We start from the raw sequence: 47,793 nt of genomic DNA on the forward strand, positions 1-47,793 counted from the left end.
AGTAACAAAAGATGCGCAATCGAATCATTGCAGGTAGTCCAATTCGCTATTCTAGCAGAGTCACGAATCCGTAAAAACGCCTTCGGAAAAAGAATTTATCATATTGTTTATAAAGGAAAAAAAATTGGCCGGGAATTGCTGCGTCGGAACCATGTTACACAACGACAACGACCGGGATGCCAAAGGCGTTCCCTAATAGACTTGTTTAGCTTATGAGTAAACGTTTCCTTCGCGTGGATTAGACAGGCATGTGCGATGGATGTTAAGACGATTCTGTTCTTGCTGGCGATGAGCAATCTCGTGTTCGCGCTGGAACTGCTCCTGTTCCAACTGCGCGAGCAGCAGTCCCAACGCAACCCCTATTGGATTGCGGCCAAGCTGCTGCAGTGCATTGGTTGGCTCGCGCTGTCCGGCCGCGGTGTCATTCCCGATTGGTTCTATATTCCGGTGGGTAACGGCGCCATTCTCTGCGGGCTCACCTATGAATGCTGGGCGATGTTCCGAATCAGCGGACGCACCGTCAGCCGGACCCTTCATGGTGCCATCGCGGCCGGTATCATTCTGGTCTGCCTCCTCATGGCGCCATTGCCGTCTCCCGACCGGATCGTGATCACCTGTGGCATTGCCGCGGTCATCTTTGCGGTCTCGGGTTGGGCCTTGCTGCACGCTCCCGGCGAGAAGTCGCTGCTGCGCTATTATCTTGGCTGGAATATGTGGCTGATGACCCTGATTCAGTGCGCCCGTATTCTGTGGGTTGTGTATGCGCCGGAGGGAGTCAATTTATTTACGCCGAATCTGGTGCAGACGATCACCTTCTGCGCCTATTTCTACATCGTGCTGACCAATGGCTTTGGTTTGTTGCTGCTGGCCAGGGAGGCGACCGATCGGGCGCTGGAGCGGACGCTGGGGGAACAGCAGACCATTCTGGATACCTTGCCCAGCGGCCTGTGCATTCTGCGGGATCGGTTCATCGCGCGCTGCAATCCGGCTATGGAGGCCATGTTCGGCTTTGCGCCGGGGGAAATGGCGGGCCGCTCGACACGCTGTCTCTATGCAAGCGACGCGGCTTACGTTGCGGCTGGCCGAACGCTCGATGCCGCGATCGAGCAAACCGGCCGCTTCGAGGGCGAGGTCGCCCTGATGCGCCGGAATGGCGAATGCTTTTGGGCCAAGGTCCAGGGCAAACGCCTGTTCGCGGAGCGCGCCCACGGCTATGGCGTGTTTTCCATTACCGATCGGCAATGCCATCAAGTTTACCCCGGTCGGGGGGGTGACGCTCCGGGTGGAGGCGGGCGCGGGCGATCTGATCCGGTTCAGCGTCAAGGATACCGGGCCGGGGATCGGGCCCGCGGAAGAGGTGCGGATCTTTGAACCCTTCGCCCAAACGAACGCCGGCTCGGGGGGCCAGGGCGGGACCGGACTCGGATTGGCCCTGAGTCGCCAGTTCGTGCAGCTCATGGGAGGCACGCTGAGCTTGGATAGCCGGTCGGGTCAAGGCAGTCACTTTTTCTTCGCCCTGCCGTTACCCCAGGCAGTGGTCCGGGAACCGGCCGCGGTTCAGCCCGAACGTTTAATCACCGGACTGGAACCGGGTCAGCCGGTGTGTCGGATATTGATCGTCGACGATCTGGCCGACAACCGGGAACCACTGCGAATGCTGCTGAACTGGCTCAATCCGCACCCGCCGGTGCTGGAATTCCGGGAGGCGAGCAACGGCCGCGAGGCGGTGGCAGCCTGGGAGGCATGGCAACCGCAGGTGGTCTTCATGGACATGCGGATGCCGGTCATGTCGGGCGAGGAGGCGACCCGCGAGATCAGGGCGCGCATCCGCGGCCGACCCGATGCGGTGCGATCCGTGGTGGTGGCGCTCACCGCCAGCGTTTTCGAAGAGCAGCGCGATCAGGTGCTGGCCGGCGGGTGCGACGCCTTCGTCCGCAAGCCGTTTTATGCCGCGGAGCTGTTCGGCATTCTGGAGCAACTCGTCGGGCTGCGGTTCGTTCGCTCCGGGGCACCGTCCCCTCCGCGACCTACGTTGTCGCCGGACGCCGTGATCCAGCGCTTGGCCGCGTGTTCCCCGAGGTGGTGTGCCGATCTGAAGGCGGCGAGCGAACTGGGTGATTTTGACCGCATCACCGTCTTGCTGGAGCAGATCCGCAACCCGGACCCCTCCCTCTACGAGGCACTCGCGCGGTCAGCCTATGCGTATGACCTGGACTTCTTTGCGGCCCTGTTTAGCCGCGCTGACGTCTGCGATACCCTTGAACACGGGGCTGCGGTGGCGGTTGACCGCTATGCGGATGCCGACCACAAGGTCACCGGCCGATGACCACCGCGGCCCTGGATGATCGCACCATCCTGTTTCTGCTTTTTCTGGGCAATCTGATGGCCGTGGTCATCCTTCAATTCGCCGGGGCACTGGGGTCGATCCAGACCCACCCATCCGCATCCTGGCAGCGATAGGTGTGGATCGGCGTATCGGCCGGCTCATCCATCGGGGCGCCGGTCAGCAGGCTGAAGCGGCTGCCGTGCAGCGAGCATTTGATCCGGTCCCCGTCCAGGCAGCCATAGGAGAGCGGATAGTCCTCGTGGCTGCACTTGTCTTCGCAGGCGTAGTAGCGGCCGTCCAGGTTGGCGATCAGGTAGGCGCGCTCCTCCACGACGACCTTGACGAATTTGCCGGGGGCGATGGCGTCGGTGCGGGCCGCGGCGATATAAGGCTTGTCCATCGTGCACCCTCCTCAGCGTACGCGAAGGGCAGCGCGGCCCGAGTCCAAAGCCTCGCGCGCCCGGCCGGCGGCGGCGGCCAGGGAGGATTCCCGACCCAGGTGCCACAGGATCAGGGCGGCGGAGAACACCAGGCTGTCGTAGGTCGCTCCGCGGGTGCCCGCCAGGGCCGCCATCCCGGCCGCGGCCGCGGCACGTGCGGTGGCCGGCACATCGACCGCCACCGCGATGTCGTCCCCCGGCCGGGTGGTCTGGGGCAGGTCGGCCGGCAGCGCCACGGCGCGCACGGATTGTTCGATCCCCATGGCGGCCGGGTCGATCTCGAAGGGTTGTTCCTCGCCGCGGCCCTGGTAGTTGAAACAGGTACCGACCTGACGCAGGGAGGGGATCACACCGCCCTCCACACCGCGCACCAGGAGCGCCGAATCGTAGCCGGCATGGCGGGCGAGCAGCGCATAGATGCGGGGATAGGGCTTATGCACATAGCCGGTGACCAGATGAGTGCGGCGGCGGCCCTGGATGGGCCGCGCCAGCACCTCCACCGTGGTCAGGGCCTGGCGCTTGACGACGGTGGAGCGCAGGTCGACCAGACTATGCAGAGCGGGGCAGAAGGCGCGCTGATCGAGGTAGGTCCAGCCGATCTGCGGGTCGGCCAGACGGGCGGCGGCGGCCGCCGTGTCCAGGCCGACCGGAACCCCGGCCGCCTCCAGGCAATGGCGATGCGTGACTCCGAACTTGGGTCCGACCGCGTCCGCCCCGTGGGTGAGGGCCGGCACGCCGCACTCGGCCAGCAGGGCCGGCAGGAAGGGCGCGGCCGGCAGACAGCGGTTGTAGCCGTCGTAAGGATCGGCGATGTCGACAACATCGTCGACCGCCGCGACCACCGGCGTGGTCGCGTCGCGCACAGCGTCGAGTATGCCGCGCAGTTCATCGTCGGACTCGCGTTTCATGCGCAGGGCAATCAGAAAGATACCGGCCTGAATCGGGTCCACCTGGTGGGCGAGGATGGCGTTCATCCCGGCGCGCGCCTCCTCCGCGGAGATATCCTTGGAGAGTTCCGGGCCGGTCGCGATGCGCTGGATGATCGAACGCATTTGAAGCCTGGGGTCCGTGGCGGTTTCGGTACTGCTCATGGCGTCCTCTTTGTGATTGTGTCGGGTTAGTTGACGGCTGATTGCGGGCGATCGGCCGCATTCGCCAACCCGTCGAGCCGTGTTTCTGGGGTCGATCGCGCGCTGGTTCAATCGCGGCGGGCCATCTCGGTTGCGGGTGAACCGCGTGTCGCGGCGGTTGACCAGCGGCGGCGTCGACCATCGTTGACGTGCCGCGCTCGCGCCTATGATCGGAGATTGCGCAACCGGCCGCAATTGATGATCTGCGCCCGCGGCGTCTTGTACGTGGGATCGCGACTTGACAAGGTGCGTCATCGCGTCTAGAGCGCCCGGCGCGGTTGTGCACAGCCGGTGCCGATCAGGTCCGGACCTTGTCGATTGGGCGATCGTTGGGGTCAGACCCCTGAGTGATTCCTATAACTTATTGTATTATAGATCTAAGCGTTTGTCTTTCGTGGGTGAGTCAAGGAGAATACTGGACGAAATGGGTGACCCGAGAATCCTCTGTCGACACTGATCCACAGAGTTATCCACAGGTTTATCCAGGCGGCTGGTTCCTCGCGATACGGCGATCACTATTGTCCTGGAAGGCACGCTGGTCGCGCCCCCAGCCGGTGTTGCGAATTTGGGCGGCAGCAACCTGCATGGAGCCATCGGCGGGGCTGATGGTGGATGCGCTGCGCTTATCCACCCTACAAGACCGGCACTGCTGTAGGGTGGATAAGGCGCGCCGCACTAATGGTCGGGACGCGGCACGTCGGTCGTGCGCGCCGCATCCACCCAGGGGCCGGAAGATGCCCTCAAATTTGGCGTTGCTGGCCGCCGCACGGCACGCGTGGCAGCCATGCCAATCCCGTGCTTTAATGTGATCAATAACCGACCGCCAACCGGAGCAGACGATGCCGCAGACGGTGCTGGATACGCCCATGGGTCCGATCGGATTGCACTGGACCGGGCAGACCTTGACCGCCGTGGACCTGGCGCCTGATGCCGCCGGCGGCGCCGCGGCGGAGCTGCCGACCGCGCTCGCCGGCCAATTGGCGGCTTATCTCGCGGATGGCTCCGCGTCCTTCGATCTTGCGCTCGACCTCGGCGGCACGCCCTTCCAGCAGCGGGTGTGGGCCGCCATCCGCGTGATCCCGGCGGGTGCGACGCGGACCTATAAGGATCTTGCCGAGCAGGTCGGCAGTGCCCCGCGCGCGGTTGGTCAGGCGTGCCGGGCCAATCCCTGTCCGATCGTCGTCCCTTGTCATCGGGTCGTCGCGGTCAAGGGTCTGGGCGGCTTTGCGGGGGATCGCTCCGGCCGAAAGCTGGCAATCAAGCGCTGGCTGCTGCGGCATGAGGGGGTTGCGGTTGACTGAGGGAGCGGCGCCGGCCGACGACCGGGCGGTCATTGAGGGCTTTGCCGATATCCTCTGGATGGAGCGCGGGCTGAGTCCGAATACACTCTCGGCTTATCAGTCCGATCTGCGTGCGTTTGCCCTCTGGATCGACCGCGAGCGGGGACGTTGCCTGCTGGCGGCCGAGCGTCTGGATCTGCTCGATTACCTCGCGCTCTTATCCGTGCAGGGCCGCAAGCCGCGCTCAGCGGCGCGGCTGCTGTCGTGTCTGCGCCAGTTCTACCAGCATCTGGTGCGCCAGGGTCTGATCGAGGAGGACCCGAGCGCCCGGGTGGATGCGCCAAAGCTTGGCCGTCCCCTGCCGAAGAGCCTCACCGAGGCCGAGGTGGAGTCGCTGTTGGCGGCCCCGGACACGACGGACGCACGGGGGTATCGCGACCGCACCATGCTGGAAGTGCTGTACGCCAGCGGGCTGCGGGTGACTGAACTGGTGACGCTGACGCCCGCTCAAGTCAGCCTGACGCAGGGCGTGGTACGGGTGATGGGGAAGGGCAGCAAGGAGCGGCTGGTGCCCTTGGGGGAGGATGCGGTCACCTGGCTCGCGGACTACCTGCGCGGTGCGCGCTTCGACCTGCTCGGCGGGCGGCTGAGTGACTTCCTGTTCCCGACGAGTCGCAGCGATTGCATGACCCGTCAGGCGTTCTGGCAGCTCATCAAACGTTATGCGATCCTGGCCGGCGTTGTGAAGCCGCTCTCGCCCCATACGTTACGCCATGCCTTCGCGACCCACCTGTTGAACCATGGGGCCGATCTGCGGGTGGTACAAATGCTGCTAGGTCACAGCGATCTGTCGACCACCCAGATTTACACCCACGTCGCGCGTGAGCGGTTGAAACAATTGCACCAGCGACACCATCCCCGCGGCTGATCGGGACTGCCGACCGGTTCGCACCGGCAGCGGTCGGGATCGGCTGATGATGGTGACACGGGCGTTGCGGCGGGTTTTTCTGGAAGCGCGTCGCGGCTTGATTTATCGTCACGCGAACGGGCGCCGACAGATGGCGCTGCCGCCACTCTCGCATTCCCGCCGAACGGGTGAATGCCCGCTGATTTATTAGGGTAATTGCATGCCTTCTTTCGATATCGTCTCAGAGACCGACCTGCAAGAGGTGCGTAACGCGGTCGATCAGTCCAATCGGGAGACCTCCACGCGGTTCGATTTCAAGGGCGTCAAGGCGACCTTCGAACTGGCCGAGGACAAGATTCTGATGGCGGCGGAAACGGAGTTCCAACTTCAGCAGATGATGGATATCCTGCGCCAGAAGTTGGTCAAGCGCTCGGTTGATCTGACGGCCATCGATCCACAAGACCCGGTCACCACCCTCAGTTCCGCCCGTCAGGAGGTTCTGCTCAAACAGGGCGTCGATGCCGACACGGCCAGGGACATGGTCAAATACATCAAGGCCGCCAAGCTCAAGGTGCAGGCGCAGATCCAGGGCGATCAGGTGCGGGTCACCGGCAAGAAGCGCGACGATCTGCAAGAAGCGATTACGCTGCTGCGGGGCAAGGACTGGGGTTTGCCGTTGCAGTTCAACAATTTCAGGGATTGATGCGGACCCCGGACCCCGGCGTGCGCGCGATTGGCCGCCTACGCTGGCCGCGTCGCCATTTTTTTCGAATCTTTTGCTGAGGAACCACAGGTCATGCCTATCTACCGTTCGATCGCCGCCGCCGTGCTGATGCTCACCGCGGGCAGTCTGCTGGCCGGTCCGGAGGACAATATCCGTGCGGCGCTGAAAAAAGTCGTGCCCGATGTCAAGATCGAAAGTATCACTCCGGCACCGGTCAAGGGACTCTACGAGGTTATGGTCGGCACTCAGATCATGTACGTGACCGGTGACGGCCGCTACTTCGTCGACGGGCGTATCGTCGACCTCAACACGCGCGAGGACGTGACCGAACCACGACTGTCCGGTGCGCGCAAGCGCCTCGTGGATGCTGTCGGCGAGGCGGACATGGTGATCTTCGAGCCGTCGATCGCGGCGAAGCACACGGTGACCGTATTTACTGATATCGAATGTGGCTATTGTCGCAAGCTCCATAGCCAGATTGCGGATTACGGCAAGGAAGGCATTCGTGTGCGCTATCTCTTCTACCCGCGTGCCGGCAAGGGAAGTCCAGCCTATAAAGAGGCCGTCTCGGTGTGGTGCGCCGGCGACGCATCCGCCCGTCGCGGCGCGATGACCGCCGCCAAGTCCGGCCAGTCGATCGAGGAGAAGTCCTGTGACAACCCGGTGGATGCGCATATGACGGTCGGTGAGGACCTGGGTCTGCGCGGTACGCCGGCCATCGTCACCGACACCGGTGAACTGATCCCGGGCTATGTCGAGCCGAAGAAACTGGCGGCCCAACTCGCGGGTCCATCCGCGGACGAAGCCGTGCGCTGAGCGCGGTCGGGGCGTCTCTTCATCGTTGTGGGTTGACTGTTGACCAGGAGTTGTCATGCGGGCATACAAATTGGACTATGCCTGGCGCACTGACCGGGGGCGTGTGCGATCTCACAACGAGGACGCGGTCACGGTCCACGCCGATCTGGGTCTGGTGGTCGTCGCCGACGGGGTCGGCGGGGCCAGCGCCGGGGAGGTGGCCAGTGCGCTGGCGGCCGATACGATTCGTGAGTGTTTCAGGCGACAAGCGCTTTCCCGAACCGATAGCGAGCGGGCTCAGCTGCTCGCCGAGGCGGCTGTCGAAGAGGCTAATCGGGCGGTCTGGCAATTGGCGCAGAGCAAGACCGACTGTGTCGGCATGGGAACCACGGTGGTGCTGGGTGTGGTCGGTGCGGACTGGCTCGCCTATGCCAACGTCGGCGACTCCCGGCTGTATCGCTTGCGGGACGAGGCACTGGAGCAGTTGTCACACGATCATTCCTTCATTCAGGAAGTCGTGGATCAAGGTTTTTTCCGGACCTTGGACGATGCCCGCCGCTACGGCATTGGCGACAATATTCTGACCCGCGCGCTGGGTTCAAGCGCGGAAGTGCGCGTCGCCGGCGGTCTGACCGAGATCAAGACTGGCGATACCTACCTGTTTTGTACGGACGGCCTGACCGGCATGGTGCCCGCTGATTGGCTGCGCCAAATCCTGATCGCCGCCAAGACGAGCGATCTGGGGTTGGCCGCCGAGGCGCTGGTGCGCCTCGCCAACGAGCGCGGCGGGACGGACAACATTACCCTTGCACTGCTGCGAGTCGGCGCGCAGTCGGACGGGGAGGGGCCAATCACCCCATCTTCGCCCGTTTAATAACGCGTCCGGAATAAAGCAAAAACGAGTGATCTGGCTCCCACGCTCCAGCGTGGGAGCAAGTTGCGACGCTCCGGCGTCGCGTAGCGCCACTGTGGCCGCTGGAGCGGCCGGACGGCATTCCCACGCTGGAGCGTGGGAACGAGAAATGATCGAATCGTTCCTTATCGCGTTCGACGCCTCTATCAGGATGAACCATGCTCGAGCCCACCATGATCCATCATCAGGTTGCGCCTTTCTTCGAACGGCGGGTCACCGGGCACTATCGGGTACAACTGCGGATGGACGCTGCGGATGCGCCGGTCGCGGTCTTTTTGCGCAGTGAGCCCGATAACGAGGAGCGTCTGGTTCCCATGGACCTGATCGCGGAACACGGCCGCTATCGGGTCTACACGGCCGAACTCACCCCCAACCCGGCCGCGGCGGTCACGGTCTATGCCTTCAAAGCGCTGTGGGCGAACCGCCAGTGCTGGCTGGACGCGGCCGGCGTCAGCCCGCGCATGCCCTTGCGCGAGCGCTTTTTTCGCGTCAACACCGAGGAGTCGCCGCCGGACTGGGTGCCCGATCAGGTGTTCTACCAGATCTTTCCGGAGCGTTTCCGCAATGGCGATCCGGCGCTGAGTCCCCGGTCGGGCGCCTATGTGCTGCGTGATGACGGTCCGATCCGGGCCAAGGCCTGGGGCGAGCCGATCGACCCACAGCACCCCAACAGCGAGTTCTACGGCGGTGACCTGATCGGGGTGCGCCAGTCGTTGGACTATCTGCAAGACCTGGGTGTCACCGCCATCTATCTGAACCCGATCTTCACCTCGCCGAGCGTGCACAAGTACGACACCGAGGACTTCGCGCACGTGGACCCCTATCTGGGCGGTGATGCGGCCCTGGCGGATCTGCGCGCCGCCACCGTGGGTCGCGGTATCCGCATCCTGCTGGATGCGGTCTTCAATCACACCTCGGATACCCATCCCTGGTTCAATCGGTGGGGAACGCATCCGGACAAGGGGGCCTATCAGGACGTGGCGGCTCCCTTCCGTAGCGCCTACACCTTCCATGATGCGGCCGACCCCGACAGTTACCACTGCTGGCAGGGGTCCAAAGTCCTGCCGGTACTCGACCTCGGCGATCCGCAGGTGCGCGCCTATCTGATCGACGGCGAGCACGCCATCGCCCGTCACTGGCTGCGTCCGCCCTATTGTGTGGATGGCTGGCGGATCGATGTCGCCCACATGATGGGGGAAGGCACCGGGGCGCGCCATAACGACCGGGTCCTGCGCGCCTTGCGGCTGGCGATCAAGGATGAAAGTCCGCGGGCCTATGTGCTCGGTGAACACTTCGGCGAGGCGACCCGTTGGCTCCAGGGCGACCAGGAGGACGCGGCCATGAACTATTACGGCTTCTCCCACCCGGTACGCGCCTTTCTGGCCGGCCAGGACGTCAATTATCACCCGATCACCGTGGACGCCGCCGACTTCGATCAATGGCTCACCGACGCCCGCTCGCGCATCCCCTATGCCAATCAACTCTGCCAGTTCAACCTGCTCGGTTCCCACGACACCGCGCGCTTTCTGACGCTGATCGGTGAAGACCCTGGTCTGATGCGTCTCGCGCTCCTGCTCCTCTTCACCTATCCCGGTGTGCCCTGCATCTATTACGGCGATGAGATCGGCATGACCGGCGGCAACGATCCCTACAACCGGGCCTGCTTCGATTGGGATCCGAAACACTGGGATCAGGACCTGCGTACCTGGGTCCAGACCCTGGCCGGCCTCCGCCGTGACCATCCGGCACTGCGTCGGGGCGCCTATCAGACCTTGCTGGCGGTCGGCGACCTGTTCGCCTGCGCCCGGATCCTGGGGGACGAGGTCATCATGCTGATCCTCAACCGCGCGCTCGATCCGCGGTCCGGCGTGCGTATTCCGCTGGTGGGATTGCCGGGCAGTGCCGCGCGGCTTGCGGTCTTGGTTGGTGACTGCCCTTGGGGGTTGGGCGGGGATATTTTGAGTGTTGATCTGGGGGGTAAGGAGGCACTGTTGTTGCGGGGGCAACTGAGTGAGGTGCCGGGTTGAGCCGCGACCGGGTTGGGAGATTTCACGCTCGTGTCCCTGCTGTTGCCGCTCGGCAGTGTGGCCGGGCCGCTCGATGGCGCAGCCATTTACTCCGGCAAGACCTGCGCCACCTGTCACGGCATCGACGGCGATACCCCGACCCGGACGGACTATCCGCTCCTGGGCGGCCAGAACGCCGACTATGCTTATGCCCAGATGATCGACATCAAGAGCGAGGAGCGCAACAACCGTCAGAGCGCGGCCATGCGCCAGGTGATGAACGTGGTCAGTGAAGCGGAGATGCGGGCCATGGCCGACTGGCTCGCGACGCTCAAATAACGACAATCGGCGATGCGTTGATCATTATTCCGGCCACCTCGCCGCGGCCGGGGCCACGCCGTAGGAGCGGCCCCCGGCCGCGACGGGTTGCCGCAAGAGCGCGTAGCCGCCGATATGATCAAGGTCGCCGTGGGGCCCTGATCGCTTCGCCAGCCCATTTGGCCTATGCTTCAGCATCGGTTCTTTTATAGCTGATAACCGGACGTAGGGGCGGGTTTCAAACCCGCCCCTGCACGAAGGGTCTGTCTGAGTATCAGGTACCAAGGTTCTATCGCCCGGCGTGGCGACGGCACCGTCTGCGCCGGCAGCGTCGTCGCCGCGGAACTGCGCTGCGGTGCCCTGAAGCTCGCGGAATCCTGCCGGAATTCGATATTCAATCTCTTGTCGCACTCTGTCGGAGCAACCCTATGACATCGGCCTTAGAACGCTTTCAAGCCCTTACCAAGGCGGCGCAGGAGCGGGCGCGAGCCAGCGTCGCGGATGCCGTCGCCCGGCAAGAATCGGCGCTGGGCGTGCCGGACCCGGACGCCCAGGAGGCGTCGAGCGAGACCGACCTGAAACTCCGCAAAGAAATTGAACAGGCGCGGGCGGACGTGGCGGTGCGCATCGAACAGACCCGCTGCGCGGTCAAAGCCGAGCTTGAGCAACTGCGCGGCAATGCGAGAACCGAGGTCGAGCACATGCGCGACGAGGCGAAGACCGAGGTCGAGCAATTACGGGGTGAAGTCACGACCGCGAACGAACGCGGGCACAGTAACCCCTGAGGTCATGGCTGAAGATGGGTGAAGGACTGCTGCGTTTGGCTCGCTCTTCGCGTGGTCCAGTCGTACACTAAGCGTCATGACTAGGGCTATCGGTTAGACAGGAGTCCCAGCGGGGTGCAGAAGCGCTCCCGGTCGCGGGGGTCGCCGGCACCGTCGCTCTCGCCCGCGGCGAAGGGGCGGAAACGGTCCAGCACGGCGGCGGGCTTGGGCTGGTCCTTAAAGCGCTCGGTCAGGGTCGGGGGCATGGTCAACAGGTGCGCGACCAGGGGCCGGCCCTGTTCCCGAGCCTCGGGGCGCAGGCCGCAGAGGCGGTAGATCGCCTCGATCAGGTCGTAATGGGTGTGGTGGCTGTCCAGGGCCGCCAGGGCGCGCGTGTGGGCGGGGTCCAGGGGTTCGGCACCGTCGCCGCCTACCTGTGCATCCAAGAGTAAGGCCCAGGCGAATGGCTCGGCCGACTCGCCGCGGTCCAGTCGCGCCCGCAGGCGTTGGCGTTCCGTCGCCACCGCATCGGGTTGGTCCAGGGATAGGGCCAGCCGCAGCGCGTTGCCGTACTTCTCATCTCCCGCGCTGAAGCCCGCCAGGGCCTGAGCCAGCAGGGCGCGGGCCTCGTCGGGGCGGCACTGTTGCAGACGTAGATGGCCCAGGTTCATCTTCGGCACAGACGGATCATTTTTATCCGTTAGGACAAGACTCCGCTCGTAAGCTGATTCCGCTTCCTCGCAGCGGCCGTCCAACTCCAACAACCTGCCTAAGTTGTTCCAGGGTAAGCGAACTTTGGATCGAGTTCGGCAGACTTACGGTAGGCCGACTCCGCCTCGTCGTAGCGGCCCAGGTGTTTCGTGAGCAGGTTGCCGAGACTATTCCAATGGTGCGCCTTGTCGGGCGCCCGCTCACAGGCCCGGCGCAACGCCGCCTCGGCCCTGGCGCCGGCCGCTGGGAGGTGATCCAGAACGAAGGCACCGAGTCTGATCGGGGCTTAGGGAATTGCTCCAGGCCAGCCGCTCCAGGTACCCAGGCAGGTCGATTTCGATCCCCGCCGCCACCCGAACTCCCGCCAGCCAGGTGTCCCGCGCCGCTTGCTCCGCGGGCAGGTCGTAGGGCCAATCCCAAGGCGGCAGGTTGATATAGGGGTTCGCGATGGGCACCAGTGCGCCCCCATCAGCAGCGGTCTGATCGCGCTGGGCGGGTTCTTGCTCGGGCGCCGTCGCCGGCAACAGCCGCAGTGCCCGACCCCGCGCCTCCGCCAGCATCGCGTCCTTGATGTCGTCGTTGTCCTCACTTCCATCCAGATCATGCGCAATGGCTCTGACCTCCCGGGCATAGAGCGCCTTCGGATAGTCGAGCAGCACCGGCTGGTCGCTGATGGCGAGCAGCGGGGTGTAGTGCAGGCTGAAGCTCGGCGGTACGGCCTCGCGGCGGCCATAGCTGTCCAGGCGCATGGACTCGCCCAGTTCGCGGTGGGCGCGTTCCAGCGCCGCGAGCACCGCGGCGTCCTCCCCGGCCGGGACCGGCGAGAGGACCAGGGTCAGGTGCAGCGGGAAGGCGCCGATGGGGATGCGCTCGCGTTGCAGCGCCTCGATGGTCAGGCGCAGGCCGCGCAGGTTCTGGTCGTTGAGCCCGCTGACCAGCACCATGCGGTCGGCCAGGTAGCCGAGGCTCAAGTCCACCAGCTCGTTGAAGCCGGTGCGGGCGTCCACCAGCAGCAGGTCGATGGCGCGGCCGGCGCCGGGCTGGCCCGCCGGGATGCGCCACTGTGCCAGATCCTGGCGCAGGTGCCGGGCCAGGGCACGAAAGGCGGTCCGGCCCGGGTCCTCATCCGGGCGGCCCTGGGGGGCGGGGATGGCCTCCAACACGGACGCGCCGCCCGGCGGGACGGGTTGCGTGTAGGCGCCGGAGCCGGCGTCGATCACCAGCACGCGCCCGGTCGTCACCTTGCCCTGGGGCAGCGGCACCGAGCGCAGCAGCAGATGCGGCGGCAGCAGGGCGATCTGCTCCGGTGCGCCGCCCACGGTGCGGACCTGATCGTCGCGGAAGGCGTTGAGCAGGTCGGCCATGCCCAGGCCGCGCCCGCGCGGGTCCAGATAGTCGGCATCGCGCAGCAGCGGGGAATAGCTGAGGCCCGGGGCGGACAGATCCAGATCCATCAGTGCGACCACCCGCCCCTGGGTCGCCCAATGCATCGCCAGGTTGACCAGGAGCGCGGTACGGCCGACGCCGCCGTTGAATGAGAAGAAGCTGATGACCTTCATGCGACGCGTTGCTCCCGGGTGTCACGCCGCTCGATCAGGTCCTTGACGTTGGGCCGCGCGGTCTCGGGCAGGCGCCACTCGTCAAGGCTGCGCTGGTAAAGCAGGCGCTCCGCGTCCGCGTCGGCCCGGTTGCCGACGGCGGAGCGTTCGTCCGCCTTGGCGAGAAACCGGGTGAACTCATCCTGCCAGTCGGGGTTCGCGGTCATCGCCATCCCCAACTCCCAACACTGCCCGAGCCAGCGCCGCCGCAGCACCGGCAGCACGGCGCCGCAGCGGACCGTGACGCGCACGCCCTCGCGCAGCCCGCGGCGGCCGGCCAGTTCGGGGTGGACCTTGAGCAGGGCGCGGAAGGCGAGCAGCAAAAAGGCGAAGCGGTCCTCGCAGGCGGGCGCGCCGGTGGTCACGGCAAGGGTCGCGTCCCACAGGTCCACGACCTTGCCCCGCACGGACTGGTTGAGGTCCCCGCAGCGCGGTGGGGTGACGGCCAGCCACAGGTCGAGCACCCGGGCGGCATGGCGCAGCACCGCGTCGTCCAACTGGATCAGGCTGGTCAGCGGTTTGGGAAAGAAGTCATCGAGCAGACCCCAGAGCCCCCAACGCAGAAAGCGCGCCTGGTCCGGCCGGTTGGCGATTTGTGTGTAGCCCATCAGTGGGCCGAGCAGGTCCAGTACGGCGGTGTCGGGCCGCTCCTGGGCCAGTTGTCCCACCAGCAGCCGGGCGACGGCGGCGCGCAGATAGTCCCGGGCCGGTTCGTCCTCGGCCAACGACTCGTAAAGGTGGTAGATGAGCAGGTTGGCGTCGGGCTCCTCGCGCCCCAGGGGCGGGGAGACGATGTCCCCCACCGGCTCCGGGTTGCCGCTGACGCGCGCCAGGATCAGGGCCTCCAGGGGGTCGGCGCGGCGCTCCCGGACCACGTCCGACAGGTGGCGCAGATAGTCGGTCTGGGCGCTCATGGCACGGCCTTCAGACGGCGCACCGGCAGGGGATTGATGGTGATTTGCGTGTCCTCGCTGCCGACTGATTCATAGTCCTGGGAGCGGGCGACGGTCTCCGGGCGCGGGGTCTGGCCGCGGCCGACCGGGACGGTCCGGCCATAGGGGGCACCGGTGAGTTCGGGGCGAAAGCGCGTCTCCGTGCAGAAACCATCGACCGCCGTCGGCTTGAAGAAAGGGCCGGCGATGGCGTCGCTCGGCAGGATCAGTTCCACCGCGAGCCCGTCGGCCAGCGCACGGTCGATCTCGTGCTGGGGCAGCGCCAATTCTTCCATGTAGCGCTCGGGGTTGAGGCGGCTCGGCGTATCGGTGTCCGCGAAGGTCCACCAGGTGGTGGGGACCGGGCCGGTGCTGCCGTTGAGTCGGGTGGGGGCGCGGCTGAATTCTACACCGCGGGTCTTGCCCAAGACACACGTACCTTCATGTCGGCCAGCACGCCCTCGATGGCGCGCAACTGGTCCGGCGTCTCCTCGAAGGCGAAGACATCGGCGAAAGCGGCGTATTCCTGCCCCGTCGCGGGGAAGGTGACGCTCTCGCGGGCGGCGCGCCGGGGACAGTGATGCTGATCGCGTCCCGCCCGCTCAGAAAGGACGCCCAGCCGTCGCACTGGCGGATGCTGAAGCCGTGCCGACCTTGATCATCGTTCCGGCCAGCGACGGCCTGTCCGCAACTGGAGGTCGAGGCTTTAGCCGGTGGAGATTCCCGAGATCTCAAAGAACATCAGTGGTGCCTGCGCGCCGGACCGGCTAGAGCCTCGACCTCCAGTCGCCGGAACGATGACCAAGGCCGCCATGCCGTATGATTGCGAAGACCCGACACGAGTCTGGATTGGAGCCATGAGAGCCACCCAACGCCTTCGCCAAGGGGGCCATCGGCGGCCCTTGGGAGGGCGAGTTACCGCGGTACGCCTGGTATAAATCGGGTGGCACCGTTTACGAGGCCCGTTTGGTCAACCGCGTGCAGGGTACCTATAAAGGCTATTGTCTGCTGCCGGACGAGTGGCCCAAAGGACATGCGCAAGAACTGGAGGTCCAGGTCGCGCTTATCGATGATGCCGGAGCACTGCTGCGCCGCTCCCCCGGCCCATTCGACGGTCTCGTCGCGCTGCGTGGGCGCACGGAAAAGATCGATCCGCACCGGACTCCCTGGGAGCAGGGCTACCAGGTCGCGCGGACCCTCAGGCACAGGCTCGGCCTCGGTGCCGATCCGCTGAACAGCGATGCGGCCTTGGCGGAAGCCTTTGCCATTCCCTCGCTTGACTGTGTGTAATCGTTCAGACGCTTCACGTCACGTCTCGCGCGTTCGCAGGTGTTCTCAGAAACCTAGGGTCTTGGTGCACTATGTTGCCACGATCGCTCGTCAATGTCTCGCAGATCGATGCGCTGAGGTGGGGGGGGGTCTGAACGAGTACATCCAATCGACTATAGCGCAGCGCTGAGCGCGCCGACAGGGCAGCCGAACGAGTACATCCAATCGACTATAGCGCAGCGCTGAGCGCGCCGACAGGGCAGCCGAACGAGTATATGGTCGCGTCGATTGATTGTGTTCAGGGGGGTGATGCGAACCCACTGCGTGGAATCATCCTCAGTGGTCTTCGAAAGGACGATACTGAATGAGTGTTCAGTGCTATCCGTCGTACAAGAACGCTGTCTTGGACCCACGGGACGCTGGAGCGTCCGCGCTTGCTCCCACGCTGGAGCGCTGGAGCGTGGGAGCGAGCGAACGTCACGCCCGTGGCGCCGACCCGCCGCCCGCGCTGTCCAACGCTCCATCAGTCTGCCTGAGGGGACCGGTGAATTCGCCACCAGTGTCAGGCACGAACCGCATCGTTCGCGATTCGGCGGTCCGAAGCAGTCGCCGCCCGGATTCATGCGTCGGCCGTCCCAACAAGAACGACGGCCGATGAATCGCACCCGGAACACCCACACAGCACACAGGAGATACCCCGCATGACCGACCGTCACCCACCGCGCCCCGCCGCCCTGGCCGCCCGACTGGCCGCACTGCTGTTATTGGTCACAGCGTTCCTCGCCGGGGCGGTCGCGCCGCTGGACTACCCGCAGGCGGTCGGGATCATGAAACGCGAGCAGACCGCGGGCGAGTCCGGGGCCGGGCTGCTCAAGACCTTCGGCAAGAGTGATGAGGGCACCTTCGCCCAGGGCATCCAGCTTTATGCCGCGGCCCAGGCGGACTTCAATGCGTTGATCGAGCGCCTGAAGGTGGGGTTGATCGCCGATGCGCGGTTGCCGGATTCGCCGGATCTGACGCGGAGTCTGGTTTCGGCCTCCGACAAACGGGTCGCCTTCACGGATTTCGTTGACCAGCGGGTGCTGCCCAAGGCCGGTCCGCCCGGGACCCGCTCGCTGGCCGCATTCATGGGTGGCGGTGCGCTGGTGGGGAGCGCGGTAGATCTGACCGGCATCCTCAAGGACGCAACGCTCGAAGTCTGGAAAGCGTACCGGGCGGCCGACCAGGAGCATCGGACCCAAATCCTGTAGCAGCTCGACGGGCTCAAATGGCGGCCGTTCGGGGAGGTGCCGGCCTTGGGTTGATCCGCACTCAAGACCCCGGAAACGAAAAACGCCAACTTCGCGGGTTGGCGTTTTTGTTTGCTTTTTATGGTGCCCAGGGGCGGAATCGAACCACCGACACGGGGATTTTCAGTCCCCAAAAGACCCCTTTTTTGACGTTTATCCGGGTTCATCCGCGTACTAAGTCGCTGTTTCTTCGTAATCCGGTGTCCTGGTGAATGTCGGCGAATGTGCTAGTATTCGGATCATTCCGACCCAATTCCGACCCAGCCCGGAGGCCCTATGTCCAAGGCCAGACTCACAGATTCCCGAATCGCCGCGTTCATTCCGACCCAAGGCGAGTGGTTGCAGGACACCGAGACCCACCTTGCCGTGCGCGTCCGCCCGTCCGGCTCCAAAACCTTCGTGTTCCGCTCTGCCCTCAACTATCGGGACATCCGGATCACCATCGGCGAGGTCGGCGCCGTCGCCCTCCCGGACGCACGGACCAAGGCGCAGTTGTGGCAAGGCTGGATCGAGGACGGGCGGGACCCGCGGGAGGTTCTACGGCAGCAAACCGCGGACCGCATCGCCGCTCAGGTCGCCCTGGTGACCGCCGCTCAGGTCGCCGACCGGGAAGCGCACCGCCGTGAAGCGCCGGCCCTGGAAGCGTGGGACGCCTATGTTGCGGCCCGGCGCCCGAAGTGGGGGGCGCACATGATCCGTGACCACGAGCGCGTGAGTCGAGCAGGAGGGGCACCCTACACCCGTGGTCCGCGCCCAACCGGAGACGATACCAAGCAGTTCGGCATCCTGCGTCCGTTGCTGCTGCTGCCGCTGGCCCAGATCGACGGCGAACGGGTGCGCGCCTGGCTGGCCGAGGAGGCGGTCCGCCGTCCGACTCATGCCGCCCTTGCGTTCCGGCTGCTGCGGGGCTTCCTCAACTGGTGCGCGTCCCATCCCGAGTTCAGGGACATGATCTGCGCCGACGCTTGCACCGCCCGCTCAGTGCGCGACGAGATCCCCAAGCGGCGGGTCAAGGACGACTGTCTACAGCGCGAGCAACTGCGCGCCTGGTTCACGAAGGTCCGGGCGATTCCAAATCCGGTCATTTCGGCATTCCTGCAAACGGCGTTACTGGTGGGCGCTCGCCGTGAGGAAGTGGCGGGGCTGCGCTGGGTCGATGTGCAATTCCAGTGGAACACGATCCACCTAAACGACAAGGTGGACGGCGAGCGCGTCATTCCCCTGACCCCCTATGTCGCGTCCCTGCTGGCGGCCCTGCCGCATCGCAACGAGTGGGTGTTCAGTAGTCCCGCCGCCGCGTCTGGACGCCTGCAAGAGCCGAGCATCCAGCACCGCCGCGCCGCCCTGGCCGCGGGGGTTGAAGGTCTGACACTGCACGGCCTGCGCCGCAGCTTCGCCACCCTCAGTGAGTGGGTTGAGGTCCCGGTAGGGATCGTCGCGCAGATCATGGGCCACAAGCCGAGCGCGACCGCCGAGAAGCATTACCGCCGCCGCCCCGTGGACCTGCTGCGCCTGTGGCACACCAAGATTGAAGATTGGATTCTCACCGAGGCCGGTATCGAGCAACCGGCCGTGGGGGGAACCGTCCAAGCCTTGCGCCGCGTCAGTTGAGGTCCGCGGATGATCCTGCATACCACCGACGTCACCCCCTTACCCGGCTACCGGCTGGCCCTGCGCTTCAATACCGGCGAGTCCGGCATCGTGGACCTGTCCGGCGAACTGGCCGGCGAGGTCTTCGCACCGCTGCGGGACCCCGCCCGGTTCGCCAGCGCCTACCAGCACCCGGTCATGAACACGGTCGCTTGGGACAACGGGGCGGACCTGGCGCCTGAATTCCTCATGGACCTGCTGCGCGAACAAGCCACCAAGGCCGCGTAGCGCCTGACCTGTTACGGCCGCGCCTACCCCGACGGGGGGAACACCGGGCACCTTCACCCGGTTGGCGCGGCCCCTGCTTGAAGGCCCTGCGCTGGAAGGTGCGCTATGAATGTTATCGTCCTGATTCCGGACCACGGGCGGCTGCGGGAGGCAATCCCGGTGCGAGCCCTGCCTCGCGTAGCACCTGATCGCCTTTACGCTGAGCGGATCGCCCGCGAACTGACACAGCTAAACCAATGCTACGGCAGTAGGATATTGCTCCATGTGCAATCCTATCAACTCACCGAAGATGGCAAGATCATCGAGGTCTTGCCCGTTCAATGGCTCCGCGTACTAACGGATGTACTGGCGCTGTCGCAGGAGCTAGACGACCCTCAGCACCCGCGTCTCTTTGATAAATCGGGATTGGCTATTCCCGACCCGCAGAGGGATAGCAATTACGATGATGCAGTATTGGGTCGATTGCCAAAAGGGGTATTCGTCTGGTGGGATGAGTTCGAGCGGGTTTATCTCGAACGCTTAAGTCATTGGCCGGAACAGCAACAAAGAGACGGACAACTTGTCCGCTATCCGCTGATTTCTTCTGAACTGCGCAGTGTCATCATGGAAGGCTTTGAGCGGCTCCTGACAGGCGCCGAGGCATCCGTCGCACCGCCTCTTTGCGCTGAGCCACCTGCACCAAGCGACCAGGAACCGGGTGAGCCGTTGAGTGCTGCGCAAGCCTCCCCGCTGCCCACCGCTCCAGATCATCAGCCACCCGTAACGTCAAACGATAACCTCCCTCTACCGGGCTCTGGCCCCGAGCCCCGCCGCAGGAAACTTCAGCGGATTCTTGCTGCGCTGCAAACGGTTGATTGCGAGCTTGATCTAACGGCGATGCCCGGCGTGAGGAATGACCTACTGCAGATGTGCAAAACGCTTGACGGCCCGAACTTCGACGTCGAGTTGGGTACGTTCAAGGGCAACATTAAGGGATGGCTCAAGTTCCGCTCAGGCGCGAAGTCGAGCAATTACTATCAGGATCGCATCGAGCAGGTACGCGAAGAACTAGGGTGAAGCTGGGATGTCTTCGTAATTTTTTTAGCGCAGCAAGTTATTGATTCGATTAAGAGCACTCTAGGGTAAGACTGGGGTGATTACGTGGCACCCCAGTTTCACCCCAATTCCGCCGCCGAATAGACCCGTATACCGTGAGCGTCACCGAGCGATGGCCGTCGCCATTGCCGGCCCCGAAAGGAGCCTGACGCCATGCCTACCACGCCCCTCCCCGCCAGCACCCCGCCGCGCGGCTATACCACCGACCAGGCCGCGAGCATCCTGCTGGCGCGGCCCAATACCCTACGTGTCGCGCTCTGCGAGCGCGGTGAGTATCTGGGCGTCCGCCCGGTCAAACTGCCTAACCGCCGCCTGGTCTGGCCCGCGGATCAAGTAGACGCCGTTGCGCGCGGCGAGTCGCCCCCGCCCGCACCGCCCACCCGTCCCACCCGCGCCCGCCGCACGGCTCAGCCTGCGGCCGGGGGTGCGGTATGACCGCCCACGCTTGGCCCCGTATCCCCTGGTACCGCCGCACCCTGGTGCGGGTCCGCCGCTGGGTGTGCGCCAGGGTGTGCCGGGGATTCGATCCTGTGGCGAGCGCCATCGTGGATGCATTGACGATCGAGGTCGAGGCCCTGCGGGTCGAGGTCGAGGCCCTGCGCCAGGGGGGTAGGTCATGACCACCATGATCGACATCGCCGCCAGTCATCGCGAGCGCATCGGATGCTCGCAGATCGCCCCGGCACTCGGACTGTCGCAATACGGCACCCGATACCAGCTATGGCAGCAATACACCGGACGGGCGGAGCGGCCCGACATTAGCGGTTACCTGCGCGTCAAGATCGGGGAGCCGATGGAGCCGGTCCTGATGCCACTCGCGGCCGAGCGGCTGGGGCGCGCATTGCGCCGCGATCGGCGCGAATACCTGCACCCAGACTTACCGCTGATCGGGCACGTCGATTATCGCGCCGAGCGGCTGCGCGGCGAGACAGTGCGCCCAATAGTCGATATGAAAACGTCACTCGGATTCGGCGCCCGGCATCGCTTCGGCGAGGACGGCACCGACGAAGTGGACGATGGCGTGTTGCTGCAAATGCAAGGGTACCTGCTGCTGACCGGCGCGCAGATCGCCTATGTCGTGGCCCTAGTGCCCGGTCCGGAATTGAAGATCTATACGATCCAGGCCGACCCGGAACTGCACCGCCTGATCGAGACGGGCATCGCGGAGTTTTGGCAGTGCGTTCAATCCGACACCCCGCCCGATCCGCATTCGGAGGTTGAGGCCCGCCAACGATGGGCACGACATACAGCCGGCAAGATCATTGAGGCCGACTCAGCCCTCTATGACGACGTGCGCGAGTTGCACCAGATCAAGGGCCAACTCAAGGCGCTTGAGGACGCCGAAAAGGCGATCCGTGACCGCCTCATTCCGGCCATTGGCGACGCGGACGCGATGAGCTACGACGGGCGGCAAATCCTCACCTTCCGTGCGAACAAGGACAGCCCTAAGACCGATTGGCGCGCGGTTGCGACCAGCCTCAACGCGCCGAATGAACTGATCCAAGCCCACACCACCAGCGCCCCCGGCCCCCGCGTGCTGCGCCTGACCAAGGAGATCCCTGCATGACGACGGACCTACAGACTGAGGTTGTCACCGCCTTGCCCAGCGTCACCACGCAAGGCTTGATCTTCGATCCGACAACGATCCGGGCCATGCAGTCAATGGCTGAGGCCATGGCCGGTGCGCGGATCGCCATTCCAAAGCACTTGGTCGGGAGTCCTGGAGATTGCCTCGCCATCGTCATGCAAGCCGCGCAATGGCAGATGAACCCCTTTGCGGTCGCCCAGAAAACCCACGTAGTCAACGGCTCGCTCGGGTATGAAGCCCAGTTGGTCAACGCCGTGGTCAGTTCATCGCCGCTGCTGGCCTCGCGGATCAGCTACGCATGGGAAGGCGCTTGGGCAGGCATCAGCGGCAAAACCGATCGGTCCGAGGATCGCGCCTGCACCGTGTCAGCGACACTGCGCGGGGAGTCCGCGCCGCGCGTCCTGCGGGTGTCTATGGCCCAGGTCGGGGATGTGCGCAACTCACCCCTCTGGGGAGCGGACCCACGTCAGCAACTGGCCTACCTGGCGACTAAGCGATGGGCGCGGCTGCACGCTCCCGATGCGCTGCTGGGGGTCTACTCGGTGGACGAGCTGCACGACGCCGAGGAACGCCACATGGGCGCCGCCGATGTGGTGGAACCGCCCGCCCCATCAGGCAGTCGTGCATCCGCGATCAAGGCACGGCTGCGCCAACGTACCAGCGCCCCCGCGGCACAGCCCCAGGATGAGCCGGCTACGGACCTGGCCGAGGTCCTGCGCCTCATTGATGAAGCGCAGGACGCCCACGGACTTCAGTCCGCTGCGGCATTGGCCGCGACGCTGACCGACCCCGGAGCCAAAACCGAGGCCCGCGCCGCCTTTGCTGCCCGCCGCGATGCGCTCAACGCTGCCGAGAGCGTTTCGCGCGAAACGCCCGCCGACGCTGCCACCCCGCCGCCAGCCTGGCCGCAACCCGACCCCGAGACCGGCGAGTTGCGCGACGCGCGCGGGTGTCCGTGGATCGAGGGGGCGCACTCAGTGGGCCGGACCTGCACCGATGATGGAGTATGGCGCCGCCGTCGCGGGGCAGACCCGGAGGTCATCGAGCGGCTGGAGCGCGCCGCCTTGGCCGCCGCTGGCGCCGCGGCCGAGGCGCCGCCGGCGGCGCTCGACGCTGGGCCGGAGCCTGACGCCGACGCATGGTCGGAGGGGGTCATCTGATGGCCGCCGCCACACATGAAAACGGCCCGTCCGGGAGGGGTCCGGACGAGCCGCGGGGAGGGTCGCACACGACAGAGCGACAGGCGGATCATACCGCGTCCACGGGGGCTGTGCATCCGTACAGTGCGATGGACCGTTGGCGTGCCCCGGATGACTTCGCCGCCGCCATCGTCGGCGCTGGCCTTGGGTCACCTGGCGCCATCATCGCCGATGGGCAGGTCCACCGCTTCCAGGTGGAAGGCGATAAGTCAGGCACCCGCAACGGTTGGTTCTCGCTCCACCTGGATGGTGTTGCGGCTGGGGCGTTCGGATCATGGAAGTCTGGCGAGGTTCATACCTGGTGTTCCGTGGCACGCGACCAGTTGACCGCCGACCAACGGGCCGACCTGCGGCGCGTGGTGGAGCGCGCCAAGGCCGAGCGCCAAGCCGCCGATGCGGCCCGGCACGCTGCCGGCGCGGCGGTCGCTACGGCCCTGTGGACCCGCGCCACGCCCGCTGACCCGGCGCACCCGTACCTGATCGCCAAGGCCATCGGCGCCCATGGCGTTCGGCAGCACGGCCCGCGGCTGGTGATTCCGGTCACCATCGACGGTGCGCTTTCCAGCCTTCAGACCATCGACCCGGAACGGACCCCGCCCAAGCGGTTCCTGAAGGGCGGGCGGATCGCGGGCGGCTGGTACCTGATCGAGACCGCCGTCACCCGGCCCGAGGTCCTGCTGTGCGAGGGGTTCGCCACCGGCGCGACGCTCCACGAGCAGACCGGCGCCCGGACCTACTGCGCCTTTGCGGCGGGCAACCTCCTGGCTGTGGCGCGCGCTGTCCGCACGCGGCACCCGAGCGAGGCCGTTATCGTCTGCGCGGACCATGACGCCTGGACCCCAGGCAATCCCGGTGTCACCAAGGGCCGGGAGGCGGCCCTTGCCATCGGCGCCAAGCTCCTGGTACCGGACTTCACCGGCCTGGACCTGTCCGGTAAGCCGACCGACTACAACGATTGGTATCGGTTGCGCGCCATGGCAGGGAGGGGCGTCGCATGAACATGCCAGAAAACCTTCTGGGGTCGCTGTGTGCGTGTGGGTCCACCGGCCCGGTGACTGATCTACTGAACGCTGCCGCCGACCCCGAACCTGGCGGCCCGCCGCCGCGCGAGGACGGCGACCCTGGACCAGGGGCCGAGCCTGACACAGGGAGCTCAGAGACCAGCTACTCAAACCACCGTCACGACCGTCACGACCGTCACACCGACGCCCCCAAGGCGGAAGCCATCGCCGCCGCGGTCGAGTCCTGCCGGGCAGCCATCGCGGGGAGCGCAGAAAACCCCGGTGTCCTGGCGAGCGGCGAGTTCAACGCCGCCGCGCGACTGTTGCGCGACGAAGCGCCCGATGACTGGTTTAGGCTTCGCGGCCAGATCAAGGATGCCGCCCGCGCCGCTGGCTTGAAGATGGGGGACATTGACCGCGAGACCCGCCCGGACGGCGGCCCGGCTGACGATTCGACCATTGCCGATGAACTGGTAGCACTGGTCCAAGACTGCGCCGCACTGTTCCATGCTCCGGACGGTGCCTGTTACGCGACCCTGACCGGGGACGGCCCGCGCCTGACCTTTCGACTCGATACCCAGGCGTTCGCGGACTGGTTGAGCTTTCGGTTCTATGCAGACGCCAAGGCCACCACCGGGCAAGGACGCGCGGCGAGTGATACGGCCATCCGCACGGCCCGCGTCACCTTGACCGGGATCGCGCGACACGAAGGCGACGAGCAGCCGGTCTACCTGCGCGCCGCCCAGCACGAGGGCATCTATTACATTGACATCGGAGCGGAACGCTTGGGCGCCATCGCGGTGTCGCCTGCCGGCTGGCGCCTGGTGTCACGTCCGCCCGTGAATTTCTGGCGCCCGTCCACCATGCGACCGCTGCCGCTGCCGGTCCCAGGCGGAAACCTGTCCCTGCTGTGGCAGTACGCCAATATCCCCGAAGCCGCCCGCCCGCTGGTTCTGTCATGGATGCTCGACGCCTGGCGCCCGGAAACGCCGTTTGCCGTGCTGGAACTCACCGGCCAACAAGGCACCGCGAAGTCCTCGACTCAGGCCAAAATCCGCCGCTGCATTGATCCCAACGCGGTAGACCTGCGGGCGGCCCCGAAGTCGATTGAGGACCTGTTTGTATCGGCTGGCTCAAACTGGGTTGCGAGCCTCAACAACCTGTCGCACCTGTCGGCGCCGCTTCAAGATGCGCTGTGCAGCCTCGCCACCGGGGGCGGTTTCGCTGGCCGCACCCTCTACACCAACGCGGACGAAACGCTCATTGAGGCCAAGCGCCCGGTCACACTGAACGGCATCGTGCCCTTGGTGACCGCGCAAGACCTGACCGACCGCGTGATCCATATCGACCTTCCCGAACTGGAGACCTACCGCACCGAGACCGCCATCGACGCGGACTTTGAGCGCGACGCGCCGCAGATCGTCGGCGGGTTGCTGGATCTTTTCGTTGCGACGCTTGCCGCCCTGCCCGCGGTCAATCTGCCCAAGCCGCCGCGCATGGCGGATTACGCGGCACTCGGAGAGGCCATGCTGATCGCTCAAGGCAAGCCTGACGGTGACTTCCTCAGGCTCTACCAGGGCAACCGCCGCGAATCGGTCAAGCGCAGTCTGGATTCATCGCCGGTAGCAACCGCCGTGCGTCAACTGGTCGCGGACCGAGAGTACCCGTGGACAGGCAACTGGAAACAGCTACTCAGCGACCTTTCCGGGTTTCGCGACGGTGCCGAAGCCTGGCCCCGCTCGCCGCGGGGATTGGGGGACGCCCTGCGCCGCCAACGTCCGGCCCTGGCTCAGGTTGGAATCTCCATAGGAATCAGTCCGCACGGGAGAACCGGGGTTACGGTCACCGTCAAACGCGGGGAAAACTACGGGCGTGACGGTTGTGATGGTTGTGACGGTAGTTCAGACGGCGTTTCTCTGACGCGCGTGTGTGACCCGGCCGACGACACCGCGGAGGCGTTCTGATGACCGCCGCCGCCGTCCTGACCCACCTGAACGCGGCCGGTATCCGCCTGGAGGTCCGCGCGGGCGCCTTGCTCGCAACCCCCAAGGAGTCCCTGACCGATGACGCCCGTTCCCTGATCCGCGCCAATAAGCCCGCCCTGCTGGAACTGCTGTCCAGGCCCGCCGCCGACGCTGCCCACCGCCTGTGGCTCGTCACCCACCCGGACGGCCGGCGCGTGTCGCATTCGTTCACCCCGCCCGCCAGCCGGCGCGAGGTCGAAGCCTGGTATCCCGGTGCGTTGGTAGAACCCGAGGCCGACCCGCACGAGGGCCAGACCACCGCGGGGGCGCCATGAGCGAACCCCCCGCCGTCTACACCACGGACCGCACCCCCGACTACGCCCGCGCGTGCCTGGTGCGCTGGGGCGCCTGGCTGCGTCACGGCGGCGGGATCGTCCAGGGCTATGCCCATGCCACGACGGAGGGCCAACTGCGCCGCGACGGGACCCTGATCCACGGGTCGGGCCGGGCGCAACGGCTGGACGATGATCCGCTGGCCGAACAGGTAGATCAGATCGTGGCACGGCTGCGGCTGGATGATCGGCGCTGGCCGCTGCTGCTGGCGGTTTACTTCGGCGGCGGACCGGACGTGACCTATGGCGTCGTCGCCCAGGTGCTGACCCGTAAGTTCGGTGAGCCCGTATCGGAGGCGACGGTACGCCAGTGGATGCGCGAGGCCATCGCCACGGTGCGCGGGGAACTGCGCGGCCTGGCCGCCGCCGGCGCCATGGAGGCCCCCCGATGACCCCGGTTGCACTGATGGGTGCCCTGCGCGCCGCGGGGCTGACGCTGGCGCTGGAGGGCGCCACCCTGAAGGTGCGCGGTCCGACCGTGGCCGTGGCGCAGTGGACCCCGGTGCTACGCCAGCACAAAGCCGCCCTGCTGGAACTGCTGACCCCGCCGGCGCTGGACGCCGCCGACCGGCAAGCCATCGCCGAGGCCTTGGAGTTCGACGCCAGGGAGCCGCGCCACGTGGCCGAGGCCCAGGCGCACACCGCGATGCGTTGTTACCGCATCCTGGTAACGATGGACGACCCGCAACCACCCCGCTGGGTGACGCTGGTTGCTCCGGGGCTCAGCCTGGCGGACGCCCGCCACGACGCGGAAGGCCGGTTCTGGGGGCGCGTCCTGGAGATCCATGAACAGGTCGCGGGAGGCGCCCAATGACCGCCATCGTGCTGCGCGATTACCAGTCCCTCACCCTCGCGGACACCCGCACCGCCTTTGCCAACGGCGCCCGTGCGGTGCTGCTGGTGGCTCCGACAGGCAGTGGTAAGACGGTGATGTTCTCCTGCGTCGCATCTGGGGCCATGGCCCGCGGTGGCCGGGTGCTGATCCTGACCCATCGGCAAGAGTTGATCCGCCAGACCAGCCAGACCTTGAGCGCCTTCGACGTGCCGCACGGACTGATTGCCCCCGGCCACCCGCCGACCGCCGACGCGGTTCAGGTCGCCAGTGTGCAAACCATCGTGCGGCGGCTGGCTGGGCTGGACTGGCGCCCGACCTTGATCGTGGTTGATGAGAGCCACCACGCCACCCGCACCACCGGGCACGGCCGGGTCCTGACGCACTTCGCCGAGGCGCGGGTGCTGGGGGTCACCGCGACCCCGCAACGCCTCGACGGGCAGGGGCTCGGGCGTGCGGCCGGGGGCTTCTTCGATGCCCTGGTGCTGGGTCCCACCGTGGCGGCCCTGGTGGACGCGGGCTATCTGTCGCGGCCCGTGGTCTACGCCCCGCCCGGCGCCCCGGACCTGAGCGACCTGCGCACCATTGGCGGGGACTTCGCGCGAGATGAATTGGCCGAAGCGATGGACCGGCCGGTCATCACCGGGTCGGCGGTCACCCACTACGCTCGGCTGTGTCCCGGACAACCCGCGATTGCCTTCTGTGCGTCGGTGGCCCATGCCGAGCATGTCGCGGGCGCATTCCGGGCGGCCGGTTACCAGGCCGCGAGCATCGACGGGACCCTTGACGACGCGACGCGGGCACGGCGGATCGCGGACCTTGGCACGGGCGCGCTCCAGGTCCTCACCTCCTGCGAGATCATCAGCGAGGGGACGGATATCCCCATCGTGGCCGCCGCGCTCCTGCTGCGCCCAACGCAGTCGCTGGGGCTGTACCTGCAACAGGTAGGCCGAGCCCTGCGGCCGTTCCCCGGCAAGGGGCACGCGACCATCCTGGATCATGTGGGCAACTGCCACCGGCACGGCCTACCCGATGATGATCGGGTTTGGACCCTGGAGGGTCGCAAGCGCCGCAAGACGGACCCTGCGCCCGACCTGGCGATCAAGCAGTGTCCCGTCTGCTACACGGTCCACCGGCCCGCGCGTGCCTGCCCCTCCTGTGGGTTCGTCTACCCGGTGCAACCGCGCGTGCTGGAACAGGTAGACGGGGAGCTCGCACAGGTGCAACGCGCCGCTGAGCGGGAAGCCGCGCGGGAGGCCGCCAAGCAAGCGCAACGCGACGCCAAGACCCTGGAGGACCTGCGCCGCTTGGGTGCAGCGCGCGGGTATCGCCCCGGTTGGGCCGAGCGCGTTCACGCCGCCCGCCAAGGCTCCCAGGCGCCCCGGAGGGCCAGCCGATGACCAACGAGGGACGCATCCAGCGCGACATCATGCTGGCCGCCAGTGCGGCCGGCTGGACGACCTGGAGGAACAACACCGGGCAAGCCTGGACCGGAGACCCGACGTGGTTGGCTGATGGGTCGCTGCTGATCCGCCACCCGCGGCCGTTGCACGCTGGGTTATGCAAGGGCTCGTCTGATCTGATCGGCTTGCGCCCGCTGGAGGTCACCCCCGCGATGGTCGGCACCACGCTGGCGCAGTTCATCGGCATCGAGGTCAAGGGACCGGGCGGGCGAACCACCCCAGAACAGGCCCGGTTCCTGGCGTTCGTGCGCACCAAGGGCGGTTTGGCGATCCTGGCACGGTCGGCGGCGGACCTGGATAGAGCGGTAGACTGATCGGCGCATTGATCGCTGATTGAAGCAAGGGGGGAGCAATGCCGTTCGTCAAAGGGAAGTCCGGGAATCCGGCCGGTCGCAAGCCTGGCGCGCTGACCAAGCAGGACAAGTTGCGTGCGCAGATCGCCGAGGGGGTTCCCGACATCCTGAAGGCCATGCAACAGAAGGCCGAGGACGGGGACACGGCGGCGGCAAAGCTGCTGCTGGACCGCGTACTGCCCAGCCTCAAGACCGTAGACGCGCCCGCGCCGCTGGCCCTTGGCACCGGCCCTGCCAACCTGACCGGCGCAGCGACGGCGGTGCTGGCGGCCCTGGCGAGCGGGAGCGCAACGCCCGATCAAGCCGCGTCGTTCGCCGCGGTCCTGGCGTCACTGGCACGGGTCAAGGAAGTCTGCGAACTGACCGAGCGCATTGAGGCCCTGGAGCGGGCGACCACAACCACGCAGAAGGCACCATGAGCGCCTCGCTGCGCCGCCGACTGTGCCAACTGGAGACCGACCACCAAGCGCGCACCATCGCCGTGGCGGCCGACCACCCGGCCCGCCGCTGGGGACTGCTGAACCTCTATGTCCGCACGGCGGCCGGTGAGGACGTGACCGCCTGGCAGCACACCCTGGCACGCCTGCCGCCGCACCCGACCACGGTGCACCATGAACTGAGCCCCATCGAGCGCACTCAGCGCGTGCTGGCGTTGCTCTGTCGGGAGGCCCGCACGTCGAGCGCACACCGCGCCTTGCTGGCGGTGGCGGTCACGGCTGGACTTGCCGATCCACGGCAAGCCCAATGGATGCGCGAGACCGGGTTACTGACGCCATGAGCACGACCCTCAAGCGCCGCCTGGACTCCCTGGAGCGCACGCACGCCAGGTGGGGCGGGTCCCTGTTCGTCATCGTGCAACCGGGTGAGTCCCACGCCGCTGCCACCGCGCGTGCTGCGGCCGGGTTTGGGCGCCCCGCTGAGACGTTCAGCCTGGTCTGGGTTATGGATTTCGTCAACGTGTGCCCGGCTGAACCGGCTGCGTTTGAGCGGCGGGGCTGGCCCGGCTTGACGACCGGCGCGGGACAGCCCGATACACGCTGACCGGAGCCCGGTCAGGTCATCGATATACCCTATCGGGCTCAGTTTTTGCGTCTACTTCTAGTCAACAACTTGCAGTAAATAAGCAACGCTTGTGCCCGATAGCCGCAGCCGATCAACCGGCGCCCGAGGTCCGGGCAACCCCTTGACGCACCCGCACCCGCCGACTGATGATGTTCCTGCCGCTCCACATGGGCGGCCGGGATTAGTACCCCGGACAGCATGAGGCCCAAAGGCCGCGCGAGCGGTTTTTTCGTGCCTGCCCTTCTATGGCGGGGACGTGTGGGGGAGCCGCAAGGCTCGCCGGTTCCTTGTGCCCGGTAGTACTAACCCTGCGCGTTCCCGCCGCCACCGATTAGTACCGGGACGGCGGTTCCTTCACAGCACAGGAACCCATCATGCCCACGATACCCACCGCCGCCAACGATTCGACCCTGGCCCTTGCCGACGTGGTGAGCGAGACCGCCGCTCAACTGCGCGTTCTGGCCCACCTACCCGCTGATGAATTGACCGGCGAGACTGATTCGTTTGGCCTGTCCGCGATCCTAAGCCGCCTGGCGGACGACCTGGCCACCGCGGAGACGGCCGCTCAACCGGGAGCGGAGGCCGCTGTTCATCAGGGGGTGCCCAAGACGCCCAAGCGTTTACGCTACGAGCTTGAATTTCATCGTCAAGACCTTGAGAACGGCCCGGCATCAGTCCATCGGGTGTTGACGCTGGTCTATGACCTGTTGCACGACAGTGCGTTGAGCGTTGCTGATCCCTCGCCGCTCGCCACTCAGGGCAACCTTGCCGCACTGGTGGACTGTGCGCGGCTGGCGACTGACATGCTGGACTATCGGCTTGATGCTGTCTTTGAGGCACTGGACGAGGCCGAGGGGGCAGCATGAGCGCGCCCAACGACACCCGCGCCCGGCTGCTGTGTTCAGCCCGCCAACTTGGCGCGGCCCTGGCCGGGATCGAAGCAGTGACCGAGCTACTGACGGCGGCCGCGGTAGACCGCATTGGGGCCGAGACCTGGCTTGAGCCAATGACCAGCGCCCGCGCTTTGGGGCTCATGGGTGCGGTCGGTGCCCTGGCGCGGTATGCCCGGCACGACCTGGAGCAGGTACTTGGCGCGGGCGATCCTGACGGGGAAGAACTGCTGCTGTGGGGCGGGGCGATGCACCTGTACCCGTCCCGCATGGCCGGCACTGCCGAGGGGGCAGCATGAGCGCGCCCCTCACTCTGGTTCCCCCGCTGCGCGCTGGCGCGGCCCCCTTGAGCCTGGCCGACCTGGAGGCCGTTGGTCGGGCCGAGGTCCGGGCACACCTGGCCGCCGTTGCCACGACCACCACGGCCGGGCGACCCATGGTCGGGGTATCCCTGACCCGCGCCGCGGATATCACCCCGGAGCCGATTGCTTGGTTGTGGGGCGGCTGGCTGGCGCGCGGCAAGGTGCATCTGATTGCGGGCGCTCCGGGGACCGGCAAGACCACGCTGGGGCTATCCTTCGCGGCCGTCCTGACCCGTGGTGGACACTGGCCGGACGGGACCGCCGCCCCGCTCGCGGACGTGGCCATGTGGTCAGGCGAGGATACCCCCGCGGATGTGCTGGTACCGCGCCTGATCGCCGCCGGGGCCAATCCCGCACGGGTGCATCTGGTGTCAGGGTTCACCACAGAGCGCGGGGCACGGGCGTTCGACCCCGCGACGGACATTGCTGCGCTGGCGGTGCGCTTGGCGCGCATGGACCCGCCGCCCGCGCTGTTGATCGTTGACCCCCTGGTGTCGGCGGTGACAGGCGACAGCCATAAGAACGCCGAGGTCCGTTCAGCCCTGCAACCGTTGGTGGACCTGGCCGCCGCGCATGGCGTCGCGGTCTTGGGTGTCTCGCACTTCTCCAAGGGAACCCAGGGAAGGGACCCGACCGAGCGCGTAACGGGTTCGCTGGCCTTCGGGGCATTGGCCCGTGTGGTCCTGGCGACCGCCAAGCTTCCCGAGGAACACGGGGGCGGCTGCATCCTGGTGCGGGCGAAGTCCAACCTTGGCCCTGACGCGGGCGGGTTCGGCTACCACCTGGACCTTGCCGCGCTTGCCGAGTATCCGGGGATCTCTGCAACGCGGGTTATCTGGGGCGAGGTTCTGGAGGGGAGCGCGCGGGAGTTGCTGAGTCGAGCGGATACCCGCGCGGACCCGGACACGACGGGCGAAGCATCGGACGTTGAAGTGTTCATCCGTTCCTGTCTGGCGGATGGGCCAGTGAGTGCCAAGCAGATGCAAGAGGACGCCAGCGGAGCCGGGTACTCATGGGACCGGGTGAAGCGGACGGCGCATCGGCTTGGTGTCGAACGGCGCAAGGATGGCTATCAAGGCAGTTGGGTATGGACGCTTCCGGCTGAGCGCGAGGCCAAAGGGAGCATTGAACCCGCCAAAGAATGCAAAGGGAGCACTCTCCGGAGAGTGCATTCTTTGCTCCCTTTGGACGATTCGGCACCTTTGAGCGATGAAGCCCCGCGGTTTCCAGCACCGACCCAGAGCCCCGAAGAAGCCGCCGCGGCATCGCGACGACGCCACCGAGTCAAGACCAAACGCGCCTTGAAGGCGGCCGGATGGACCGCGGCCGAGGTCGCGGCCGAGTTGGTCGCCCTGGAGTCCGTCCAGACCTGAGCGGTACCGCCGCCTGATCCCAACTGAGCCCGCCCTGTGCGGGCTTTTTCATGGGCGGATGGGTGCGATCAGTGACCCGTGAACATTGTGAACGTTGTGAACGTCGTTCAGACGGCGTTTCTCTGAGCGCGAAATTGTCGGCCCGCTGATCCCGCGGCGAAGGCCGCCCCGAGGACCACGCGAGGCGCCGACCCAGGGCACGCGCCCGGTTCGCCTTGGCGGTCACTGGCCTACCGCTCATCGACCCGACGAACGGGGCAAGATTCACCCGTATACAGATTGTTCCGACCCAATTCCGACCCACAATCCCAGAAACACAAAACGCCAACCTTTTGGATTGGCGTATCTGTTTGTTTTTTATGGTGCCCAGGGGCGGAATCGAACCACCGACACGGGGATTTTCAGTCCCCTGCTCTACCAACTGAGCTACCTGGGCAATGCAACTGGGCGGTCTAGGGCCGCATGTTCTCTCTGACACCTGTCTCGCAGTGAAATGACCTGCGAGCACACCATTACAACTAGATAAGGCTTATCAGTCAAGATCAAAAAATTGGCTCCCCGGGACGGGCTCGAACCGCCGACCTAATGATTAACAGTCATCCGCTCTACCGACTGAGCTACCGGGGAATATCGCGAGCCAAAAAATATATTCGATCCAGAGCCCGTAGTCAATCAGTTTCTAAAAAATTCAGAGGTCACATCACCGCGCCTGTTACGGACACGTGAAGTCTTGGTCGGATGCGCGGACGCGCCCCATCGAACTTATCACGACTTGACGTTTCTTGGTTGGGTCATTCTTGCTGCAGATTCGCAGCGTCGTGTTGACGACACCGCGGACGGTCCCATCGCGCTCGAAATAGACAACGTTTCTGCTCGATGTGATCGTGAGTGACGCTAGGTCAGTCTTGCCCACGCGCCGTAAGACTCGCAGGTTGGGAGGGGAGGCGTTGTCGGCTGCCGCAACCATATAGCCGCCTTCCCAGGAGTCGTCGTTAAGCCAAGCGGTATCGCTCCCGTAGGGTCCCACGCCAACGAGCCCGCGCCCCCGCTTGACCGCCTCGGCACGCGCGTACTGCAGGTGGCCGATCAGGGTGTTGGTGGCGCTGGTCAGCTTCGTGCTGGCGATGAGCTCGGTAAAGGCCGGAACACCGAGGGCCAGCACGATGGAGAGCAGCGCCACCGTGAACATCAGCTCGATCAGGGAAAACCCGGTCTGTCGGGATGCTCGATCCGCTTTCATGGAGGCACATCTCCCTAAGGTCTTGACGTGAGTTTAGTCCGCCTCCCACCCCCGGCCCAGGGGCCGGAACCACGATCAGTCTTGCGCTTTGCTGCGCACGTGCCGTTCCCCGGCCGCGCGTCCTGATTGCCTACCCGACCGCAGATGCGATGCGATCGACTGCCTGATCCAGGTTGCTCGGACTGGTCGCGATGGAGATGCGCACATGGCCGGCGAGCCCGAAGGCCGAGCCGGGCACGAGCGCGACCCCGACCTTCTCCAGCAGGTGCTCGGCAAATTCCAGGTCGTTGTGGACCCCGGACAGCCGATCGATCGCCTGTTGCACACGCGGAAAGAGGTAGAAGGTTCCGTCGGTGGACAGGCACTCGATTCCCGGGATGGCGTTCAGGCGCTCCAGCACATGGTCGTGCCGCTCTTTGAAGGCACGAACCATCGTGCCGATGCAGTCCTGGGGGCCTTCCAGTGCCGCCTGGGCCGCCACCTGGGCAATGGAGGTGGGGTTGGATGTGCTTTGCGACTGCACCTTGGTCATCGCCTTGATAACCTCAGCGGGGCCGCCGGCGTAGCCGATGCGCCAGCCGGTCATGGAGTAAGCTTTGGACACGCCGTTCAGGACCAGGGTGCGCGGGGCGAGGTCCGGGCAGCAGTTGACGATGTTGACGAAGGGCGCGCTATCCCAGCGGATGTGCTCATACATGTCGTCGGTGGCGATCAGGGCGCGCGGGAAGTCCCGCAGGACGGCGCCCAGGGCTTTGAGTTCGGCCGCGCTGTAGGCCATGCCGGTGGGGTTGGACGGGCTGTTGATGACGACGAGTTTGGTCTTTTCGTTCAGGGACGCTTTCAGTTGCGCCGGGCTGATCTTGAAGTGTTGCTCGGCCCCGGCGTGGACCAGCACCGGGGCGCCGCCGGCGAGCAGCACGATGTCTGGGTACGAAACCCAGTACGGCGCCGGAATCACCACCTCGTCGCCCGGATCGATGACCGCAAGCGCCAGATTGAAGAAGCTCTGCTTGCCGCCGCACGAGACCAGGATCTGGTCGACTGCGAAGTCCAGGTTGTTTTCGCGCTTGAATTTGGCGGCTACGGCAGCCTTCAGGCTGGGCATGCCGTCGACCGCGGTGTACTTGGTAAATCCTTGGTGGATGGCCTCGATCGCCGCGGCCTTGATATGGTCCGGGGTATCGAAATCGGGTTCACCGGCGCCGAGACCGATGACGTCCTTACCCGCGGCTTTCAGGGCCTTGGCGCGGGCATCGACAGCGAGGGTGGCGGACGGCTTGACGGCCTGGACGCGGGCGGCGAGCTTGATGGTCATCGACGGAGGTCTCTGCATGCCTGATAGGGTTGGATTTGGAATCTATCAGCCATGTTACCGTAATTGGTGCCGTGGGAGCATCCCGGCTGGCGGCGCGCGGACGGGCGGGAGAGCGCCCGCCCGTCCGCAGGATCCTCAGTGCCGCGTGATGCTGATGTCGTCCAGACCTGCCTCAATGAGAGAGGCAGTGCTGTTATCAGCCGCTTCGATCAGCAGCGTGATCGTTTGTCCCGCGAAATCGGAGATGTTCGCGGTAAAACTCGTCCAGTTTCCGGCGCGATTGGCGGCGCTGCCAAGTTGCTGAAGCAGCACGCGACTCCCGCTCGCTCCCTTTAGAGTAATGCGCAAGTAGTCGTAACTCGAAGCATTGTTCAGGTGAGCGAAGAAATAGCTCAGGTTCAGCGTCAGGGTGCCGGTTGCGGGCAGAACAATGCTCGGTGACCTGATCGAGGTAACTCCGCCATCGACATCGTAGCTGCCTGAGCTACTTCCGGCGGCCGTGCCGGTCACCAGGGCCTTGACGCCGCCGTGCGCATTGGCGGGCTGTAGCGACACGCCGTTGGAGTTGGTCGCCGCGGGATCGCCGATCTGCCACTGGCCGCTGGTTGCCCGATCGGTCCGGTTGGGATTGACCACCCAGCCCGACGTGTTCTCAAAGTTTTCCGAGAAGAGGGTGATCACGGTATCGTCATCCTGAATGGTTACCGTGGCCGAGCTGGTCTCGATGATGGCGTTGACCGCGTTGCTCAGGCTCAGTCCGAAGCTTTCCTCAGTCTCGGTGACCGCGTCATTGACGATCGGCAGGCTGATGGTCTTGCTGGTCTCGCCCGGTGCGAAGCTCAGCGTACCGCTGACCGGGGTGTAGTCCGAACCTGAGGTGGCGTTGCCGTCGGCGGTGGTGTAATCCACGGTGACCGGGATCCAGGTCGCAACCGACAGGTTGACCACCAGCGTCGCGGCACCACCACTTTCAGTGACCGAGCCATTGCTCACCGAGACTGCAGGCACCGGGGCGGGGAGGCATTCACCCAACGTTGCCAGATCAATTGGCGTAGTGACTTGGTTGCGGCCCGCTCCGACATACAACTTTTTGGTGGTCGGGGCGTCCAGCCGGAAACAAACACCGGCATCGGTAACAACCTTAAAATCAAAGCCGTCCTGACCGGTTCCCGCGACCGCGAGCGTGTAGTTGATCCGGGCCGGATCGCTGACGTAGTCCAAGACATCTTTGGCCTCGATGCTGACGCCGGCGACGCTGGTGAAAGCGACCCCGGCGCTGAGACTGCCTTGGTACGTCAGGGTGCTGCCGCCTGGAGACATACGCGCATACCAGGTGCCGGTGGCACAGTCCTTCCACAGGAAAACACCGCGGTCAGTCGCCCGGTCATACGCGGGCGCTCCGCAAGCCGACAGCTCGTTGTCCAGGATGGTTGCAACGCCGACTCCCCGGTCGATGGTGGCATTGGTTGCGTTCGCGAGGGTTACCTCGAACGTCTCATTCCCTTCCTGAAGTGTGTCCTCGGCTACCGGTATGGTAACCGTCTGGGATGTCGTGCCCGCCGGGAACCGCAGGGTGACCGGCGCGACCGTTGCGGCGTAGTCTGCCCCACTCACCGCGCTGCCGTCCCGCGTGGCATATTGGACCGTGATGTCGGTTGCACTCGATTCCGAAAGACTCAAGGTGAACTGTGCGCTTCCCGCGGCTTCGTCAACCGTCACATCGGCGATCGAGACGCTGACACTCGAACAGCCCGCGGACGACAGCGTTTTGAGATTAAACGGTAGCGCGGCAGGCAATGTTTTTCCGCCGACCAACAGCCGAACATTCGCCGGACTGGTGATCGAAAGGCACGTTGCGGTTCCCGTCGCTCCGAACTGAAAACCATCATCGCCGGTACCGGCTGAACTGAGTGAAAAGCTGATCTTTCCGGAGGTCGAGGTGTCGATCACATCACCGGCCTCCAGCGAATAGGGTGTCACGGCTGTGAAGGCGCTGGTCGAGACCAGCCGGCCGGTCACTTGGACAGTGGCAGCCGAGCCCCCCGCGCCCGCGCGAAAATACCACTGCTGCGTGGTGCAATCCTTCCAGAGAAATGCGCCCTGATCCAGTGCTTTGTTATACGCCGGCACTCCACATTCGTCGCCCGCCTGGGGTGCCGGCAGTGGCGGAACGGGTCCCAGGGTAACGCGTTCAATGGTGCCGCCTTCAATGAGATGGTGCACGCTGTCGGCTTGGACGCCGGGGAAATAGTCGACCTGTCCGCTCGGCCACTCGACGGTCAAATCGACGGACGTATTGCTGCCGAGTCCGAAATGCACGCGCATCTGGTCCTGTGAAGAACGGTGGTAGCCGCCGTTTTGCTCACGGACCTGACTGACGCCATTCACAACGGCATACACTTTTGCGCCGATTGCGCTGCGGTTCGAGGTGGTACCCTCGAGGTCGAGTTGAATCCAGTGGTTACCGGAACTGGTGTTGCGGAAGAGTTGGTCCGGACCGCCAACGCGCAGCGGGGTCAGCAGCGGCCCATTCGTAACGAACAAGTCCAGGTAACCATCAACATCGTAGTCTGCCATGACGACGTTGTCGCTGGCACCGACATTCGCCGCGAGTCCGGCACCTTGCACGCCGGCGGCGCCGCCGCCGGACGCAACCTCGGAAAAGAAGCCGTCGCCGAGATTTTCGAACAGGCGGTTTGGCAGGTTGGTCAAACTGCCGCCGCAGGCCATATAGAGATCCATGTCCATGTCGTTGTCAAAATCACCGGCAACGACGCTCTTGCACCAGACCTCGCCGATCCCGAAGTCGTCGCTGGGGACGAACTGGAAGCCGTTGTACATGACAAGGCTTGGCTGTCGCGGGTATTCAAACCTCGTTATATCAATTGTTTGGGGTTCAGTTAGGGCGTTTCCTTCGATTGCAAAGTACGCATCACTACTGTCTGCGGAGCCCGGACTCATCCGCACGGTCCATTGTTGCGTTGCCGTGTCATAGCCGATGTAGACGCCGGGAACGGAACGGTTGGGATCGATGCCCCAATTCGCCGGATCAGTTGGATCGAGAACAAAGGGTACAGTGGTCGGACTCCAGCGCTCGGCACCGGTATAAACCACGACATTCTCATTGGTGTTCTCACGCTCGAAGCTGAATGCTTGAATGGTGATCGGGCCGTCGGCGCGAAAAGTAAAACCTTTGTGCTCGCTATTTGAGGAAACCGTCAGGTAGGCCTCCAAGTGGCCAGGCGTTACCAGTAACACCTCGCTTGGGCGAACACGCCCATTGAGCTGGAAGATATCGATCTGCTGATCGTTGTTGAAGTCGGCCAATGCGACGTCAGGCACCAAATGGTTCTGGCCCACCACTGAGGTCAGATCACGAAACACGCTGCTGGACGTGTCATAAACCTTTTCCGGGTAGGTCGCGACCGCACCGCAAAGCAGCTCTGGGCGACCGTCGTCAGTAATATCCATCAACTGAGCGTACATGTTATGGTTGCATTGTTTACTTATGCCAACCGCTGATGTCGTGTTTGAGAATTTGGTCGAGCCTTGACGGTAAATCTGCGAATAGTTGGCCGTCGCCGCGGCAATGTCGAGAACGCCGTCGTTGTCATAATCGAACCACGAGCCCATCCGTCCAGCGGTGAAACTGCCAAGGCCCTTGGCGATGCCGATCTCGGTCGTAAAGATCCCGCCGGAATTGACGAAGAGTTGTCCGCGTCCACCGCTGGAACTGCGTGCGGCCAATAAATCCAGGTCGCCATCGTTATCGAAGTCGCCCCAGGTTCCGGCATGGGCATCCTGTAGATATTCTCCAGTCAATACGCGCTGTCGATCCACGGTAAGGATGATGTCGGTGAAGGTGCCATCGCCGTTGTTACGCCACAGTGAACCACGCATCTGATGATTATTGGCATACAAATCCGGTCGCCCGTCGCCGTTGAGGTCGCCCCAGGCCGCGCCCCAGGAGGAGCCGGTATGAAAGGGTCCGGCGATATTGGTGACATCGTCAAAGGTGATCTCCGCCAAAGCGACGCTACTGCCAAGTAAAACACTCGCAGAGAGGAGCGATCGGACCATGGTGAACCTCGATAATGTTGAGGGAAGTAGGCGCGTTGCGCGGGTCCAGCAGACGCTGTCTTGCATACCGGCTGCCCTGAGCGAGGAGCCGGTATCAATCGGAGTCGCCGTCGAGTAAGGATACGGATCGTTGCGATGTCGGCTCGGGACCGCAGAACGCAGGTGCTCTCAGGCCCTGCGAAAGTTCCGTTACCGTTGTGATGGTCGGTGGTGCGACGCTTGGCTGGGCCGCGTCGCACGGGAATCACGACCCGTTACTCAAGGTGTGAAAGCAAATATCGTACCCGATGCACTCCAGCTGAATCTGCTCATGGCGGGTTTTTCCACTTTGTCATATGGCCCGCAAGCATTGGGTTCGTCGCACGCTATTTTTTCTTGGCGCCTTGGTCATGCGCTCATAAACATCAATAGGTTAAGAAAATATGACATATGACATATGACAAAGTAGAGGAACAGGGCGTCCGTAAGTCGGCACAGTGATCTGTCAATCTGTATGGTTCGCGAGGCAGGTGGCGCGGCGGCATTTGCGTTTTGCGAAGCATCTTGAGTTTTTTCTTCGGTTAGGGACGTCTCAGGCGCCATCAAGATCGACTCGGACGACGGTGTCGCGCTTGGTGGGCCGCGCGGCAAGCCGGTCAGCCGCAACACCGCTGTTGCGGTCACGTCCGTGCGTCCTCATTCAATCATTTTGCTGGGGTGGCGTGCGCCCCAACCAGCCGAGTGTCCAGCGGCCCTTTAAGGAGACCCCATTGATATCCCGACCTTTTGAGTTGGTCGCCAAGTTCGCCCCCGCCGGTGATCAACCGGAGGCGATCCGCCGGCTGGTCGACGGGCTGAACAACGGCGAGGCGGGCCAGACGCTGCTCGGCGTCACCGGCTCCGGCAAGACCTTCACCATCGCCAACGTGATCGCCGCGGTGCAGCGCCCGGCGCTGATCCTGGCGCCCAACAAGACCCTGGCCGCTCAGCTTTACGGTGAGATGCGGGAGTTTTTTCCGCACAACGCGGTGGAATATTTCGTTTCCTACTACGATTACTACCAGCCGGAGGCCTACATCCCGGCCAGCGACACCTACATCGAGAAGGACTCGTCGATCAACGAGCACATCGAGCAGATGCGCCTGTCCGCAACCAAGTCCCTGCTGGAGCGTCCGGATGTCATCATCGTGGCGAGCGTTTCCAGCATCTACGGCCTGGGTGATCCGGATGCCTATCTGAAGATGGTCCTGCATCTGAGCCGCGGCGACCTGATCGATCAGCGGGCTATCCTGCGCCGGCTGGCGGACTTGCAATACCGGCGCAACGAGATCGAACTGGCTCGCGGCACCTACCGGGTGCGCGGCGACGTGATCGACATCCATCCGGCGGAGTCCGACGACGAGGCGGTGCGCATCGAACTGTTCGACGACGAGATCGAGGCCCTGTCCATTTTCGATCCGCTCACCGGCGAGGTGCTGCGCAAGGTGCCGCGTTACACCGTGTTCCCCAAGACGCACTACGCCACCCCGCTTGAGACGGTGCTCAATGCCGTGGATGAGATCAAGCTGGAGCTCAAGGATCGGCTGACCTGGCTGCGCGACAATAACAAGCTGGTCGAGGCGCAGCGCCTGGAGCAGCGGACCCTCTTCGACATGGAAATGATGATGGAGGTCGGCTACTGCTCCGGGATCGAGAACTACAGCCGCTATCTCTCCGGGCGCGGTCCCGGCGAGCCGCCGCCCACGCTCTACGACTACCTGCCGGGCAATGCCCTGGTGGTGATCGACGAGAGCCATGTCACGGTCCCCCAACTGGGCGGCATGTACCGCGGCGACCGCTCACGCAAGGAAAATCTGGTCGACTACGGCTTTCGGCTGCCCTCGGCGCTCGACAACCGCCCGATGCGCTTCGAGGAGTTCCAGGCCCGTCAGCCGCAGACCATCTATGTGTCGGCCACCCCGCGCGCCTATGAATTGGGCTGTTCCGGTGCCATCGTCGAGCAGGTGGTGCGCCCCACCGGCCTGGTCGACCCGGACCTGGAAGTGCGCCCGGCGCTGAGTCAGGTGGACGACCTGCTGTCCGAGATCAGCCTGCGGGTCGCTGTCGGCGAGCGGGTGCTGGCGACCACCCTGACCAAGCGCATGGCCGAGGACCTGACCGAGTACCTGAACGAGCATGGGGTCAAGGTCCGCTATCTGCATTCGGACATCGATACCGTGGAGCGGGTGGAGATCATCCGCGATCTGCGGCTGGGTGAGTTCGATGTCCTGGTGGGCATCAACTTGCTGCGCGAGGGGCTGGACATGCCCGAGGTCTCGCTGGTGGCCATCCTCGATGCGGACAAGGAGGGGTTCCTGCGCTCCGAGGGCTCGCTGATCCAGACCATCGGCCGGGCTGCCCGCAATGCCAACGGCAAGGCCATCCTCTATGCCGACCGGATCACCGGATCCATGGAACGGGCCATCGGCGAGACCGAGCGGCGCCGGGCCAAGCAAGTCGCCTTCAACGCCGCCCATGGCATCACCCCCCAGACCATCCGCAAGGCGGTGGCGGACATCCTGGAGTCGGCCATGCCGGGCGCCCCCATGAAGGCCCGCGCCTATGCCCGGGTGGCGGAGGAAATTGTCGAGTACGCCAATCTTACGCCCCAGCAGATGGCGAGAAAGGTCAAGGCGCTGGAGAAGGAGATGTACGCCTTTGCCAAAGACCTGGAGTTCGAGAAGGCGGCGGCGGTGCGGGACAAGATCAAGGAATTGCAGGGGAAGGGGTTGGCGGCTTGAGGTCGGGGTCCAAAGCGTCAGCCTTGGTCAGGGGGTGCCAAGGCTGACGCCTTGGATTCCGGGGGACGGATGCGCGTGCCGCTCATCACCAGGCAGACCTTTGGTGTAGGGGCGGGTTTTAAACCCGCCCCTACGTCCGGTTATGACGTCCGATGGCTATAAACCCGCCCCTACAACCGCTTATCACGTTCGACGGCGATACTCAGCAACGCCTTCGGGTCAATCTGACCGGACCAGCGATAGGGCAGCGGCACGAGCCCGTTGGCGAGGCTGGCCGTGCCGGAGACGGTCCAGTCGAGCGGACGGTCCTTCAGGGCCAGGGCCGGGAGTTGTTGGGTGATGCCCAGCAGGTTGCCGACGACCTCCACGTCGGCCAGCGCGGTGCCCAGGGGCGGAATTTGCCGATCGAGTTGGCTCGATCCCTGCGCCAGTTCGTTCCCTTCCAGTTTGATTCGGTAGGTCAGGGCTTTGATCGGCAAAGTCCGGTCGTTGGGATTCCTGACCGCCAGGGTCACGATGAACACCTGGCGCAGGAGGGTCAGTTCCTTGATCCGCAGTCCGGTCAGCGCGACCTCTGGCGCGATCCAGGATTTGGTCAGGCTGGCACAGCCGCTGATCAGAGCGAAGCTCAGGAGGATGCTCAGGGTGGGTGCGAGGCGGGACATCAGTCGGCGCATGTTTGCTTTTCCAGTCGCCGCTTGGCGCGCTGTTGGTTGAGGATAGAGTTCGCGTCCAGGGTCGCCTGGGAGCATCCCGGACTGAAGAAGCCGACGCGGTCGGGGTACCCCCGTGCGGTGGATGGTCAACGCTGGCCTCGCGGGGATTAACGGTTGCCGATCCGTGAGTATTCTGTCTTCAAAGGGACATGAGAGATAGAAAAAAATTAACTTAATCTGTTGCTTCCATCCTATGAAGCACTGGTTTCTAGTGTGCGCGACTCTCGGAAATAGCTTGAAGTAGTTAACGTCTTTCGTTAACATCTTTTGGAAATGGACATCGCCTTTCGCACCACCAAGTTGGGCAAGGAGTTTCGCGAGGCGCGGAGGCTGCAAGTGGTCCACGGCGAGCGGCGTGCCCGGCTCATCACGCGGCGCATACAGGAACTGCGCGCCGCCAACAATCTGGGCGATCTCTGGCCCCCTTACAGCGGTCCGGGTCGATGCCACGAGCTGATCGGGGATCGTGCCGGTCAGTTGAGTCTCGATCTGGACCATCCCTACCGACTGATCTTCGAGCCGAACCACGACCCCCGGCCGCTACGCGCAGAAGGCGGCCTCGACTGGTCGCTGGTGACCTCCGTTCGCATCAATGGCGTGGAGGATACGCATGATTAGCATAACTGAATTTGAACCCGACTACGTTGTCCCCCCGGGAGAGATCCTGATGGAATATCTGGACTCACTCGGGATGACCCAGCGCGACTTGGCCGCTCGCACGGGCTTGACCGCGAAGACCGTCAACGAGATTGTTCAGGGCAAGGCCCCGATTACCGCCGAGACTGCGCTCAAGCTGGAGCGGGTGCTGGGTCGTCCGGCCCACTTCTGGCAAAATCTGGAAAGTCTTTACCAGGCGGCGCGGGTGCGCGAGCAAGAGCAGGCCCACCTGGTCAGTGACCTGGACTGGCTCAAGCGTCTACCGGTGGCGGCGATCACCAAACTCGGCTGGGTCTCGACGGCCGCGGATCCATGCGCGCAACTTGACCTGATGTTGCGTTTTTTCGGCATCAACTCGGTCACGCAATGGGCCGTGTTGTGGGATGACCAAGCCGTAGCCTATCGTCGTTCGCTGCACTTCGAGACCCATCCCGAGGCCGTGTCGGCGTGGCTTCGCCGCGGCGAGATCGAAGCGCATGGCATCGCCTGCGCCCCCTTTGACAGAAGCCGTTTCCGGGCGGTGCTGGACGAGGCCCGTGTCCTCACTCGTGAGCCGCCGGAGGTCTTTCAGCATAAACTTATCGCTCTATGCGCGTCGGCCGGTGTTGCAGTGGTCTTTGTGCCCGAACTGCCCAAGACCGGTGTTTCCGGTGCCACCCGCTGGCTGACTCCGGACAAGGCGCTGATTCAGCTTAGTCTGCGCTATCAGTCAGACGACCACCTGTGGTTCACCTTTTTCCACGAGGCCGGCCACGTTCTGCTTCATGGCAAGCGTGCCGTGTTTATCGAGGGCGACGGTGCCGCGGACGAGAAGGAGCGTGAGGCGAACCGCTTCGCCGCGGATCTGCTGATCCCGCCTGCCGCATGGCGCAGCTTACTTGCCGCCGGCCGGCCAAATCTGACACAGGTGCAGGCGTTTGCGCGGACAATCGGCATTGCCCCCGGCATCGTGGTCGGGCGACTGCAGAAGGAAGGCGTGTTCGAGTATAAGATTGGAAACCGCCTCAAGCGCCGTTTGTGCTGGGTAACCCCGTGCCCGGAGTCCGTGGAATCCGCGGGGTAAGTTGTTATTGCCGAGTCGGTCGTTTGTAGCGCCATTTTCAACGGGAGGAAGGAGCAACCGTTATGCCTACCCCAGTCCGCCTGCCGGAGACCCACCGTCTTGACCAGATCCTGCCTGCCGGTCGCGAGGGCGGCTTGGAGTTCGCGCGCATTGTCGATTTGCTCCTGTTCCACGAGGCGCGCCGCCAAGGCCGTCCCTGTTCAGCGACCGTGCGGGCGACTATCAGGGGCTCGACAGCTTCGCTGATGGGGGGCTGCGCATCGACGGCCGGGTGGGCTATCAGTATAAGTTTTATCCGTCGCCGCTCAGCAGCGAGCACCGCGCGGAAATCAAGGCCGCTATTGTCAAAGCCCAAAACGCGCGACAAGGCGAAAAGCAGCGCCGTCGATTAACCAAATGGGTCTTGGTGACTCCGGACGACCTGACTGAGTCCGGCCGTCGCGAGGGCGGAGGCGATGTGACTTGGTTCGACAGACTTCAGCATGATCTCCATTGCAAGTTCGCGCTTGAGCACTGGGGCCACCGAAAGCTTCAGGCACTTTTTCTTGATACCCCCGCCCTTTGTCTCTTTTACTACCCCGGACTGGTCCCGGAGGGCGCAGCCCGGCGCCGCACGATCGAGCCGAGAGTCACCGACCCGCGCTGGCATGAGGTCATACGGCTACTTGTGGCGGGAATGCGTTCCGGCGATAGCCAAGCATTGCTCGTTGATCGATTGCTTAATCTGCAAGCCGCGGGAAACGGGACCCATGTTGCGTTACTGTTAGGTGGTCTTCTGCTGGATGGGATCGAGGCGGCCGAACTGGAGTCTGTCGCGGTTGCCGAGCGGTTGATTCGCGTCTGCGTAAGCGAGACGGAACCTGAGTGGGTCAGCCGTCTTGTGAGTCAGATCAGATGCTTGGATAGAAGGGCGCCGAATCAAGGCGCCTGCCTGAGTGAGGGGTTCCGCAGGGTCTGGCGTAATTCCAATGATACTGAACGCAACGCTTGCCTATTGATCGGATTTGCCGTAGTGATCGACACGTCGCGCTTAGCCGACTTGACGGACCATGCGGTTATAAGTGAAGGATTTGGGTGGCAGAGCATGCTCCTTGCCTGCGAACCGGCTGATGAGTGGCCGGAGGAAGTAACGCGACGCTTTAGGAAATTCTATACGGCGCTTGCTTTCTATGCCGCACGTGGCCCTTGGTCCAATGAGCTTGCTATGCTGGCTGAGTCAGCCGTGCCGCGCGGGATCTTGGAGAAACGTGCATTCTCGCTCAGGCTATTCTTGATCGCTGAGTGTGCTGATCGTGTCGCGCCGTTTATGCATTTTGGTCGTTTGTCAATGCCGCTGGTCGCTGTGCGATTGTCGGTTGTTCCACCACTGATGACTTATCATTCATTAGAAACAATTCAAAGTGAGCTTGCTGATTCACTTGCATCAGATGAATATCGCGCTATAAAGCGTGGTCGAGGGCTCGGAAAAGCAATTTCCAGTATTTTTTCTTCAAGAGATAACGCACTGGCAAAGACGGCTAGTTTGAGAAGCCGAAAATGCCTCGCCAGAGGGTTTCCATTTCTTTCAAAAGGCTTAGTGCTTTAGATAAAGATTGGTCTCTTTCTATCGAAAAGGAGCTGATGAAAATTGATCGTCCGCATAGCCTTGTTGAGGATTCAAGTGCGGCTAACGGCGGCCCAGAGGGGGTTCGTGAGGCGCTGTCCAATGCATCGTTCGCGGATGATCTAATTCAGGATGGCATGTGGATCGACTGACCCCAATCCGCCGGCAGTTCGTGGGAAAACCGCGATCCAGTCTTGAGTGCGTCGTCAATCCTCCACCGGCTCCGCCCACAAATCATGGTCCCCGGAGTCGGTGACGGTGACTTCGACGAAGTCGCCCGGGTCCAGTTCCCAGGCGCCGGGGATGATGACCACGCCGTCGATTTCGGGGGCGTCGCCGGGGCCGCGGGCGATGACCTCGGCATCGTCCACCGTATCCACCAGGACGGTGAGGCGCTGGCCGATCCGCGCGGCGAGTTTGTCGCGGCTGATCTCGGCCTGGACGTCCATAAACCGGCCCAGGCGCTCCAGTTTGACGTCCTCCGGCACCGGGTCGGGCAAGGCGTTGGCCGCCGCCCCGGCGACCGCCGAATAGGGGAAGCAGCCGACCCGGTCGAGCCGCGCCGCGCGGATGAAGTCAAGCAGGGTTTCAAATTCGGCCGCGGTCTCGCCGGGAAAGCCGACGATGAAGGTGCTGCGCAGGACCAGGTCCGGGCACTGGGCGCGCCAGCGGGCGAGGCGTTCCAGCACGCGCTCGGCGGCGGCCGGCCGGCGCATCGCCTTGAGTACCCGTTCCGACCCATGCTGCAGCGGCATGTCCAGATAGGGCAGGATCACACCGTCCGCCATCAGCGGGATCAGGTCGTCCACATGAGGGTAGGGGTAGACATAGTGCATCCGCACCCAGGTCGGCAGTTCGCCCAGGGTGCGCGCCAGGGTCACCAGGTCGGTGGTCAGCGGCCGGCCCTTCCAGAAGTCCGGCCGATAGCGCAGGTCCAGGCCATAGGCGCTGGTGTCCTGGGCGATGACCAGCAGTTCACGCACGCCGGCCTCCACCAGGCGTTCGGCCTCGGTCAGGATCGCGCCGATGGGACGGCTGGCCAGGTCGCCGCGCAGACTGGGGATGATGCAGAAGGTGCAGCGGTGGTTGCAGCCCTCGGAGATCTTGAGATAGGCGTAGTGACGCGGGGTGAGCCGTACCCCCTGGGGCGGGACCAGGCTCTGGAAGGGGTCATGCGGGGCCGGCAGTTCGCGATGGACCGCGGCCATGACGGCGTCCAAATCGTGTGGTCCGGTGATGGCGAGCACCCGCGGGTAGGCGTCGCGGATCAGTTCGGCGCGGGCGCCCAGACAGCCGGTGACGATGACCTGGCCGTGCTCGCTCACGGCCTCGCCGATCGCTTCCAGTGACTCTTCCACCGCGGCGTCGATGAAGCCGCAGGTGTTGATGATGACCAGATCGGCCCCGTCGTAGCTCGGCGTGATGCCGAAGCCCTCGGCGCGCAGTTGGGTGAGGCTGTGTTCGGAGTCCGCGGTCGCCTTGGGACATCCCAGGCTCACGAAGCCG

Annotated in this window: 50 protein-coding genes and 3 tRNA genes; 37 read left to right on the forward strand and 16 right to left on the reverse strand. The window is 64.6% G+C overall.

All coding sequences use genetic code 11. The annotated features are described in order from the left end of the window. The first annotated feature begins 255 nt into the window (after positions 1-255). Together QZY03_RS21470 and QZY03_RS21475 are read left to right on the forward strand one after the other, a co-directional pair. The gene (locus tag QZY03_RS21470; protein ID WP_295584437.1) at positions 256-1,371 is read left to right on the forward strand and encodes a PAS domain-containing protein; all 1,116 of its coding nucleotides are present in this window, start codon (positions 256-258) and stop codon (positions 1,369-1,371) included. Then, the gene (locus tag QZY03_RS21475) at positions 1,283-2,326 is read left to right on the forward strand and encodes a hybrid sensor histidine kinase/response regulator (protein WP_295584439.1); all 1,044 of its coding nucleotides are present in this window, start codon (positions 1,283-1,285) and stop codon (positions 2,324-2,326) included. Before QZY03_RS21470 ends, QZY03_RS21475 begins: the two co-directional genes overlap by 89 nt. A 73-nt stretch (positions 2,327-2,399) precedes the next feature. On the opposite strand, the gene QZY03_RS21480 is transcribed toward QZY03_RS21475, so the two are convergent. Both QZY03_RS21480 and QZY03_RS21485 read right to left on the reverse strand, forming a co-directional pair. Further along, the gene (locus tag QZY03_RS21480) at positions 2,400-2,726 is read right to left on the reverse strand and encodes a non-heme iron oxygenase ferredoxin subunit (RefSeq protein ID WP_295584441.1); all 327 of its coding nucleotides are present in this window, start codon (positions 2,724-2,726) and stop codon (positions 2,400-2,402) included. A gap of 12 nt (positions 2,727-2,738) precedes the next feature. Beyond that, complete coding sequence (locus tag QZY03_RS21485) at positions 2,739-3,857, reverse strand: anthranilate phosphoribosyltransferase (protein WP_295584443.1); 1,119 nt, start codon at positions 3,855-3,857, stop codon at positions 2,739-2,741. 878 nt (positions 3,858-4,735) lie between these two features. Here QZY03_RS21485 and QZY03_RS21490 point away from each other — a divergent pair. From QZY03_RS21490 to QZY03_RS21525, 8 genes are all read left to right on the forward strand, one after another. Next, the gene (locus tag QZY03_RS21490) at positions 4,736-5,197 is read left to right on the forward strand and encodes a methylated-DNA--[protein]-cysteine S-methyltransferase (RefSeq protein ID WP_295584445.1); all 462 of its coding nucleotides are present in this window, start codon (positions 4,736-4,738) and stop codon (positions 5,195-5,197) included. Continuing rightward, complete coding sequence (gene xerD / locus QZY03_RS21495) at positions 5,175-6,104, forward strand: site-specific tyrosine recombinase XerD (RefSeq protein WP_295584447.1); 930 nt, start codon at positions 5,175-5,177, stop codon at positions 6,102-6,104. Before QZY03_RS21490 ends, xerD begins: the two co-directional genes overlap by 23 nt. A gap of 199 nt (positions 6,105-6,303) precedes the next feature. After that, positions 6,304-6,786 (forward strand): YajQ family cyclic di-GMP-binding protein, encoded by a 483-nt coding sequence (locus tag QZY03_RS21500; RefSeq protein ID WP_295584449.1) that lies wholly within the window; start codon positions 6,304-6,306, stop codon positions 6,784-6,786. Positions 6,787-6,879: 93 nt separating this feature from the next. Continuing rightward, entirely contained in the window at positions 6,880-7,623 is a 744-nt protein-coding gene (locus tag QZY03_RS21505) for a DsbC family protein (RefSeq protein WP_295584451.1), read from the forward strand. A gap of 55 nt (positions 7,624-7,678) precedes the next feature. After that, entirely contained in the window at positions 7,679-8,476 is a 798-nt protein-coding gene (locus QZY03_RS21510) for a protein phosphatase 2C domain-containing protein (protein WP_295584452.1), read from the forward strand. Between the two features lie 197 nt (positions 8,477-8,673). After that, the gene (gene malZ, locus QZY03_RS21515) at positions 8,674-10,542 is read left to right on the forward strand and encodes a maltodextrin glucosidase (protein WP_295584453.1); all 1,869 of its coding nucleotides are present in this window, start codon (positions 8,674-8,676) and stop codon (positions 10,540-10,542) included. A 30-nt stretch (positions 10,543-10,572) separates the two neighbouring features. Continuing rightward, positions 10,573-10,860: a c-type cytochrome gene (locus tag QZY03_RS21520; protein ID WP_295584455.1), complete on the forward strand. Its 288-nt coding sequence runs from the start codon at positions 10,573-10,575 to the stop codon at positions 10,858-10,860. A gap of 407 nt (positions 10,861-11,267) precedes the next feature. Beyond that, complete coding sequence (locus QZY03_RS21525) at positions 11,268-11,624, forward strand: DUF1640 domain-containing protein (protein WP_295584456.1); 357 nt, start codon at positions 11,268-11,270, stop codon at positions 11,622-11,624. A gap of 86 nt (positions 11,625-11,710) precedes the next feature. On the opposite strand, the gene QZY03_RS21530 is transcribed toward QZY03_RS21525, so the two are convergent. The 6 genes from QZY03_RS21530 to QZY03_RS21550 form a co-directional block, all read right to left on the reverse strand. Continuing rightward, positions 11,711-12,283, reverse strand: a complete 573-nt coding sequence (locus QZY03_RS21530) for a hypothetical protein (protein WP_295584457.1) — start codon at positions 12,281-12,283, stop codon at positions 11,711-11,713. 89 nt (positions 12,284-12,372) lie between these two features. Further along, positions 12,373-12,531 carry a tetratricopeptide repeat protein gene (locus QZY03_RS32225; RefSeq protein WP_363168965.1) on the reverse strand — a complete coding sequence of 53 codons (159 nt, stop codon included), beginning with the start codon at positions 12,529-12,531 and terminating at the stop codon, positions 12,373-12,375. Then, positions 12,515-13,873: a hypothetical protein gene (locus QZY03_RS21535; RefSeq protein WP_295584458.1), complete on the reverse strand. Its 1,359-nt coding sequence runs from the start codon at positions 13,871-13,873 to the stop codon at positions 12,515-12,517. Before QZY03_RS21535 ends, QZY03_RS32225 begins: the two co-directional genes overlap by 17 nt. Further along, a complete protein-coding gene (locus tag QZY03_RS21540; protein WP_295584459.1) occupies positions 13,870-14,826 on the reverse strand; it encodes a hypothetical protein in 957 nt (318 codons plus the stop codon). Before QZY03_RS21540 ends, QZY03_RS21535 begins: the two co-directional genes overlap by 4 nt. Beyond that, positions 14,823-15,272, reverse strand: coding sequence for a hypothetical protein (locus QZY03_RS21545; protein WP_295584460.1), 450 nt, complete (start codon positions 15,270-15,272; stop codon positions 14,823-14,825). Before QZY03_RS21545 ends, QZY03_RS21540 begins: the two co-directional genes overlap by 4 nt. Next, on the reverse strand, positions 15,251-15,472 hold the full coding sequence (locus QZY03_RS21550; RefSeq protein WP_295584461.1) for a hypothetical protein: 222 nt from the start codon (positions 15,470-15,472) through the stop codon (positions 15,251-15,253). Before QZY03_RS21550 ends, QZY03_RS21545 begins: the two co-directional genes overlap by 22 nt. A gap of 338 nt (positions 15,473-15,810) precedes the next feature. Between QZY03_RS21550 and QZY03_RS21555 the strand changes: the two genes are divergently transcribed. Beyond that, complete coding sequence (locus tag QZY03_RS21555; protein WP_295584462.1) at positions 15,811-16,134, forward strand: hypothetical protein; 324 nt, start codon at positions 15,811-15,813, stop codon at positions 16,132-16,134. 680 nt (positions 16,135-16,814) lie between these two features. Further along, positions 16,815-17,363 (forward strand): hypothetical protein, encoded by a 549-nt coding sequence (locus QZY03_RS21560; protein WP_295584464.1) that lies wholly within the window; start codon positions 16,815-16,817, stop codon positions 17,361-17,363. A 121-nt stretch (positions 17,364-17,484) separates the two neighbouring features. Here QZY03_RS21560 and QZY03_RS21565 read toward each other — a convergent pair. After that, positions 17,485-17,550 (reverse strand) — tRNA-Phe (locus tag QZY03_RS21565). A gap of 128 nt (positions 17,551-17,678) precedes the next feature. On the opposite strand from QZY03_RS21565, the gene QZY03_RS21570 reads away from it, so the two are divergent. The 20 genes from QZY03_RS21570 (at position 17,679) to QZY03_RS21665 (ending at position 32,854) form a co-directional block, all read left to right on the forward strand. Next, positions 17,679-19,013, forward strand: coding sequence for an integrase family protein (locus QZY03_RS21570; RefSeq protein ID WP_295584466.1), 1,335 nt, complete (start codon positions 17,679-17,681; stop codon positions 19,011-19,013). Positions 19,014-19,022: 9 nt separating this feature from the next. After that, positions 19,023-19,280: a DUF2442 domain-containing protein gene (locus QZY03_RS21575; protein ID WP_295584468.1), complete on the forward strand. Its 258-nt coding sequence runs from the start codon at positions 19,023-19,025 to the stop codon at positions 19,278-19,280. 105 nt (positions 19,281-19,385) lie between these two features. Beyond that, a complete protein-coding gene (locus QZY03_RS21580; RefSeq protein WP_295584470.1) occupies positions 19,386-20,336 on the forward strand; it encodes a hypothetical protein in 951 nt (316 codons plus the stop codon). 192 nt (positions 20,337-20,528) lie between these two features. Next, positions 20,529-20,810, forward strand: coding sequence for a hypothetical protein (locus tag QZY03_RS21585; RefSeq protein ID WP_295584472.1), 282 nt, complete (start codon positions 20,529-20,531; stop codon positions 20,808-20,810). Continuing rightward, positions 20,807-20,995: a hypothetical protein gene (locus QZY03_RS21590; protein WP_295584474.1), complete on the forward strand. Its 189-nt coding sequence runs from the start codon at positions 20,807-20,809 to the stop codon at positions 20,993-20,995. The genes QZY03_RS21585 and QZY03_RS21590 overlap by 4 nt, the downstream gene beginning before the upstream one ends. Beyond that, complete coding sequence (locus QZY03_RS21595; protein WP_295584476.1) at positions 20,992-21,942, forward strand: YqaJ viral recombinase family protein; 951 nt, start codon at positions 20,992-20,994, stop codon at positions 21,940-21,942. Before QZY03_RS21590 ends, QZY03_RS21595 begins: the two co-directional genes overlap by 4 nt. After that, positions 21,939-23,123, forward strand: a complete 1,185-nt coding sequence (locus QZY03_RS21600; protein ID WP_295584477.1) for a RecT family recombinase — start codon at positions 21,939-21,941, stop codon at positions 23,121-23,123. The genes QZY03_RS21595 and QZY03_RS21600 overlap by 4 nt, the downstream gene beginning before the upstream one ends. 128 nt (positions 23,124-23,251) lie before the next feature. Further along, entirely contained in the window at positions 23,252-24,160 is a 909-nt protein-coding gene (locus tag QZY03_RS21605) for a toprim domain-containing protein (protein WP_295584479.1), read from the forward strand. Beyond that, complete coding sequence (locus tag QZY03_RS21610) at positions 24,157-26,127, forward strand: hypothetical protein (protein WP_295584481.1); 1,971 nt, start codon at positions 24,157-24,159, stop codon at positions 26,125-26,127. The genes QZY03_RS21605 and QZY03_RS21610 overlap by 4 nt, the downstream gene beginning before the upstream one ends. Beyond that, positions 26,127-26,462 (forward strand): hypothetical protein, encoded by a 336-nt coding sequence (locus QZY03_RS21615; protein WP_295584483.1) that lies wholly within the window; start codon positions 26,127-26,129, stop codon positions 26,460-26,462. The genes QZY03_RS21610 and QZY03_RS21615 overlap by 1 nt, the downstream gene beginning before the upstream one ends. Further along, positions 26,459-26,911 (forward strand): hypothetical protein, encoded by a 453-nt coding sequence (locus tag QZY03_RS21620; RefSeq protein ID WP_295584485.1) that lies wholly within the window; start codon positions 26,459-26,461, stop codon positions 26,909-26,911. The genes QZY03_RS21615 and QZY03_RS21620 overlap by 4 nt, the downstream gene beginning before the upstream one ends. After that, positions 26,908-27,333 (forward strand): hypothetical protein, encoded by a 426-nt coding sequence (locus QZY03_RS21625; protein ID WP_295584488.1) that lies wholly within the window; start codon positions 26,908-26,910, stop codon positions 27,331-27,333. The genes QZY03_RS21620 and QZY03_RS21625 overlap by 4 nt, the downstream gene beginning before the upstream one ends. Continuing rightward, positions 27,330-28,751 (forward strand): 50S ribosomal protein L32, encoded by a 1,422-nt coding sequence (locus tag QZY03_RS21630; protein WP_295584491.1) that lies wholly within the window; start codon positions 27,330-27,332, stop codon positions 28,749-28,751. The genes QZY03_RS21625 and QZY03_RS21630 overlap by 4 nt, the downstream gene beginning before the upstream one ends. After that, positions 28,748-29,128 (forward strand): VRR-NUC domain-containing protein, encoded by a 381-nt coding sequence (locus QZY03_RS21635; RefSeq protein ID WP_295584493.1) that lies wholly within the window; start codon positions 28,748-28,750, stop codon positions 29,126-29,128. Before QZY03_RS21630 ends, QZY03_RS21635 begins: the two co-directional genes overlap by 4 nt. 38 nt (positions 29,129-29,166) lie before the next feature. Next, the gene (locus QZY03_RS21640) at positions 29,167-29,586 is read left to right on the forward strand and encodes a DUF5681 domain-containing protein (RefSeq protein ID WP_295584495.1); all 420 of its coding nucleotides are present in this window, start codon (positions 29,167-29,169) and stop codon (positions 29,584-29,586) included. Beyond that, positions 29,583-29,945, forward strand: coding sequence for a hypothetical protein (locus tag QZY03_RS21645; RefSeq protein ID WP_295584496.1), 363 nt, complete (start codon positions 29,583-29,585; stop codon positions 29,943-29,945). Before QZY03_RS21640 ends, QZY03_RS21645 begins: the two co-directional genes overlap by 4 nt. Continuing rightward, positions 29,942-30,208, forward strand: a complete 267-nt coding sequence (locus QZY03_RS21650; protein ID WP_295584498.1) for a hypothetical protein — start codon at positions 29,942-29,944, stop codon at positions 30,206-30,208. Before QZY03_RS21645 ends, QZY03_RS21650 begins: the two co-directional genes overlap by 4 nt. 395 nt (positions 30,209-30,603) lie before the next feature. After that, positions 30,604-31,095 carry a hypothetical protein gene (locus tag QZY03_RS21655; protein ID WP_295584501.1) on the forward strand — a complete coding sequence of 164 codons (492 nt, stop codon included), beginning with the start codon at positions 30,604-30,606 and terminating at the stop codon, positions 31,093-31,095. Further along, on the forward strand, positions 31,092-31,418 hold the full coding sequence (locus QZY03_RS21660) for a hypothetical protein (RefSeq protein WP_295584503.1): 327 nt from the start codon (positions 31,092-31,094) through the stop codon (positions 31,416-31,418). The genes QZY03_RS21655 and QZY03_RS21660 overlap by 4 nt, the downstream gene beginning before the upstream one ends. Continuing rightward, positions 31,415-32,854 carry an AAA family ATPase gene (locus QZY03_RS21665; protein WP_295584504.1) on the forward strand — a complete coding sequence of 480 codons (1,440 nt, stop codon included), beginning with the start codon at positions 31,415-31,417 and terminating at the stop codon, positions 32,852-32,854. Before QZY03_RS21660 ends, QZY03_RS21665 begins: the two co-directional genes overlap by 4 nt. Before the next feature lie 360 nt (positions 32,855-33,214). On the opposite strand, the gene QZY03_RS21670 is transcribed toward QZY03_RS21665, so the two are convergent. The 5 genes from QZY03_RS21670 to QZY03_RS21690 all read right to left on the reverse strand — a co-directional run bounded on the left by QZY03_RS21670 (position 33,215) and on the right by QZY03_RS21690 (position 39,438). Further along, positions 33,215-33,290, reverse strand: a tRNA-Phe gene (locus tag QZY03_RS21670). A gap of 115 nt (positions 33,291-33,405) precedes the next feature. Beyond that, positions 33,406-33,481 (reverse strand) — tRNA-Asn (locus tag QZY03_RS21675). An 85-nt stretch (positions 33,482-33,566) separates the two neighbouring features. After that, the gene (locus tag QZY03_RS21680; protein WP_295584506.1) at positions 33,567-34,094 is read right to left on the reverse strand and encodes a GspH/FimT family pseudopilin; all 528 of its coding nucleotides are present in this window, start codon (positions 34,092-34,094) and stop codon (positions 33,567-33,569) included. A gap of 130 nt (positions 34,095-34,224) precedes the next feature. Then, complete coding sequence (locus QZY03_RS21685) at positions 34,225-35,409, reverse strand: pyridoxal phosphate-dependent aminotransferase (RefSeq protein ID WP_295584509.1); 1,185 nt, start codon at positions 35,407-35,409, stop codon at positions 34,225-34,227. A 135-nt stretch (positions 35,410-35,544) separates the two neighbouring features. Next, complete coding sequence (locus tag QZY03_RS21690; RefSeq protein WP_295584510.1) at positions 35,545-39,438, reverse strand: Calx-beta domain-containing protein; 3,894 nt, start codon at positions 39,436-39,438, stop codon at positions 35,545-35,547. 800 nt (positions 39,439-40,238) lie between these two features. Between QZY03_RS21690 and uvrB the strand changes: the two genes are divergently transcribed. Then, positions 40,239-42,248 carry an excinuclease ABC subunit UvrB gene (gene uvrB, locus QZY03_RS21695; protein WP_295584513.1) on the forward strand — a complete coding sequence of 670 codons (2,010 nt, stop codon included), beginning with the start codon at positions 40,239-40,241 and terminating at the stop codon, positions 42,246-42,248. A gap of 170 nt (positions 42,249-42,418) precedes the next feature. On the opposite strand, the gene QZY03_RS21700 is transcribed toward uvrB, so the two are convergent. Further along, on the reverse strand, positions 42,419-42,925 hold the full coding sequence (locus tag QZY03_RS21700; RefSeq protein WP_295584515.1) for an LEA type 2 family protein: 507 nt from the start codon (positions 42,923-42,925) through the stop codon (positions 42,419-42,421). Positions 42,926-43,237: 312 nt separating this feature from the next. Here QZY03_RS21700 and QZY03_RS21705 point away from each other — a divergent pair, with 312 nt between their 5' ends. The 4 genes from QZY03_RS21705 (at position 43,238) to QZY03_RS21720 (ending at position 46,439) form a co-directional block, all read left to right on the forward strand. Beyond that, positions 43,238-43,582, forward strand: coding sequence for a killer suppression protein (locus QZY03_RS21705; RefSeq protein WP_295584518.1), 345 nt, complete (start codon positions 43,238-43,240; stop codon positions 43,580-43,582). Next, the gene (locus QZY03_RS21710; RefSeq protein WP_295584520.1) at positions 43,575-44,684 is read left to right on the forward strand and encodes a HigA family addiction module antitoxin; all 1,110 of its coding nucleotides are present in this window, start codon (positions 43,575-43,577) and stop codon (positions 44,682-44,684) included. The genes QZY03_RS21705 and QZY03_RS21710 overlap by 8 nt, the downstream gene beginning before the upstream one ends. A 271-nt stretch (positions 44,685-44,955) precedes the next feature. Further along, positions 44,956-46,269 (forward strand): hypothetical protein, encoded by a 1,314-nt coding sequence (locus QZY03_RS21715; protein WP_295584521.1) that lies wholly within the window; start codon positions 44,956-44,958, stop codon positions 46,267-46,269. 35 nt (positions 46,270-46,304) lie between these two features. After that, positions 46,305-46,439, forward strand: a complete 135-nt coding sequence (locus QZY03_RS21720) for a hypothetical protein (protein ID WP_295584523.1) — start codon at positions 46,305-46,307, stop codon at positions 46,437-46,439. A gap of 54 nt (positions 46,440-46,493) precedes the next feature. Here QZY03_RS21720 and rimO read toward each other — a convergent pair. Further along, on the reverse strand, positions 46,494-47,793 hold a 1,300-nt coding region (rimO, locus tag QZY03_RS21725), incomplete at its 5' end, for a 30S ribosomal protein S12 methylthiotransferase RimO (RefSeq protein ID WP_295584525.1).

It is taken from the genome of uncultured Lamprocystis sp., assembly GCF_903933125.1.
Taxonomy (GTDB): Bacteria; Pseudomonadota; Gammaproteobacteria; order Chromatiales; family Chromatiaceae; genus Thiodictyon.

Bases quoted from the DNA above. Each gene is read 5' to 3' on its own strand.
- QZY03_RS21610 (WP_295584481.1), top strand. From the start codon at position 24,157: ATGAACATGCCAGAAAACCTTCTGGGGTCGCTGTGTGCGTGTGGGTCC.
- xerD (WP_295584447.1), top strand. From the start codon at position 5,175: ATGAGGGGGTTGCGGTTGACTGAGGGAGCGGCGCCGGCCGACGACCGG.
- QZY03_RS21700 (WP_295584515.1), bottom strand. From the start codon at position 42,925: ATGCGCCGACTGATGTCCCGCCTCGCACCCACCCTGAGCATCCTCCTG.
- QZY03_RS21625 (WP_295584488.1), top strand. From the start codon at position 26,908: ATGACCCCGGTTGCACTGATGGGTGCCCTGCGCGCCGCGGGGCTGACG.
- QZY03_RS21710 (WP_295584520.1), top strand. From the start codon at position 43,575: ATGATTAGCATAACTGAATTTGAACCCGACTACGTTGTCCCCCCGGGA.
- QZY03_RS21510 (WP_295584452.1), top strand. From the start codon at position 7,679: ATGCGGGCATACAAATTGGACTATGCCTGGCGCACTGACCGGGGGCGT.
- malZ (WP_295584453.1), top strand. From the start codon at position 8,674: ATGCTCGAGCCCACCATGATCCATCATCAGGTTGCGCCTTTCTTCGAA.
- QZY03_RS21685 (WP_295584509.1), bottom strand. From the start codon at position 35,409: ATGACCATCAAGCTCGCCGCCCGCGTCCAGGCCGTCAAGCCGTCCGCC.
- QZY03_RS21650 (WP_295584498.1), top strand. From the start codon at position 29,942: ATGAGCACGACCCTCAAGCGCCGCCTGGACTCCCTGGAGCGCACGCAC.
- QZY03_RS21585 (WP_295584472.1), top strand. From the start codon at position 20,529: ATGCCTACCACGCCCCTCCCCGCCAGCACCCCGCCGCGCGGCTATACC.
- QZY03_RS21640 (WP_295584495.1), top strand. From the start codon at position 29,167: ATGCCGTTCGTCAAAGGGAAGTCCGGGAATCCGGCCGGTCGCAAGCCT.
- QZY03_RS21620 (WP_295584485.1), top strand. From the start codon at position 26,459: ATGAGCGAACCCCCCGCCGTCTACACCACGGACCGCACCCCCGACTAC.
- QZY03_RS21490 (WP_295584445.1), top strand. From the start codon at position 4,736: ATGCCGCAGACGGTGCTGGATACGCCCATGGGTCCGATCGGATTGCAC.
- QZY03_RS21505 (WP_295584451.1), top strand. From the start codon at position 6,880: ATGCCTATCTACCGTTCGATCGCCGCCGCCGTGCTGATGCTCACCGCG.
- QZY03_RS21660 (WP_295584503.1), top strand. From the start codon at position 31,092: ATGAGCGCGCCCAACGACACCCGCGCCCGGCTGCTGTGTTCAGCCCGC.
- QZY03_RS21680 (WP_295584506.1), bottom strand. From the start codon at position 34,094: ATGAAAGCGGATCGAGCATCCCGACAGACCGGGTTTTCCCTGATCGAG.
- QZY03_RS21480 (WP_295584441.1), bottom strand. From the start codon at position 2,726: ATGGACAAGCCTTATATCGCCGCGGCCCGCACCGACGCCATCGCCCCC.
- QZY03_RS21645 (WP_295584496.1), top strand. From the start codon at position 29,583: ATGAGCGCCTCGCTGCGCCGCCGACTGTGCCAACTGGAGACCGACCAC.
- QZY03_RS21580 (WP_295584470.1), top strand. From the start codon at position 19,386: ATGAATGTTATCGTCCTGATTCCGGACCACGGGCGGCTGCGGGAGGCA.
- QZY03_RS21525 (WP_295584456.1), top strand. From the start codon at position 11,268: ATGACATCGGCCTTAGAACGCTTTCAAGCCCTTACCAAGGCGGCGCAG.
- QZY03_RS21575 (WP_295584468.1), top strand. From the start codon at position 19,023: ATGATCCTGCATACCACCGACGTCACCCCCTTACCCGGCTACCGGCTG.
- QZY03_RS21705 (WP_295584518.1), top strand. From the start codon at position 43,238: ATGGACATCGCCTTTCGCACCACCAAGTTGGGCAAGGAGTTTCGCGAG.
- QZY03_RS21485 (WP_295584443.1), bottom strand. From the start codon at position 3,857: ATGAGCAGTACCGAAACCGCCACGGACCCCAGGCTTCAAATGCGTTCG.
- QZY03_RS21635 (WP_295584493.1), top strand. From the start codon at position 28,748: ATGACCAACGAGGGACGCATCCAGCGCGACATCATGCTGGCCGCCAGT.
- QZY03_RS21655 (WP_295584501.1), top strand. From the start codon at position 30,604: ATGCCCACGATACCCACCGCCGCCAACGATTCGACCCTGGCCCTTGCC.
- QZY03_RS21720 (WP_295584523.1), top strand. From the start codon at position 46,305: ATGAAAATTGATCGTCCGCATAGCCTTGTTGAGGATTCAAGTGCGGCT.
- QZY03_RS21560 (WP_295584464.1), top strand. From the start codon at position 16,815: ATGACCGACCGTCACCCACCGCGCCCCGCCGCCCTGGCCGCCCGACTG.
- QZY03_RS21600 (WP_295584477.1), top strand. From the start codon at position 21,939: ATGACGACGGACCTACAGACTGAGGTTGTCACCGCCTTGCCCAGCGTC.
- QZY03_RS21540 (WP_295584459.1), bottom strand. From the start codon at position 14,826: ATGAGCGCCCAGACCGACTATCTGCGCCACCTGTCGGACGTGGTCCGG.
- QZY03_RS21615 (WP_295584483.1), top strand. From the start codon at position 26,127: ATGACCGCCGCCGCCGTCCTGACCCACCTGAACGCGGCCGGTATCCGC.
- QZY03_RS21470 (WP_295584437.1), top strand. From the start codon at position 256: ATGGATGTTAAGACGATTCTGTTCTTGCTGGCGATGAGCAATCTCGTG.
- QZY03_RS21500 (WP_295584449.1), top strand. From the start codon at position 6,304: ATGCCTTCTTTCGATATCGTCTCAGAGACCGACCTGCAAGAGGTGCGT.
- QZY03_RS21535 (WP_295584458.1), bottom strand. From the start codon at position 13,873: ATGAAGGTCATCAGCTTCTTCTCATTCAACGGCGGCGTCGGCCGTACC.
- QZY03_RS21570 (WP_295584466.1), top strand. From the start codon at position 17,679: ATGTCCAAGGCCAGACTCACAGATTCCCGAATCGCCGCGTTCATTCCG.
- QZY03_RS21590 (WP_295584474.1), top strand. From the start codon at position 20,807: ATGACCGCCCACGCTTGGCCCCGTATCCCCTGGTACCGCCGCACCCTG.
- QZY03_RS21665 (WP_295584504.1), top strand. From the start codon at position 31,415: ATGAGCGCGCCCCTCACTCTGGTTCCCCCGCTGCGCGCTGGCGCGGCC.
- QZY03_RS21605 (WP_295584479.1), top strand. From the start codon at position 23,252: ATGGACCGTTGGCGTGCCCCGGATGACTTCGCCGCCGCCATCGTCGGC.
- QZY03_RS21630 (WP_295584491.1), top strand. From the start codon at position 27,330: ATGACCGCCATCGTGCTGCGCGATTACCAGTCCCTCACCCTCGCGGAC.
- QZY03_RS21595 (WP_295584476.1), top strand. From the start codon at position 20,992: ATGACCACCATGATCGACATCGCCGCCAGTCATCGCGAGCGCATCGGA.